This window comes from Ferrovibrio sp. GW821-FHT12F09 (assembly GCF_058806775.1).
In genome coordinates, this window is the sequence record NZ_JBXAPZ010000003.1 from 391,328 (window position 1) to 437,956 (window position 46,629).

A 46,629-nucleotide genomic window follows, 5' to 3' on the forward strand; every position below is an offset into this window, starting at 1 on the left:
CGGCCAATGCCCAGCGGCCCGACCGGGTCAGGATATCCGGCAGCACGAAACTCATGGCGTCATCACGGCAATCGGCGTTACAGGGGGAGCTTGTAGGCTTTCAGCAATTTCATCACGCCGGTATCCAGGTGCGGCGGCACCGGATCGCGGCCGATGGCCCAGGCATAGATCTGGGGGTCGTCGTAATTCTCCAGCAGTGCCTCGTACTGGTCGAGCTCCACATCGGTGAAGGTCTGCAGGTGACGGCGGGCGAAACTGCCCAGCAGGATGTCGACCTCCTTCATGCCGGTATAGAGGCTGCGATGCAGCAGGCGCTTGCGGCGGGTCTCGATATCCTCGGCCATCTGAAATTGCCCCTGGGGGTGTTTCCGGAACGTGGGCAGGATATAGTACGCGAACCGATGGATTCTCAAGGTTTCCCAAGAATTTTCCCTCAGTCATGCGCCCGGAATCGCTGTTTCCCGCCTTCGCGCCGATCACCAGCCTGAAAGGCTGCGGACCCAAGCTCGCCCCGCTGGTGGAAAAGCTGGTTGGCGGCGGCCGGGTCGTGGACCTGTGGTGGCATCTGCCCTCAGGCATCGTCGACCGCCGCTACCGCCCGGCCATCGCCGAGGCCGAGCCGGGCCGCATCGCCACGATCCGGCTGACCATCGACAAGCATCTGCCGCCGCGCAACACCCGCATGCCCTACAAGATCACCGGCCATGACGGCAGCGGCCGGCTGACGCTGGTCTTCTTCAACGGCCGCGAAGACTTCCTCCGGCGCAACCTGCCCGAAGGCGAGAGCCGCGTGGTCAGCGGCATGGTCGAACTGTTCGACGGCCAGGCGCAGATGACGCATCCCGACCGCATCGGCACCGAAGAGGAAATCGAGCAGCTTGCCGCCGTCGAACCGATCTACCCGCTCACCGCCGGCGTAATGCCGCGCGTGCTGGGCAAGATCGTCGATGGCGCACTGGCCCGCGTGATAGACCTGCCGGAATGGCTCGATCCCGCCTATCAGAAGCGCGAAGGCTGGCCCGGCTGGCGCGAGGCGCTGCTGACGGCGCATCGGCCGGAGAATGCCGATGACCTGGAACCGTTCACCAAAGTGCGGCAGCGACTGGCCTTCGACGAGCTGCTGTCGAACCAGCTGGCCCTGCTGCTGATCCGGCGGCGACTGAAGCGTCTGTCGGGCCGGCCGCTGACGGGCGATGGACGCTTGCGCGACCGGCTGGCGAAGCTGCTGCCCTGGCCGCTGACCAACGCGCAGACCCTGGCCATTGCCGAGATCGCCGGCGACATGGCATCGGAAAAACGCATGCTGCGCCTGCTCCAGGGCGATGTCGGCAGCGGCAAGACCATGGTGGCGCTGAACGCCATGCTGCTGGCGGTGGAAGCCGGCGCGCAGGCGACGCTGATGGCGCCGACGGAAATCCTCGCCCGCCAGCATGCCGAAACCCTGCGCCCCTATGCCGAGCAGCTCGGCTTGACGCTGGCCCTGCTCACCGGCCGCGACAAGGGCAAGCCGCGCGCGGCTTTGCTGGAGAAACTGGCCAACGGCGAGATCAATATCCTGATCGGCACCCATGCGCTGTTCCAGGATGACGTGGTGTTCCACGACCTTGCTCTCGCCGTGATCGACGAGCAGCATCGCTTCGGCGTAAGCCAGCGGCTGGGGCTGGCCGCCAAAGGGCAGAGAGATAAAGGCGGCGTCGATGTGCTGGTGATGACGGCGACACCAATCCCGCGCACGCTGTCGCTGACCGCCTATGGCGACATGGACATCTCGCTGCTGACCGAAAAGCCGCCGGGCCGCACGCCGGTAGACACACGCACCGTCGCCGCCGACCGCTACCAGGACGTTGTCGCTGCCGCAAAGCGCAAGATCGCTGCCGGCGAGCGGGTCTACTGGGTCTGTCCGCTGGTCGAAGAGAACGAGCAGCTCGACCTCGCCGCCGCCGCCGAGCGTCATTCGGCGTTGAAGCTGGCGCTGGAGCCCGAACTCGGCGAGGGCAGCATCGGCCTCGTTCATGGAAAAATGAACCCTGCGGAAAAAGACGCCGCGATGGAGGCCTTTGCCGCCGGTCGATCGAAGCTGCTGGTCGCCACCACGGTGATCGAGGTCGGTGTCGACGTGCCCGAGGCCACGCTCATCATCATCGAGCATGCCGAACGCTTCGGCCTGGCGCAGCTGCATCAGCTGCGCGGCCGGGTCGGACGCGGCGGCAAGCCCGGCGCCTGCCTGCTGGTCTATTCGGGACCGCTGGGCGAGACGGCGAAAGCGCGGCTGAAGATCATCCGCGAGACCGACGACGGCTTCCGCATCGCCGAGGAAGACCTGCGGCTGCGCGGCGCCGGCGAAGTGCTGGGCACCCGGCAGAGCGGCCTGCCGGAATTCCGCGTTGCCGATCTGGCCGCCCATGGCGATCTGCTAGCCGCCGCCCGCGACGACGCCAGGCTGATCCTGGAGCGCGACCCGAAACTGGCGAGCGAACGCGGCAAGGCGCTGCTCACCCTGCTGTATCTGTTTGAGCGGGATGCGGCGATTCAGTACCTCCAGTCGGGTTAAGCCTCTGATTTTACTGAGATCACATGCGCGGCCGGAGCCGGCAAACCTGCCATGTCGAGCCAAACCGGACCAAACTTTGCCATTTCGAGCCAGCGGCACGCCAAGTTTGACCATCTCTGGCCATTTCGGACCTTTTCGAGCCTTCTCTGTCCCACCCTGCACGTGCCGCCCTCCGGTTTCGAACCCTGCCTTGAGTCTTGTGAGAACAATTAGGAAACATTTCTCTGAAATCAAGCTCGGCATACAGTGGTAATTGAGAGTTATTCGCAGTCCAGCTAAGGTGTGCCACCTAACCTCGGACACCTCGTTTGCTCTCCCTCGATTTCGATCTGCTGTTCCGCCGCCACGGCCGCGACCTGCTGCGCTTCCTGCGCCGCCGCCTGTCGACGGCACAGGCCGCCGAGGATGTGGCGCAGGAAGCTTTTGTTCGGCTGCTGCGCCATCCGGCTGCCAGCGAGATGCGCGATCCGCGTGCCGTGCTGTTCACCACCGCCGCCAATCTCGCCCGCGATTACGGCCGTCACGAACGGGTGGCGCGGGTTCTGGACGATCCCGATCCCACGCTGGTAATCTTGGCCGATCCGACCCCGAATGCCGAAACCGCTGTCGGCGACCGACAGGTGCTGGCGCAAGCGCTGGCTGTGCTGGACACCCTGCCCGAACGCACCCGCATTGCATTTGAAATGCACCGCCTGGGCGGATGCAGCCAGACCGAAATCGCGCGCGAACTGGGCGTGTCCACGACCCTGGTCTGGCGTATGATCCATGAGGCTTATGCGCGACTGCGCGATGGCCTCGGCGAACAGGCCCTCGCGGTCGATGCCAATAAATCGGACCGACCGGTAAAAAAATGACGGCGTCATTCGTCTTATAGGTATCAAGACCACCAGGCCACGCCCGAACGCCATGACCGCCTCGTATCAGCCGCCCGATCCATCCAGCGACGATGCCCTGTGGCAGACCGCAATGGAGTATGTGCTGGCGCTGAAGGCCTCGCCATCCGTGCCGCTGGGCACGGTCATGGTCCGCGCCCAGGCCGAAGCCTGGTGCAACGCCGATCCGCGCCATGCCAAAGCCTTTGCCGAAGCCGAACGCGTCTGGACATTGGCTGGCGACCTGCCGCCCCGCTACCATCACCGGCCCAGGCCTGCCCTGCAGACGCGGCCGTCGCGCCGCCAATTGATCGCCGGCGGCGGCCTCGCCCTGGCCGCCAGTGCTGCTAGCGTCGCTGTTCTGCCGCAGGCCACGCACTGGCTGCGCGGCGACAGCATCACCGGCGCAGCAGAAATGCGACGCATCGATCTGCCCGATGGCAACCGCATCACCCTGGGCCCGCGCAGCGCCATGCGCATGCTGGACAAGGGCGACCGGAACCGGCATGGCATCGAACTGCTGCATGGCCTGGCTTTCCTCGAGCTGAGCCCGCCGGGTGATGGCAGTATCATGATCCAGGCGGGTCGCCTGAGCGCGAGCACCACAAGAGCCGACTTTGAGCTGCGTCATGACGACGACGCGAGCGCGATCGCTGTGCAGCAGGGCACGCTTGAGATCGACTTCGGTGCGGAGCGCAAACGCCTGGCCGCCGGCGAGTGGCTGGCGCTGCGGACCGACCGCATCGACAACGGCCATACCGACCCGCAGCGTGCCGGACAATGGCGCGATGGCATCCTGACGGTCGAGAACAGACCGGTGCGCGCCGTGACAGCCGAGATCGCCCGCTGGCATCGCGGCCGCGTTCTGATGCTGGACGACTCCCTGGGCCAGCGTCAGGTGAGCGGCGTGTTCGATCTCACCCAGCCCGAAGCCGCCCTGCGCGCGATGCTCAAACCCTTCGGCGGCCGGCTGCGGACTGTCTCGCCCTGGCTGACGTTGATCGACCTCGCCTGATTTTTCGGCGCGGCTGTTAAAAATCCCGCCCCTCGCCCGTCCTGAAAGTGCGAATGCGTCGCAGAATTAGTCCTGCGTCGCCCATTTTGTACTGTTCGGACGCCTTGGGGGGGCGATTTTATGACGAAATATCAAGGTGTTCCCGTGTGGCTGCTGGCCCTGATGCTGAGCGCTGCCCTGCCGGCCAGCTTTGCCGCGGCGCCGGCCCGGGCCCAGTCCGCCACCCAGGCCATCGCCTTCGATATTCCGGCCGGCCCGCTTGGCACTGCCCTGGCCAGTCTCGGACGCCAGGCCCGCCTGCAACTGGCCTATGACCCGGCCATTATCGGCAGCCGCCAGTCCGGCGGTCTGCGCGGCAGCTTCACGCCCGACCAGGCCCTGCAACAGCTGCTGGCCGGCAGCGGACTGACGCATCGCTTTTCCGATCCCACGACCGTGACCCTGATCGAGGCGCCACGATCCGGCGGCGCCACGGTGCTGCCCTCCATCGCCATTCAGGGGACGCGCACCACCGATCCCGCCCGCACCGAAGGCAGCACGTCCTATACCGCCGATGTCGCGACCGTCGGCGGCAAGGGCGCCACCGCCATCCGCGATGTGCCGCAGTCGGTGTCCGTGGTGACGCGGCAGCGCATGGAGGACCAGAATCTCGTCACGCTGCAAGACGCGATGAAGCAGACGACGGGCATGACCGTCACCCGCTTCGATGGCGCCGGCCAGTTCAACACCATCCAGGCCCGCGGCTTCGATATCGATGCCGTGCTGCTGGATGGCGTGAACATGACCACCAACGGCAATCTGGCCACCGCGCTCGACAATGTGATGTACGATCGTATCGAGGTGCTGCGTGGTCCGGCCGGTCTGTTCCAGGGTTCGGGCGAACCGTCCGGCGTCATCAACATGGTGCGCAAACGCGCCCTGCCCGACCTGACAATGAGCGGCGGCTTCATGGTCGGATCCTGGGAGACCTATCGCGCCGAGGCCGATGTCACCAGCAAGCTGGTCGAATCCGGCCGGGTGCGCGCCCGTCTTGTCGCCGCAAACGACGAACGCGACTCCTTTGTCGACATCCTGTCGTCGCGCAAGAAGTTCGCCTACGGCACCATTGAGGTGGACCTTACGCCAGACACCACGTTCTCCTTCGGCGGCACCAACCAGGAAGTTGAATCGGTTCTCGACCAGGGTCTGCCGGCCTATGCCGACGGCAGGCTGGCCAATATCAGGCGCTCCACCTTCACCGGTGCGCGCTGGAACCAGCTCGACACCGACTCCCGGGACATGTTTGCCGATCTGGAACATCGCTTCAGTAACGGCGCGACGGCCAAGCTGAGCATGCATCATTTCGATCGCAGCATGCTGTATTACGGCTACCGGGCGAATACCGCCATCAACGCGACGACCGGCGCCTTCAGCATCCAGCCGTCGAAATTCGATCTGAGCCGTGAAGACCTTTCGACCGATGCCAACTACACCACGCCGTTCGAGGCCTGGGGCCTGACCCACAACCTGACGGTGGGCACCGACTATCGCCAGAACAAGGATACCAGCCTGTCCGGGACAGGGACAAATATCGCGTCCAACATCTTTAACCCGGTCAACGACGTTCCGGTCATCGGCGTACCCTATACCTCGCAGACCACCGCAGAGCAGGAGCAGTATGGCATCTACAGCCAGCTCCGCATCAAGCCGGTCGCCTGGACGACCCTGATCGGCGGCGCGCGGGTCAGCCGCTTCAATGCGCAGAGCCACAACCTGCTAACCAATGCCCAGACGGCCGGTTATGCCGTGAAAGACGAGATCACGCCTTATGCCGGCGTGATCTTCGACCTGAACAAGCATCTGGCGCTGTATGGCTCCTATGCCGGAATCTTCAAACCGCAGTCGAACACTACGGTGGCCGGCGAGTTCCTGCCGCCCCGGACCGGCGAGCAGTACGAAGTCGGCATGAAGACCGATCTGTTCGATGGCAAGACCAATGCGCATCTCGCCTTCTTCCAGATCAACGACAGCAACCGGGCGATGACCGACCCGGCCAACACGACGTTCTTCATTGCGGCCGGTGAAGTGGAAAGCCGGGGCATGGAAACCGAAATCAGCGGCTCGCCGGCACCCGGCTGGGACCTGCTGGCCGGCTATTCCTACGTGATAACCGAACACGTCACCGGCACGACAGCGTTGCAGGGCACGCCCTTTGCGACATTGACCCCGAAGCACACTGTGAACCTCTGGGCCAAGCACAGCTTCCAGGATGAACTGCTGAAGGGCTGGTATGTCGGCGCGGGCCTGCGTGCGGTGAGCGATTACTATTCCCAGAGCGGCGCGGTTCGCCTGACCCAGGAAGGGTATGCGATCGTGAATGCCAGCGTCGGATACCAGTTCACCCCCAATCTGGGTGTGGCACTGACCGTCAGCAACCTGTTCGACGAAGTCTATTACGAGAAGGTCAGCGGCACGACGCGACAGAACATGTATGGCGAACCGCTGAGCGCCATGCTGGCCGTCAAAGCGAAATGGTAAGGATCATGATGAAAACCGCAACACTGCCAGCCCTCATCTTCGCGGCCCTGCTCAGCCTCCCCGCCCATGCCCACCAGGTCTGGGCCGAATGGACCGGCGGTTCGGAAGCCAAAGCCTATTTCGGCGAATGGGAAGACGACCTGCGCGAAGGCCGCGACTTCCTCGCCAAATATGCGGCTGAACCGCAGTCGGTCACCGTCAATGCGCCGCCGCGTGCGGCCACGCTGAATGACGGCTTCTTCACTTTCCCTGTGGCGCCCGGCGGCGATGCCCGCCTGACCGCCGGCTATGTCTCCGACCGCGGCTCGGCCTCGATGTTCCATGCCCGCGCCGGCCGCAGCGACATCCGTGGCGCGCTGGCTCTGGAGCTGGTGCCGGTGACCGCCAATGGCAACAGCTTCCGGCTGCTGCTGAATGGTCAGCCGGTGGCCAAGGGCAAGGTTGTGGTGATCGGCCCGCCGCGCTGGACCAAGCACCTGACCACCGATGCCGAGGGTATCGTCAGCATCCAGACGCCGTGGCCGGGCCAGTATGTGCTGGAAGCCATCGTCGAGGACAACACCGCCGGTAGCTGGAATGGCAAGGCCTATACCAAGCTGCGGCATGTGACGACGCTGTCGTTCATGACGGCGCCTTGACGCCGGCCCTGCATATCATGCAGCGCGTGATAGCCGCCCTCCCGGGCGGCTATGGCGTTTCTGTGCTGGCCTCGATCGGGCTGGCGCGCATCCTGCCGATGGAACGGTCGGAAGCCGTGATGACGGCCGTGATGATCGCCTTCCTGCTGCATGCCTGCGTGGCGATCTGGGCCTTTGCCGCCAACGGCCTGCTGCGTATGTGGGCGTGGCTGGCACTGGCGACGGCACCGCTGGCGGTGCTGACATGGATGTAACGGCGTACAGGGGTTCAGGAACGTGAAAGACGGTTTCCGGCAATCGATGGCGTGGTTGCATACCTGGGCCGGCCTGATTCTTGGCTGGCTGCTGTTCGCCATGTTCCTGACCGGCACGGCCAGCTATTTCCGGCCGGAGATTTCCAACTGGATGCGGCCCGAACTGTCGGCACCGACGGTGTCGAATACGGTCGCCGCCGACAATGCCCTGCGCACATTGACACAGCTCGCCCCCGGTTCGCCGCGCTGGTTCATATCGCTGCCGGACGAACGCGACCACGAACTGCGCATCTCCTGGCAGGATGGATCGCGATTCCAGAACCGTCTGCTCGATCCCGCCACCGGCGACCCGATCACGGCGCGCGAGACCTATGGCGGGCAGTTTTTCTACCGCTTCCATTTCGAGCTGCATATGCCGCGACCGTTCGGGCGCTGGCTCGCCGGTGCCGCGGCCATGACGATGTTCGTCACCATCATCAGCGGCATCATCACCCATCGCCGCATCTTCAAGGACTTCTTCACCTTCCGCCCGCGCAAGGCCGCGCAGCGTTCCTGGCTGGACGGCCATAACGCGCTGGCGGTGCTGGCCCTGCCCTATCACCTGATCATCACCTATACCGGGCTGATCACGCTGATGTTCACCTACCTGCCCTGGGGCATGACGCCGCTGTATCCCGAGGGACGCCCCACCGCCACCGCCGAGATTTTCGCGGTGCCGGTGCCGCCGAAGCCGGCCCGCCAGGCTGTGCCGCTGGCGCCCACCGCACCGATGGTGGCCGAAGCCGCCGCGCGCTGGCCCGACATGCCGATCGAGCAGATCGGCGTCTTCCTGCCCGGCGACGCCAATGCCGTGGTCGAGTTGGGTCGCTACGGCACCGACCTGCAGCACCATCGCCGCGCCCTGCAGTTCAATGGCGCCACCGGCGCTTTTGTCGCCGAACTCGAGAATGACCGGCCGGTGTCGCAGATCCGCCAGACGCTGTATGGCCTGCATCTGGGCCGTTTCGGCGGCCTCGACCTGCGCGGCCTGCTGTTCTTCTGCGGGCTGATGGGCACTGCCATGGTCGGCTCCGGACTGGTGCTGTGGGTGGTGAAGCGGCGCGAGCGCGCCGAAACCCGCGCCGCGCGCTTTGGCATCGCTCTGGTCGAACGGCTCAATGTGGCCGTCATCCTCGGCCTGCCGATTGCGATGGCCGGCTTCCTGCTCGCCAACCGCCTGCTGCCGGTCGGCATGGCCGGGCGTGCCGATCGCGAGGCGCTCGCCTTCTTCATGGTCTGGCTGGCGGCCGCACTGTTTGCCGCCCTGTGTCCGGCGCGGATCAGCTGGCGCGCCCTGCTGCTGACCGCCGCGCTCACCAGCACTGCTGTGCCGGTGACCGGCTGGCTCACCGCCGGCCTGCGCGATGCGGCCTTCGACACCGCGCTGTTCGCAATCGGTCTGGGCTTCCTGCTCGTCTGGCATCGTCTGCATCGTCGCAAAAGAGCCATCGCATGATGCTGCTGGCCGCCGGACTGATCTTCGCCGCAGCCGCAGCGTTATGCATGGCGATGGAACGGCATCAGGGACAGGTGCTGATGGCGCGGCTGCAGCCGCCGACGGTGCTGATCCTGCGCAGCGCCGCGGTGCTGCTGCTGCTGGCGGCCTATGGCTCGACGGCCGCGGCCAAGGGCTGGAGCATCGGCGCCGTCGCCTGGTTCAGCCTCTGCGCAGCCGCGATCTCGGTTTTGGTGCTGCTGCTGACCTATGCGCCGCGCCTGCTGCCGCGGCTGGCGCTGCTCGGTCTGGCCGCCGGCGGACTGGCCGGTCTCGCGGGGCTGTGACGCCGGTGGGCCGTCAGTAGGGGTTCATGCCGGCATTGCCGGTCGGCGCCTGGCGATAGCGGGCAGCGATTTCATCCTTCCAGACGCGCGAAAATTCCCGGATCGTCAAAGTGCCATCCGCGCCATCGAAGCCATATTTGATGAAGACGGAGAAAGGCTGCACCCCGCTCGTCTGGATCGCGCGCGGCAAAGGCCAGCTGCCCTGCATCAGCACCAGCACATCCGTCGATCCCGTCTTGGATGGCACGACGTCATAGAAGGACACCTTGCCCAGCGAGAGACGGGCGCCATCGATCGGCCTGATCTGGCCGTAATAGAACCAGTTGTTCTCGGTATCGTTGAAATGCGCCCAAACGGTCTTTTCCATGGCCTTCCAGTTGGCCTTGACATACTCCTGCGCATTGGCGGCGTCGTAGACTGCCAACGGTGCCGGCGACAGTGACGCGACCTGCTTCTGGCTTGCGGCGCGGGCGGCTTCGGCCTCGATCTTCTGGGTCCGCGCCAGGGCTTCCTTCGCCGCCTTGTCGGCCGCGTCGCGCGCCGGCTTGGAAATCTGTTCGTCGCGCGCCGCGTCCAGCACTTCGATGCGGCGCCGGGCCAGGGTTGCATAGACCCCCTGGGGCTGGGCGTCCAGATAGCCGCGGTAGTCGGCCGGATCGCTGCTGTCCTTCACGGCGGTCCACAGCGCGGTATCGCTGTCTGGCGCCGCCGGCGCCACCGCCTGCTGGCGGAACACGAAATTGCCGATCACCGAGGAGGACTCCCAGGGCGTCTGCCGGCCGTTCGACTTGTTCACCACTTCGGCACGCGCCAGCTTGAAGGTCTGTTCCAGTGGCAGGTTCGCCGTGCGCAGGGCCGAAACCAGTTCGCCGGTGTACAGCCCGTTGGCGCCCTGTCCGTCGGCCGCCACCGAACCGGGCGCCGTGGCATAGGCGATCAGGGTGCCACGCGGCGCGCTGATCGCGGCCAGACCGCTGGTCGGCGAACGGAAGGCGCGCTCGAAAGGATTGTTGCGGCAGGCATCGAGAATGACGATGTTGAACTGGTTCTTGGCAGCGGCCATGCGGGCCAGGATGTAGTTCACATCCATTGCCTCGACTTCGACCTCTTCCTCGCTGCCGACCTGGGCCGCAATCGGGATCAGGTAATTCACGCCGCGCACCTGCATGCCGTGCCCGGCGAAGTAAAACAGCCCGACCACGTCGTCCTTCAGCTTGCGGCCGAAATCCAGGCTGGCGCGCTGCATCGTCACCCGGTCGGCATTCTCCAGCAGGGTGACTTCGAAATTCAGATCGCGCAGGGCCGCGGCCATCGCGCGGGCATCGTTGACCGGATTGCGTAGCGGCGCTTCCGCGTAGCTGCCATTGCCGATGATGAGTGCGACGCGACGCTCGGTCGCGGCAGAAGCAGGCGATATCAGCCCCGCCATCGCAATGGCGCAGATCGCAAGCCCCAGAATGCGTAAAACCGTCCCCCGAACCATGCTGTCCCCAACCGCTGCCACCCGGTCACCCTGATTGGGCTATCCAGCCCAGCCAACCCAGTACACAGGGCTGTAAAATCTTACCGCAACCGGCGAAAAGCGTAAAGAACGAACAAAAAACATCGGCTGCGGACGAATTCTGCCATGTGCGACCTCACCATTTCGGGAATTTTCAGCCACGCAACGATCACAGCCTGCCGTGTAAAGGTGCTGATCCGGACACAAAGCCGCCATGAGCGGTTCGTGAGCTAGGGGTGCAGGTCGTCGAGGAGTCGCCGGCCGCTTCCCAGGAGTTAGCATGTCCACGCATCGAGGGTTCACTGTCGCGATCACGGTCGCGCGGCACGCTCTTGTCGCCTGTGCCGCCACAAGTCTAATCGCGAGTACGGCACTGACGCCGATCGCCAGCGCCTTTGCCCAGACTGCGCCGCAAGCGCAGGCACAGACCGGGGACGCCAAAGCCTGGCCCGGGCCGCCGATCACGGCGCAGACGGCTGCCAACGATCCCCCGGCCCGGGTCGGCCGCATCGCGAAGATGACCGGTACGGTGTCGTTCCATACCGCCGATGAGGACCAGTGGGGACCGGCGGCGCTGAACTACCCGCTCACCGCCGGCAACGCGCTGTGGACCGAACCGGGCGCGCGCGCGGAACTGCAGATCGGCAGTGCCAACCGCCTGGTGATGGACAGTGGCACCGAGCTTAATGTCAGCAGCCTGAACGACACCGGCTTCGAAGCCGGGCTGCCGCAGGGATCGGCCTATCTCAATCTCAGCGACGTGGCGCCGGGCGACAGTTACACGATCCAGACACCGCGCGGCACCGTGCAGCTCACCGAACCGGGCCGCTATGTCATGACGGCCGGCGATGACGACACGCCGACCAGCGTAACTGCTCTGGACGGCGGCAAGGCACAGCTCAATGGTCGCGGCCTGAACCAGACGGTGCCGGCCGGTCAGACCGCGACACTCAGCGGGCCGCTGGATGGCGACGAACCGGTGAAGGCGGCGCTGGCGCCGATGCGACCGAACAGCTTCGCGCAATCCCTGCTGGCCGAGGAAAAGACGCCGGCCCCCGCACCGGCGATGGCGGCAACACCCGCTCCCGCTGTTGCCCCCACGGCGCGGCAGGCCGGCGCACCAGCCGCAATACCGGCCGCCATGCCGGCGCAGGTGCAGGGCATGACCGGCGCGCAGGATATGGCCGCCTATGGCTCATGGTCGACCGCACCGGATTATGGCAGCGTGTGGTATCCGCCGGTGCAGGCCGGCTGGGTGCCCTATCGCCATGGCCACTGGGCCTATATCCAGCCCTGGGGCTGGACCTGGGTGGCCGACGAACCTTGGGGCTTCGCACCCTTCCACTATGGCCGCTGGGTCATGGTGCACGACCGCTGGGCCTGGAGCCCGGGCAAGCACCATCGACACCACCATCACCATCCGCGGCCGGTCTATGCGCCGGCGCTGGTGGCGTTCTTCGGCACCGGCAGCGGCCTATCGATCAGCATCACGGCTGGTAATGTCGGCTGGGTCCCGCTGGGCTGGCATGAGCCTTACTATCCCCCCTACCGGGTCAGCCGCAGCTACATCCGCAATGTCAACGTCACCCATGTCACCAATATCACGCGGGTGACCAATGTGACGAACATGAACAACGTCACCGTGAACCGGTATGTGAACCGCAACAGCGCCACGGTGGTATCGGCAGATGCCATGCGGCGGTCGCAGCCGGTGCAGCGTGCCGTGCAGACGGTGGATCGCCGCCAGGTCGACAATGCCCACATCGATCGCCGCGCCCAGATTCAGCCGACCGCGGCCACGGCCGGGATGTCACCGCAAGCGGCGCAGCGCATGGGCATGCGGGATGACGGCAATATGTCACGCCGCCCGGATGCCCCGGGCCCGCAGATCCGCCAGTCCGATCCGCGCCCGACGGACCTGCGCCGTGACAGCCGCAGTCAGCCGATGGCAACGGCAGCGCCCCAACCGTCACGCCAGGATACGCGTCGCCAAACCGCCGCGCCCGCGCACACCAATGACCCTGCACCACGGCCGATGTCGCGTGAACAGGCCGCGCAGCCCGGCAATGCCCGCCAGTTCGAGCAGGGGCAGCGCGCCCAGCGGCCGGCTGAACAGCGCAATACCGCACGCGGCGCTGACGAACGGCCGCAGGCCCAGCCGCGCCAGCCGGTGCGCAGCGAACCCCTGCCCCAGCAGCAGCCGGACAACCAGCGTCAGAATGCCCAGCGCCAGCAGGAACAGGCCCAGAGGCAATACCAAGACATGCAGCGCCAACACCAGGAGCGTCAGCAGATGCAGCAACAGAGCCAGCGACAACAGGAGACGCTGCGGCAGCAGGCACGTCAGCAGCAGGAAATGCAACGCCAGCAGCAGCGTGAGGTACAACAGCGTCAGCAGGATGTGCAGCAGCAGCGTCAGCAGGAAGCGCGGCACCAGCAGCCGGAGACACAGGCTGACACGCCGCGCCAGCGGCGCCGGGACACTGCCGACTAGGTCACTGCGCCGACAGATCCAGGCCCGGCGCGTAATCGCCGGGCTTTTCCTTGACGATGGCCTGGCCGGCAATCACCTTCGCTTCGTCCCAGGTTTCAAGCCGGAAGGCCAGCAGGCCGGCCTGCACGATCAGGCTGGCGATCACCAGGAAATCGTAGCGCGCCAGCATGGCGTCGCGCGGATACCACAAATGTGTGGCGATCAGCAGCGCCAGCATCAGTCCGCCGAACAGGCAGGCCCAGCCCTGCTTGATGCCGAAAACCAGAAACTCGTAGGCATAGGCCGTCCAGCGCCCATACCGGATCGCACGGTCGCCCAGACTGTCCTGAAGAGCCAGCAACCGCGTCGCCAACGAACCGTCGACGCGGGCTTCGTTCAGAGCCATCTCAGGCGAATTCCAGGATCACCTGATCGACGGCCAGGCTGTCGCCCTTCTTGGCATTGACCTTCTTCACCGTGCCATCGCGCTCGGCGCGCAGCACGTTTTCCATTTTCATGGCTTCCACCACCGCCAGTGCCTGGCCGGCCTTGACCGGCTCGCCCTCGGCCACGGCAATCGACACCACTAGGCCCGGCATCGGGCAGAGCAGGTATTTCGACATGTCGGGCGGCAGCTTTTCCGGCATCAGGCGCGCCAGCTCGGCCGCACGCGGCGTACGAACCGCCACATCCAGCTCGGCGCCGCCATGGACGACGCGCACGCCGTCCGGCCGCGCCGAAACGCGGGCAACAACCGTCTCGCCGTTCACGGTGCCGCGGAAGAACGGCTCGCCCGGCTTCCAACTGCTGCGCACCTTCAGCACTTTGCCTTTGCCGATCTTCACATCGCAGCCGCCTTCGGCATCAGTCACGGTCAGCGGATATTCGGTCTTGTTCAGCACCGCGATCCATGCGGCATCGGGCACCCATTCCGGCAGGCCCAGCTTGCCGCCCAGATGGCGGGCGCGCAGTTCGTTGCGGATATGCAGCAGGGTCGCCACCGCGAGTGCCGCGTTCTGGCGGTCTTCGGGCAGCACCGTGCCGCCGAAACCGTTGGGCCATTCCTCGGCAATGAAATTGGTCGAGATATTGCCCGAGCGGAAGCGCGGATGATCCAGCACGGCCGAGAGGAAATTGACGTTATGGCCAATACCGCTGATCCAGGTTTCGTCGAGCGCCGCCGACAGGGTCGAGATCGCCTCGGCGCGGTCTTTGCCGTAAGAGCACAGCTTCGAGATCATCGGATCGTAGAACATGCTGATCTCGCTGCCTTCGACCACGCCGGTATCGTTGCGGATCACCGCAGACTCCGGCGCGGTGCGCCAACGCGAGAGGCGCCCGGTGCTGGGCAGGAAGCCACGCAAGGGATCCTCGGCATAGATGCGGACTTCCAGCGCCCAGCCATTCAGCTTCACGTCAGCCTGCTTGATCGAGAGTTTCTCGCCGGCGGCGACGCGGATCATCTGCTCGACCAGGTCGATGCCGGTGATCAGTTCGGTGACCGGATGCTCCACCTGCAGGCGGGTGTTCATTTCCAGGAAGTAGAAGCTGCGATCCGGGCCGACGATAAATTCCACCGTGCCGGCGCTGTCGTAATTCACGGTTTTCGACAGCGCGACGGCCTGTTCGCCCATCGCCTTGCGGGTCTTCTCATCCAGGAACGGGCTCGGCGCCTCTTCCACCACTTTCTGGTGACGGCGCTGGATCGAGCATTCGCGCTCATGCAGGTAGATCACATTGCCGTGCTTGTCGCCCAGCACCTGGATCTCAATATGGCGCGGCTGCTCGATGTATTTCTCGATGAAGACGCGATCGTCGCCGAACGAGTTCTTCGCCTCGTTGGTGGCAGACGAGAAGCCCTGCGCCACTTCCTCGGCCGAGCGCGCAATGCGCATGCCCTTGCCGCCGCCGCCGGCCGAGGCCTTGATCATCACCGGGAAACCGATCTCGGTGGCGATCTTCACGGCTTCGTCTGTCGATGCAATGGCGCCCAGATAGCCCGGAACCGTCGACACGCCGGCCTTCTGCGCCAGTTTCTTGGACTCGATCTTGTCGCCCATGGCGAAGATCGCCTCGGGATTCGGGCCGATGAAGGCGATGCCGGCGTCTTTCAGCGCGGCCGCGAATTTGCGGTTCTCCGACAGGAAGCCGTAACCCGGATGCACCGCCTGCGCGCCGGTCTGCTTGCAGGCCGCAACGATCTTCTCGATCACCAGGTAGCTTTCGGCCGCCGCCGCCGGGCCGATATGCACCGCTTCGTCGGCCATGCGCATGTGCAGCGCGCCGTCATCGGCGTCGGAATAGACCGCCACGGTCTTGATGCCCAGCCTGCGGCAGGTCTTGATGACGCGGCAGGCGATTTCGCCACGATTGGCGATCAGGATTTTCTTGAACAGTGTCTCGGCCATGATACGCGCTACCCTTACAACGGAATGTTGTCGTGCTTCTTCCAGGGATTCTCCAGCTTCTTCTCGCGCAGCATGGCGAGCGAGCGGGCGATCCTGTAGCGCGTGTTGTGCGGCATGATCACATCGTCGATGAAGCCACGATGGCCGGCGACGAAGGGGTTGGCGAATTTCTGGCGGTATTCTTCGGTACGCGCGGCGATCTTCTCGGCATCGCCGATCTCGCCGCGGAAGATGATCTCCACCGCGCCCTTGGGGCCCATCACCGCAATTTCCGCCGAGGGCCAGGCATAGTTGACGTCGCCACGCAGATGCTTGGACGACATCACGTCATAGGCGCCGCCATAGGCCTTGCGCGTGATGACCGTGACCTTCGGCGTGGTCGCCTCGGCATAGGCGAACAAAAGCTTGGCGCCATGCTTGATGATACCGCCGTATTCCTGGCTGGTGCCGGGCAGGAAGCCGGGCACGTCGACAAAGGTGACGATCGGAATGTCGTAGCAGTCGCAGAAGCGCACGAAACGCGCACCCTTGCGGCTTGAGTCGATATCCAGGCAGCCGGCCAGCACCATTGGCTGGTTGGCGACGATGCCCACGGTCTGGCCGCCGATGCGGGCAAAGCCGATGATGATATTCTTGGCGTAGCCGGGCTGTACCTCGAAGAAGTCGCCCTCGTCCACCACCTTCTCGATCAGCTCCTTCATGTCGTAGGGCTTGTTCGGATTGGGCGGCACCAGCGTGTCGAGCGAGGATTCCTGGCGACTGATCGGATCCCAGGTCTCGCGCACCGGGGCCTTTTCGCGGTTGTTCAGCGGCAGGAAGTCGAACATGCGGCGCGTCTGCGCCAGGGCCTCGACATCGTTCTCATAGGCATTGTCGGCCACCGAGGACTTGGTGGTATGCGTCACCGCACCGCCAAGCTGTTCCTGGGTCACCACTTCCTGCGTCACCGTCTTCACAACGTCAGGGCCGGTGACGAACATGTAGCTGCTGTCCTTCACCATGAAGATGAAGTCGGTCATCGCCGGTGAATAGACCGCGCCGCCGGCGCAGGGCCCCATGATGACGGAAATCTGCGGCACGACACCGGAGGCCAGCGCATTGCGCTGGAATACCTCGGCATAGCCGGCGAGGCTGTCGACGCCTTCCTGGATGCGGGCGCCGCCGGAATCGTTGAGGCCGATCACCGGCAGGCCGACCTTCATGGCGCTGTCCATGATCTTGCAAATCTTGCCGGCATGGCTGGCCGAGAGCGAGCCGCCGAACACGGTGAAGTCCTGGCTGAAGACGAAGGTGGCGCGACCGTTGATGGTGCCGTAGCCGGAGACGACGCCGTCGCCGGCCACCTTTTGCTCGGCCATGCCGAAATCCGTGCAGTCATGCTCGACGAACATGTCCCACTCCTCGAAGGAGCCGGGATCGAGCAGCAGTTCGATACGTTCGCGGGCGGTCAGCTTGCCCTTGGCGTGCTGCGCCTCGATGCGCTTCGCTCCGCCGCCCTGCCGCGCCTGCGCGCGCTTTTCTTCCAACTGCCGGATGATGTCCTGCATGCAACTCCCCGTTATTGGCGCTGACTGCTGGGGCGCCTTATGACATGGCCGTGACACGGCAATAGCACATCGCGCAAGCCGGCAAAATAGCCGGCGCTGCAGTGCAATAGTCTAGTAGAAAACCCTGCGATAAAAGGAATTTATCGGGTCTGATATATCAGACCGCAGCGCGTGTCAGGACTGCCGCTGCGGCAGCCGGGCCTCGGTCAGATCGGCACCCTCCAGCAGGGCACGCGCCATGTCGGCATCGTCCAGCCAAGCCTGTCGCAACCTGGCGCCGCGCAGGTCGGCGTTGCGCAGCAGACAGCGCGTCAGGTTCGCCGGGAAGGATCGTACCTGGCCCACCACCAGCGGCCCCAGATCGGCATCGCGCAGATCGGCACGCACCAGCTGGGCGCCAGTCAGGTTGGCGCCGCGCAGATCGGCAGCGAACAGGTTGCAATCGCGCAGATCCGCGTCCACCAGTTTGGCACCCTGCAGCGATGCACGCTCCAGGTTCAGTCCCTGCAGCACCGCCCCTTCCAGCACGGCGCCGGTCAGCACCAGGCCGGGGCGCGGGCCGATGCTGCGCAGATCGAAGCGGCTGAAATCGAACAGCCGTCCGCTGGTGCCATCGGTCTCGACCCACAGGCGATAGAGCCGGAAGGCTTCGTCGATTGAAACATCCAGCTCGGCGATCGAACGTCCCCGCGGCGTATCGTCCAGCACGTCGCGCAGATCCGCATCGGCCAGCTGGGCGTTATCCATGCGGATGCCGACCATGATAGCACCGCGCAGCTGGGCGCCGCGCAGGTTGGCATTGCTGAGATCGGCACCGGAGAGATTCGCGCCGGAGAGTTTTGCCGCGGCAAGGTTGGCCCGGCCGAGCATGCAGTTGATCAGAACGGCATCGCTGAAATCGGTGCGGCCGGCATTGACGCCGCACATGTTGGCGCCGGTGAGATTGGCTGCCACCAGCTTGGCGCCGCCCAGGTCGACGGCATCATGCTCGGGCTTGGCGATGCGTGCCGAGCCATTCGCGTCGCGGCCGGTGGAAACACCGTCGCAGAGATCGGCTTCCTGCAGTTGCGCGCCGGTCAGATCGGCGCCGCGCAGCGATGCGCCGCGGAGATCGGCATGGTCCAGCCTCGCATGCTGCATGCTGGCGCCACGCAGATCGGCACCGAGCAGCGTGGCGCTGCTGAGATTGGTATCGGCCAGATTGACGGCCTGCAGGTTGCAGCCGGTGAAGTCGGCCCCGGCCAGATCGGCGCCGGCCATGGTGAGATGCGACAGGTCGCGGTAATGCAGGATCGCCCGACGCCCGCCGGGCAGTCGCTGACGATACTTTTCATGGTCCGCGATGGTCGCGAGCAGCTCACCATAGCCAACCTTTGGCCGCTGGCGCTGCGGTGTATCTTTACCTGCCATTATGTCGGGCCCCCCCAAAGGCCGACATCAGAGTCCCTGTTCAGGGTACAACTATAGCAAGCGCTTTGCCGGTTCAGTAGAAAAGGTTGCAGCCAGAGGTGATATACAACTTTCGGCAATAAGCCTAAGGGGTCACCTGTAGCAGAGCTAGAAATTGCTCGGTTGCCCGCAGATCGGCGGCCAGATTTGACCGCCGATGGGTCGCCTCGGCATCCTCGCCCCATAGTCCGACTTGATACAGCTCGTCGAGCAGGCTGGCTTCCCAGGCTGTTTTTGCATCGACTCGCCCTTCCAGCAGCGCAAGGCCAAGGACCACCGAGCCGGTATTGGTGGTGGCCGCATGCAGGGCGGTCAGCCGGAAGGGATCGCAGTCATCGCAGGCCTGCCGCAGCCGGGCCTGCAGCGCCGGCGGCTGTGCCACGGCCATGATGCCGCCGGCAACGGCCAGTTCGATGCCGTAGCGCTCGCGGAACCAGTCGAGCAGCGGCTGCCAGACGGCTGCCTGCCGCGCCATCAGTTCCACCGGCTCGGTGGCCCGGTAGACCAGCAGATCAGTCTGGCCATACCGCAGGATTTCCTCGGCGGCGATGGCAGGATTGAGCTGCACGCGGTCGATGGCGGTGGCGGCCAGCCGGGTCAGCGGCATCGCATCGGGCCGAATCTCGGTCTGCTGGGCGTCCCACTCGGCGGCGATCGCCGCGGCCAGGGCCGGCACGGGCAGCCGCATCTCCGCCTTGGCCGGCGTTTTCAGGGGCCGGCCGTCCAGCCGGATGGTGGCCGTGCCGTCAGGCTCGGCCTGCGCCGTCGCCGTCTTGTAAAAACGCTTCATGGCCGCGGCTTATAGCGACGCCGCCAGGCAACGGCAACCAGCCCGGGTCACCGGCCGAACAGGCGCTTCAGATTGTCGACCGGATTGTTCGACTGCGGCTGTTGCGGCTGGGTCGCTCCCGGCTTGGCGGTCGAGGCCGGCACCGGGCGTCCTTCCGCCAGCGCGACTGCCTTGGAACAGGCGGTGGCGGCATCGTCGCCACCCGAACCCAGCGCCGGCGACAGCAGCGCCAGCGGCCCGAGCGCCGCATAGCCAGCCGCCGTGCCCAGCATGTTCTTGGCCAGGGCCGCCGTATCCGGCGTGAAGCCCGGATCGGTCAGAGGCCCGCGCACCATCACCGGCGGCAGCGCCGCCGCCAGACCGGTATCGCGCGAGGATGGCACCAGACGCAGGTTGAGCTGCTCGGTGCCGAGATTGACGGTGCCGTCGCCGGTCATGGTGAAGCTGCCGGTCTCGGCCAGCATCGCCTTGGGCGTCACCACGCCAGCCTTGATATCGAGGCCTGCCACCACGCATTGCAGCTTGGTCTTGGCCGTGGCGCGATCCAGGGCTGCGACCGACCGGGCCAGACCCGGCAGGAAGTCGCGCATGTACTCTTCCTTCAGCTCGCCCTCGCCCACCTTCAGAATCGCCTTACCGTTCAGGCCGGCCATCAGCTGGCGCATGCTGCCGCCCTGGCTGCTGACATCCAGCACCAGATCGGTCGGCGCACCCCGCCGGACGATGTCGGTGATGCCTGCCTTCTGCAGGTATTCGCTGAGCACGATACCCTTGCCATCGAGCTTGGCATTCAAGGTCTTGGCCTTGCCATTTAAGGTGATGTCACCGTTCAGGCTGCCTTGGGCCAGCGCCGCAATGATGGGCTTCACATTCAGCACGCCGTCTTTCAGAGCAATCGCCAGCGCCACGCCCTGGGCATCGATGGTCGGGGCCTTAAAACGGTCGGCCTTGTAGCTGACCTGGGCGTCGGCGGCATTCAGGCCATCGAGCGGCAACGGGTCATTGCTGAACAGGCGACCATCGCCGGATTTGGTCGCAGCCGGCTTCGGCCCGGCCGCCGTGCCACCGCCGGCAGCCGGTTTGGCTGCCGCGCTGTCCTTGGGCATCAGCGCGACCACATCCATGGACTTGGAGACAAGATCGGCCTTCACAGCCGGCTTTGCGCCGGCGAGATTCAGCTCTGCGGTACCGGCAAGATCGCTGTCGGCAATTTTCGCGGCGATGTTGCTGAGGGCATAGCGCTGCGGTCCGGCATCCTTCACATCCGCCTGGAAGGTCAGCGGCACGGCGGGCACCCCGGCCGCGCCAAAGGCCGCAGCCAGCTTGGCCAGATCCGGCGCCTCGGCCGAAACCTTCAGCACCAGGCCTTTGGCCTGCATCGGCTGCGCGATGCTGCCATCAACTGCCATCTTACCGCCCGGAACCGTGACATTCAGTTTCACCGGCCAGGGCCGGCTCGGCGCCATCAGGTCGTCCAGGTTGCCGAGCGTACCGTCAGCCTTGATCTCGTTGCCGTTGACCACCGCCACCAGCTTGGTGGCCAGCAGGTTGCCGCTGGCCTGCTTGATCGAAAACTCACTGAGATTCACATCGGTCTTCGCGCCACTCTGGGCATCGTGATAGGCCAGCTTCACATTCTTCAGCGAGACATTCTCGATCTGCGGCAGGCTGCCGCCAGTCCCTGACTTCGCCGCCTGAGGTGTGGAGGGCTGCTGCTGCGGGGCCGGTTTCTGGCTGGCGAAATCCCAGTTCGCCCGGCCCTGGCGATCCTTTTCGAGCAGCAGATCGACATCGGCCAGCACCAGGCTGTCGACCTTCACCTGGCTGCGGATGAGGGCCATCAGGTCAACCTGCGCCGTGAACTCGCCGATGGTGGCCATCTGCGGCCGGCTGCCCCAGGCAGCATTGGCGAAGCTGACCCGTTTCACCCCGATGCCCAGCGGCCAGAGGCTCAGCTTCATATCCTCGGCGATCTCGAGCTTGCGGCCGGTGGCTTCCTCGACGGCGGCCACGATCTGCGGCTTGAAGCGGTTCACGTCGACGGTCAAAGCCGCGACCACGACAGCGATGACCAGCAGCACCACAACGACGGCAATCCATTTCAACGCGCGCATCTGGCACCTCCGGTCAAAGCTGAAATCGATCAGGCCATCAGTTCGACAACCAGATCAGGAAGTTCCCCGAAGTTTTTGATTATCCTTGCCGCTCCGGCACGAAGCAGAATCTCTTCGTCATGATAGCCCCAAGCCACGCCGATCGCCATCACGCCGGCATTGCGGGCCATCTCCATGTCGTAAGTTGTGTCGCCCACCACGATTGTCGAGCCCGGCACGGCACCGGTTTCCGCCATCGCCTGCAATACCATATCGGGCGCCGGCTTGCCGGCCGCCACCACATCGCAGGTCTGCAGGGTGACGAAACGATCGGCCAGGTTATGGGTGGCCAGGGTGAAGTTGAGACCGCGACGGGCCTTGCCGGTGGCCACGCCGAACAGGAAGCCGGCTGCTTCCAGACGGTCGAGCGCCGGTACCAGGCCGGGGAACAGCGGTTCTTCGTGATCGGGCTCCAGACGCTGGGCCACGGCCGCGACCTTGTAGGCCTCAACCACCGGCGCCAGCGCCCTGCTGCCCAGCGGCAGCAGCAGGCGCTCGATGGCCACTTCCAGCGGCAGACCGACCGTGCGACGGACGCTGTCGGCCTCGGGCAATGCCAGGCTGTTGGCAGCAAAGGCGCTGTGCATGGCGCTGACAATATGATGCTGGCTGTCGACCAGTGTGCCGTCGCAATCGAACAGCACCAGCTTCGGTGGGGTGAAATCGGCAGCAACAGAGACGGAGCGTTCCATGGCGGCAAAAATCGCATGGCCGGCCTCCGGGCTCAACCACGGGGCGGAATTTAACACAAAGATTGTTGGAAATTGGCAAAAAAGAAGGCCTCCGCCACCAGGCGAAGGCCTTCTTCCGATCAGAAACCGGCAGACTTAATTGGTCGCCTTCTTGGCGTCGCGCGCCTTCTGGTCCTGCTTGGCCAGATCCTGCTTGGCCTGGTCTTTCTTCAGATCGGCTTTGCGCTCGTCGGCCTTCTTGATGTCGGCCTTTTTCTCAGCCTTCTGCACATCCGCTTTCTGCTCGGCCTTCCTGACCGACGGCGTCGCCGGGGTGGCGGGCTGGGTCACGCCCGGCTGCGTCACGCTGGGCTGCGCCGGGGTCGCAGGCGTCGCCGGCTGGGCCTGCGCGAAGGCGCCGGAAACGGCGCCAAGCGACAGGGCGCTGGCGAAAGTGACGGCCGTGGCAAGCATCTTGAGACTGGTCATGGGTGCCTCCTTCGGGGGCATGCGCACCGACGGTACATCCACCCGGATGCCTGCGGTCGGTACGGGCATCACGATGCCGGCGGATCGTGGCGACACGGGGATGCAATCAAGGCGTTGTTATGGCAGATAGAGAGCATGACAAAGCCGAAAAAAGCCACTGCCCGTCCCGCCATCACCCGTCGCGCCACCTCCGTGGCCGGCCTCACCCAGCTTGGCCATGAGACGCATCAGCCAGCCAGCCCCGAGCTGGCCGTGCTCGAAACCGTACCCAATCCGCAGCCGGGCACGCTGTATCTGATCCGCTTCACGCAGCCCGAATTCACCAGCCTGTGCCCGATGACCGGCCAGCCGGATTTCGCCCATCTGGTGATCGACTATGTGCCGAACCGGCAGATCGTTGAATCGAAATCACTCAAGCTGTTCCTCAACAGCTTTCGCAATCATGGCGCTTTCCACGAGGACTGCACGGTCAGCATCGCCAAGCGCTTGGTGAGTGCCATGCAGCCGAAATGGCTGCGCATCGGTGGCTACTGGTATCCGCGCGGCGGCATGCCGATCGACGTGTTTTATCAAACCGGCAAGCCGCCGACAGGACTGTGGCTGCCCGAACAGGGCGTCGCCTCCTATCGCGGCCGCGGCTGAGCCATTGATGCTGGCGCGCGGTCTCGTGCTGCTGGTCTTTGCGGTCGGACTGGCCGCATGCAGCGGCATGGAGAACAGCGTGCGCGACCTGAACCGCAGCCTGTATCGCGGCCTGGGCGGCGAAACGCGCACGCGGCCGGTCGACAGCACCAGCAGCAGCGCCGGTACGCCCTGCTTCAGCGCAGAGACCGGCCTGCTCTACACCAGCCAGACCGGACGCTGCGCACCGGGCTACAGCCCGGTCGGCAGCGAACAGGCCGAGCGCCAGTATCAGGCTGCATCGACACGGGAGCCGGTCGCCGGCCGCGGCGCGCCGGAAATCACACCGGCCCCGTCACGCAGTTTCACCCCTGCATCGCGGGCACCCGGCATCGGCACCGTGCCACAGTCCAACGTACCACCGGGCGGACCTGGCGGCGCAGCGGTGACGCCCTATCCCAGCAACGAGGCGCGCGTGGGCGAAGGCATCTATGCGCTTTGCTATAACGACGGCAGCGGCCATGTTTTCGAGGCGCAGGCCTGCCCGCCGGGCAGCCGCTGGATCAACACCGAAGAGGCCGAACTGCTGCAGCGTGCGCAACTGGCGGAAGCCTCCTGGTGTTTCTATCCCGACCGCCGCCTGCTCTATCGCAGCCGCGCCTGCCGACCGGGCGACCAGAAAGTGAATCTGGCCGAAGCCAACCGCATCTGGGACACCCTGCCGGCTGACCGGCGCACCCGAAACCGCCCATCGGAAACCGGCGGCGGCGTGCAGCCGGTACCGTCGATGAACGCCGCACCGCGCGGCGGCGTGAATGCTACGCCGCTGCCTGCGCCGAAATAGCACTTGCATCCTTCAGCACGATGGCGAAGCGGTCGTTCAGCGCTGCCATGGTGATGCGATGCAGGTCCGCGGCCTTCACCGTTTCGGTGCCGGCCGGATCCGGCAGGTCGCGATCCGCACAGGCTGACCCCACCACCGCTGCACGATAGCCATGATCCAGAGCGCTGCGCGCCGTGGCGCTGATGCACATGTGGCTCTGGAAACCGCAGATAATCAGATCGCTGCGCCCCAGCCCCTTCAGCACCTCGTCCAGGTTGGTCCTGGCGAAGCTGTTGGGCAGACCCTTGGTGACGATGGTCTCGCCATCCAGCGGCCGCACGGCAGAAATGAAATCCGCCTTCGGACCTTCGGGGTTGAACAGCGCGCCGCCCGGACGACCATGATGGCGCACATGGATCACCGGCGCGCCATGGGCGCGAGCAGCGGCCAGCAGCTTGCCGATCTCGGCCACGGCCGGCTCGATACCGGTCAGCGGCAGTCCGCCATCGGCCAGATATTCATTCTGGGCGTCCACCACAACCAGGGCAGCCTTGTCCCACAGGAACGGCACGCCGGCAGCGCCGGCCATTTCAAGCAAAGTCTTCGGGCGGGTCATTGACGCCTACTCCATGTTGCAGTCCGGCCGGATGGCCGTATGCCGGATTTAAGCCATGGCGGGCTTTGTGCAAATTCCATAAGATTGCGCGATGACTATGCAAAAACGCACAGAGAGAAAAAGCCAGGGCCAGCCTGACTGGAACGACCTGCGCTATGCGCTGGAGCTGGCCCGCCACGGCAGCCTGTCGGCCACCGCCCGGGTGCTGAAGGTCAACCATGCGACCGTGGCCCGACGCATCGCGGCGCTGGAAGAAACCCTGGGCTATGCACTGTTCGAGCGACGGGCGCGCGGCTACCGCCCGACGCCACTGGCTGCTCCGGTGCTGCAGGCGGCCGAGCAGATCGAGGCCCCCCTGCTTCGTCTTGGCCGACTGGCCGATGCGCAGCGTGGCGAAGCGGTGGAAGGCCTGGTGCGCATCACGGCCACCGAAGGCGTCGCCAGCCATACCATCGCGCCCTGCCTGGCCGAGCTGCGCCGGCGCTGGCCGCGGCTGGAGCTGGAAATCCTGGTCGATCATCGTTCGCTCAGCCTGGCGCGCCGCGAGGCCGACATCGCCATCCGCTGGGCCCGGCCGAAGACCGGCGAACTCTATGCCAGCCGGCTCGGCGCCGTGCCGTACCGCCTGTATCGCCATGCCGCAGCCCTAGATCGCACGGCTGTCGCCGCCTTCGACGAAAGCCTGGACGAGCTGCCGGAATCCTTGTGGCTGAAAAAATCCGGCCTGCGCCAGGCGATCCGCAGCAACAGCATGATCCCGCTGGTGGCCGCCGCCCGTGCCGGTGCCTGCGCCGTGCTGCTGCCCGACTATATCGGCCGGCAGTATCCCGAGCTGACGGCAGACCCCGGCAAGCCGCCGGTGACGCGCGAGCTCTGGCTGGTGCTGCACCGCGATCTGCGCAAGGCACCCAGGGTGCGCGCGGTGGCTGATTACCTGTCGGCGACCATCAAGACGGCGCTGCGCACCACCGGATAATCCGCCAGCTAATGCAGGCCGGCTTTCTGCAGCGAACGGCGGAAGCGGCGCAGGCCCCACCAAACGATCAGCGCCACCACCGGAATGGCGGCACCGATGGCGATCTCCTTGTCGACCGGCAGGCCCAGCGCATGCAGCGCCTGCGCCGCATAGCCGACAAGACCAACCGTATAATAGGTGATGGCGGCGACCGAGAGACCTTCGACGGTTTCCTGCAACCGCAGCTGCAGCCGTGAGCGGCGGTTCATGGCGTCCAGAAGCTCGACATTCTGCCGCTCCAGCGCCACGTCGACGCGCGTGCGCAGCAGATTGGCCATACGGGTGGCACGACGCGACAGGCCTTCGATGCGTTCCGCCATGGTGATACAGGTGCGCATGGCGGGCGAGAGCCGCCGTTCCATGAATTCGCCGATGGTTGGCTGGCCTTCAATCCGGGCCTCGCGCAACTCGGCGATGCGGCGCTCGACCAGGGCATGATAGGCGCGCGCCGCACCGAAACGATACGGCGTCTCCACCGCCAGTGTCTCCACCTCGGCGGCCAGGCCGGCGATTTCGCGCAACAGGGTCTGCTCGCTTTCATGAGTCTCGTCGACCATGCGGGCCGCGAGCTTTGCCAGGCCCTGCTCCAGCACCGTGATGCGCGGCGCCACCTGCTGCGCCAGCGGCAAAGCCAGCAGCGCCATCATGCGATAGGTTTCAATATCCAGCAGGCGCATGACGATGCGGCCGCATTGCGCCGCTGTCAGGCCGCGATCCTGCAGGATGAACCGCACGGTATCGTCGGCACCAAGATGGAAGTCGGTCCATACCGTGGCCTTGCCTTCGGCCAGTTCACTGGCGGCCAGGGTCGGCCCGTCGAGCAGCTGCGCCAGTGCCGTCTGGGCCGGCATGATATCGGCAGCGGACAGCACCGTGACATCGGCCGCGATCATGAGCCGGCCCGGCAGATGGCCGAGCCAGTCGGACGGCAGCGGCAAGGCGGCAGCCGGCGGCTGCAGCGGGGCGCCAGTCGTACGGCTGAGATAGAGTGTATAGGTGGAAAATTCGGTGCGTTTTTCCCAGATCAGATGACCGCCATCAGCCAGCGGCACGGCCACATGGCGGGCACCGGTCTCGGGTTCCGGCAAGCCGGCGGACCGGCACAGCGCAGCCAGATGAGCATGTTCGGCCGCGGCATCGTCGGGCCTGAGCATCAGGCCGAGATGCAGCACGCGCGCCGGAGCAGCCAATGGCAACGGCGGGCGGGCATGGACCTCGGCGGCCAAAGCCGGGCGCAGCGGGTGAGCCCGCTGCCGCAGATCGTCAGGCAGAAGGGGCCGGTCTATTCCAGCCATGCATCGGCGCTTTTCTCGATCTCCAGACCGAGAAAGTCCCAGGTCGCCTGCATGTGTTCCGACAGAGGCGCCTTGACCTCAAGAAAACCGCCATCGGGATGCGCCAGGCGGATGGCGCGGGCATGCAGATGCAGCTTGCGGCTGACGCCGCCGGTGAGATGCGCTTCGGCGCCACCATACTTGCCATCGCCGACAATCGGCCGTCCCATCAGGGCGGCATGAACGCGCAGCTGATGCGTACGACCGGTCAGCGGCGCCATGGCCAGCCAGGAGGCACGACGGCCGGCCGTGTCGATGGTGCGATAGAGCGTGACGGCATTCTTGCCGTCGTCTTCGTCGGCCGCCATCTTCTCGCCGGCAGCGCCAGGCAGTTTTGACAGCGGCATATTGATCTTGCCCTGACGAATTTCCGGTACACCCATGACCAGGGCCCAGTAGAGCTTGTGCGCCTCGCGCGCCTTCAGCGCACCGGCGAGCTTTGCCGCCGCAGAAGCCGTGCGTGCCAGCAGGATGACGCCGGAGGTATCCTTGTCCAGGCGATGCACCAGACGCGGGCGGTCCGGCGCACCGAATTTCAGAAACCCGAGCAGACCATCGAGATGTTCGGTCAGACCGGTGCCGCCCTGGGTCGCCAGACCGGGCGGCTTGTTGATGACCAGAACCGCCTCGTCCTTGTGCAGGATGGCAGCTTCGAGTTCGGCGATACGCGCCGGCGTGGCACGGGCCGGCCGGGGTTCGCGCGGCCTGTCATCATCCTTGGGCGGATCGCCCAGCGGCGGAATGCGGATCGCCTGCCCGGCCTCAAGCCGGGTGGCGGCCTTTGCGCGACCGCCATCGACGCGAACCTGGCCGGTGCGCAGCAGCTTCTCCAGCTTGGCATGGCCAAGCCAGGGATAGTGGCGCTTGAACCAGCGGTCGAGCCGCAGATCGGCTTCGCCGTCATCGACGGTGCGGGTGATTACCTGGGACATGAAGGAATACTCTGTGTGAAAGGCGATGGACCGCTCAGCGCCAGACGCGGCGCACGCGATCTTTTTCCTGGGGTTCTTCCGGCGGTGTCTGCGCGACCGGCTCGGCAGCGCGCTGGCGCGCCTTCTCGGCCTGGCGCTCGACCCATTCCTGACGCTTCTGCTCGTGGACTTCCAGCGACTGCACTTCGATTTCGCATTCCTGCCCGGCCTGGAAGATGATCTGCCGGGTCACATTCTTGAACTGTGCGAGCTTGCTGTAGAAGCAGTCCTCCCGGCTGGGCACCTGGCCCGGCGTATAGAACGGCTTTTCCTTCGGCATGTTGATGGCATAGTTGACCAGCCCGCCGACTGCCAGCAGACCAAGGGCAAAACCGCCATAGATGCCGAGCCGTTGCAGCACGGAAAATCGCTCCATGACATTGCTGAATGTAGACGCCATACGCCCATTATATACGGAAACAGCCTAGCGGTCAGCGGTTCACGCTTGGTTAACAGACGGCCGGGGCTATCCGCCCCCGCCCTCCTGCCGGCGCGCCCGCAGCTTTTGCCAGTAGTCCAGCCTTTTCAGGATGTCGCGTTCGAAGCCGCGCTCCACCGGGCGGTAGAAGGTCTGCCGGTCCATATCCGACGGGAAGTAGTTCTGGCCCGAGAAGCCATCCTCCGCATCGTGATCATAGGCATAGCCGGCATTGTAGCCGAGATCCTTCATCAGCTTGGTCGGCGCGTTCAGGATATGCATCGGCGGCATCAGTGAGCCATGTTCACGCGCCGCGCGCTTGGCCGCCTTCTCCGCCTTGTAGGCGGCGTTCGACTTCGGCGCCGTGGCCAGGTAGATCACCGCCTGCACCAGACCGAGTTCCCCTTCCGGAGAGCCGAGGAAGTCGTACATATCCTTGGCCGCCAGCGCCTGCACCAACGCCTGCGGATCGGCCATCCCGATATCCTCGGCGGCGAAGCGGACCAGGCGGCGGGTGATGTAGAGCGGGTCCTCGCCCCCGGCCAGCATGCGCGCCATCCAGTACAGCGCCGCATCGACATCGGATCCGCGCAGCGACTTATGCAGGGCCGAGATCAGGTTGTAGTGTTCGTCCTGGGTCTTGTCATAGATCGGTGCACGCTTCTGCAGCGTCTCGGCGAGACGGGCATTATCGAGCGGTTCGGTCTCCACCGGCAGGGTATAGATCTGCTCGGTCATGTTGAGCAGGTAGCGGCCATCGCCATCGGCCATGGCGCGCAGGGTCGCACGGGCTTCGGCCGTCAGCGGCAGTACGCGGTTCTCGATGGCTTCGGCGCGGCTCAGCAGCGATTCCAGAGCGGCATCGTCGAGGCGATGCAGCACCACAACGGAGGCGCGCGACAGCAGGGCCGAATTCAGGGCGAAGCTGGGATTTTCGGTGGTGGCGCCGACCAGCACCACGGTGCCATCTTCCACATAGGGCAGAAAACCATCCTGCTGGGCCCGGTTGAAACGATGGATCTCGTCGACGAACAGCAGCGTGCGCTTGCCCTGGGCCCGGCGCTCGCGCGCGGCCTCGAAGACCTTGCGCAGATCGGCGACGCCGGAGAACACTGCCGAGAGCGGCGCGAATTCCAGATCGGTGGCATCGGCCAGCAGGCGGGCGATCGAGGTCTTGCCGGTGCCCGGCGGGCCCCAGAGGATCAGGCTGGCCAGCTTCTTCGCCTGCACCATGCGGGCCAGCGGCCCCTCACCCTTCAGCAGATGGTCCTGCCCGATGATGTCGTCCAGCGTCTGCGGCCGCAGGCGGTCGGCCAGCGGCCCGGCCGGTGCAACCTCCATACCGGCCGCACTGAACAGCGTTTCGGCGGTGCCGCCGGTCTTCTTAGTCATAGCTTCACCGAGAAGCTGAGCAGCTGCTTGCCGCGCCGCAGGACAATCGTCCACTGACTGCCGCGCAGCAGGCCCTGCAACTCGCGTACGTCATCGACATCCTGGTTGTTGATCTTCACGACGATGTCGCCGGGGCGCAGGCGCAGCCGGTTGGCCGGCGAGCCGGCCACAATCTCGGTGACGATCACGCCGCGCTCCAGCGTATCGACGCCGATCTCTTCGGCATAGGCCGGCGACAGGTTGGCCACGGTGGCACCCGCCAGCGGCTGGTTGCCGGCAAGCGACGTCACCTGCCGCGGCGGATGTTCCGGCGCCTCGGTGAGCGCGATCTGCAGACTCTGGCGCTGGCCGCGGCGCAGGACGTCCAGGCGTGCCGCCTCGCCCAGCTTGCGGGTGGCGATACGGAAGCGCAGCGCCTGTGCGTCATTCACCTCGCGCCCGTCGATGGCCAGCACCACGTCGCCGGCCCGAAGGCCGGCACGGTCGGCGGGACCATCACGATAGACTTCACCGATCAGCACGCCATTGGGACGTGTCAGGCCGAGCCCCTGCGCGATCTCGTTGGTCACGGCTTCGCCGCGCGCGCCGAACCATGGCCGCTTGATTCCCTTGCCGGCCATGGCGCTGGCAACCGTGGATGACACCAGATTGGCGGGGATGGCAAACCCGATGCCGATCGAGCCGCCCGAGCGCGAGAAGATCGCCGTGTTGATGCCGGCGAGCCGGCCATCCAGGGTCAGCAGCGCGCCTCCGGAATTGCCGGGATTGATCGCCGCATCGGTCTGGATGAAGGACTGTGCGTTCAGGTCTTCAGAGATGGCGCGGCCGACGGCCGAAACGATGCCCTGCGTCACCGTCTGTCCCACGCCGAAGGGATTGCCGATGGCGACCACCAGATCGCCGACCAGCAACTCGTCGGAATCGCTGAATTCCAGATACGGCAGCGTCTCGCCCTGCGTCTCGATGCGCAGAACGGCCAGGTCCGAGCGCGGATCGGCCGCAATCACCCTGGCTTCGAATTCACGACGGTCGCTCAGGGCAACGACGATTTCGGTGGCGCCATCGATCACATGGTTGTTGGTGACGATGATGCCCTCGGCCTCAACGATGACGCCGGACCCGAGCGACTGCGCCACACGCTCGCGCGGCTGACCGCCCTGCAGCTGGTCGCCGAAGAAGCGACGAAAGAACGGGTCGTCCAGCAGGGGGGAGCGCTGTACTTTCTCGACCCGGCGGGTATAGACGTTGACCACCGCCGGCGCGGCGCGCTGCACCAGCGGCGCAAAGCTGAACTGGATTTCGGCCCGGCTGGCCGGCACCTGGCGCTGGGGCGTCTGCGCCAGCGGATGACCGGCCGGGGCCAGACTGAACAAGGTCAGCAGCGAAAGGATCAGGGCGCGGAGAGCAAGGCGTATGGTCATGGCCCCGGTTAAATAAGGATGTTTCCAAAAGGTTTTCAATGGGCCAGCGTCTGTTGCGCCACATTAACCCGGTATTCACGCCATCAGCCCGATGTTAGCGCATGATTCTTGAGCAGCCAGTCCTACAGAAACTGCGCGCCTACTGGGATGCCAAGCGGGGCAGCCTGACTTATCCAGCCCGCGATCAGATCGACCCGCTGGACCTGCGTTTTATTCTCGGCAGCCTGATCCTGGTCGATGTGGAGCCGGAGCCGCTGCGCTTCCGCTACCGCCTGTTCGGAAGCGACATCGCGCGCCGCCAGGGTTTCGACATGACCGGCAAATATCTGGAGCAGCATCCCTGGCCCGAACTGGCGGCCATGGCGCGCGAAACCTATTGCCAGGTACTGGAAAGCGGCGGGCCGGCACTGATCCGGCGCCAGGGCCTGATCGACGATCAGTATGTCGACCATATCTCCCTGATTCTGCCGCTCGGCCACGAGCGTGTCGAGATGCTGCTGGCCGGCGTGGTCTTCACGCCCCTGCCCCATCCGGCCTGATACAAAATGAAAACGGCGGCCCGGAAACCGGACCGCCGCTTCAGATACGATATGCGTCAGCCGATCAGGCTGCCGCTTCGGCCTCGGCCGCGTCCTGCACCGGACCGGAGTCCAGGCCCTTGGCCGACGGGTCGCGATCGACGAGCTCGACCACGGCCAGCGGGGCGGCATCGCCATAGCGGAAGCCGGCCTTCAGCACGCGGCTGTAACCGCCGCTGCGCGAGGCGTAGCGCTCGTTCAGCGTCGAGAACAGCTTGTCCACCGCAGCCTTCTCCGGCAGGAAGGACAGCGCCTGGCGACGGGCATGCAGATCGCCGCGCTTGCCGAGCGTGATCAGCTTGTCGATCAGCGGCTTCAGCTCTTTGGCCTTCGGCAGCGTGGTCGTGATCTGCTCATGCTTGATCAGCGACGCGGCCATGTTGCCGAACATCGCACGGCGATGAGCGCTGGACTTGTTCAGTTTGCGGCCGGCATTGCGGTGACGCATAGCTACTCTCCTCGATCTTCGTCAGGCGGGCAGGATCAGTATTGATCCTGCAGCTTCTTCGCCAGTTCTTCGATATTCTCCGGCGGCCAGTTGGGAACATGCATACCGAGATGCAGCCCCATCTGAGCCAGAACTTCCTTGATCTCGTTCAGCGACTTGCGGCCGAAATTCGGCGTCCGCAGCATCTCCGCCTCGGTCTTCTGGATCAGATCACCGATGTAGACGATGTTGTCGTTCTTGAGGCAGTTGGCCGAACGGACCGACAGCTCGAGCTCATCGACGCGACGCAGCAGGTTCGGATTGAACTCCGGCTCGGTCGTGATCTTCTCGCGCGACTCAGCCTTGGGCTCTTCGAAGTTGATGAAGAGCTGGAGCTGGTCCTGCAGGATGCGGGCGGCATAGGCCAGCGCGTCATCCGGCTTGATCGCGCCGTTGGTTTCCATCTGCATGGTCAGCTTGTCATAGTCGAGAATCTGGCCCTCGCGGGTATTCTCGACCTTGTACGAAACCTTGCGGACCGGGCTGTAGAGCGCATCGACGGGGATCAGGCCGATCGGCGCATCTTCCGGACGGTTGGCCGACGCGGGCACATAGCCCTTGCCGGTCTCAACGGTCAGTTCCATGCGGATGGTGGCGCCGGCATCCAGCGTGCACAGCACGTGGCTCGGATCCATCACTTCGATGTCATGACCGGTCTCGATCATCTTGGCGGTGACTTCGCACGGACCCTGGGCGTTCAGGTGCATGCGCTTCGGGCCTTCGCCGTGCATCTTCAGCGCCATCGACTTGATGTTCAGCACGATGTCGGTGACGTCTTCACGCACGCCGGGGATGGAGGAGAATTCGTGCAGCACGCCGTCGATCTTGATCGACGTGACGGCGGCACCCTGCAGCGACGAGAGCAGCACGCGGCGCAGCGCATTGCCCAGCGTCAGGCCAAAGCCACGCTCCAGCGGCTCGGCGACAATCGTGGCTGTACGGCCCGGCACGGCGCCAGGCTCGATAACCAGTTTGTTCGGCTTAATCAGATCGGTCCAATTCTTCTGGATCACCTGTAACCTCGTTCGGTTGCGGCGGGCGCGGACACACCGCCTAGACCACCTCGGTTGCGGCTACGGCCGCCCCTGTCTCGTCGGAGGGGGGCGGCCGGCCACGCTATTCTTTTCTGCGCCGGACCTAAATCCGACGCGGACCGTTTAGATGCGGCGACGCTTCGGCGGACGGCAGCCGTTATGCGGGATCGGCGTCACGTCGCGGATGCTGGTGATCACGAAGCCGACGGCCTGCAGGGCGCGCAGAGCGGACTCGCGGCCCGAACCCGGGCCCTTCACTTCGACTTCCAGCGTACGCACGCCGTGCTCGGCAGCGCGACGGCCAGCGATGTCGGCGGCGACCTGAGCGGCATACGGCGTCGACTTGCGCGACCCCTTGAAGCCCTGGCTGCCAGCCGACGACCAGGCAATGGTGTTGCCCTGGGCGTCGGTGATGGTGATCATCGTGTTGTTGAACGAAGCATTCACATGCGCAACAGCGGATGTGATGTTCTTCTTTTCCTTGCGCCGGGGGCGCGCGGTCTTGTCCTTGACCATGGATCCTGCAGTCCTTCGAAACGGGGGCTAACGGTTTAGCGCGCGGCTTTCTTTTTGCCGGCGATGGCGACCGCCTTGCCCTTGCGGGTACGGGCGTTGGTATGGGTACGCTGACCACGGACCGGCAGGCCCTTGCGATGACGCAGGCCGCGGTAGCAGCCCAGATCCATCAGGCGCTTGATGTCCATGGCGATTTCACGGCGCAGGTCGCCTTCGACCTTGTAGTCGCGGTCGATCGCTTCACGGATCTGCAGCACTTCGGCATCGGTCAGCTGATTGACACGACGCTCCGAAGGCAGACCCACCTTCTCGCAAATTTCTTTCGCCTTCACCCGGCCGATACCGTAAATGTAGGTCAGTGCGATCTCGACCCGCTTGTTGGTCGGAATGTTCACGCCAGCGATACGCGCCACGTTTTTCTCCTCGAATCACACGCCCCGGACAGCCGGAACGTTCACCTTAGGCACCGTTTAGACACGAGACAAACCCAACGAAGTCAATGACTTACGTCGGGATCCGCTGCCTCTTATCCTGCTCGCGCCCGTTGCCTAAGGGGCGCGATTATAGAAACTCTTCCTACTCAGTCAACTACTTAAGTGGGATCAAAGCGCGGCTAAAACAGCCTCGATCTGACCCGTCACATCGTCTATTTCCGCCATGCCGTCCACCCGCTTCAGGATGCCGCGCCCGTCATAGTACGGAAGAAGCGGCGCCGTCTGCTCGTGGTAAGCCTTCAGGCGCGGAACCACGGTCTCGGCCTTGTCATCCGCACGGCGGCTGAACTCGGTCGAACCGCAGCGATCGCATACGCCTGGCTGCTTGGTCGGCTGGAATTTGTCATGGTAGCCCGCGCCACACTTGGTGCAGGTGAATCGGCCGGTGATTCTCTCAACCAGAATGCCATCATCGACCTTCATTTCGATCACGGCATCCAGCTTGAGCTTGCGCTCGGCCAGCATCTTGTCCAGGGCTTCCGCCTGCTTGGTGGTGCGCGGGAAGCCATCCAGGATGAACCCCTTGCGGCAGTCCGGCTGGTCGATCCGGTCAGCAATGATGCCAACCACGATCTCGTCCGAGACCAGGGCGCCGCTGTCCATGATCGCCTTGGCCTTCAGGCCAATGGCCGAGCCAGACTTGACGGCGGCGCGCAGCATGTCTCCGGTCGAAAGCTGGACCAGGCCATGCTTGGCCATCAGACGCTGGGCCTGGGTGCCTTTGCCGGCGCCCGGGGGCCCGAGCAGGATCAACCTCATTTGCGCGCTCCCCTCAGCTTGGCCTTCTTGATGAGGCCCTCATACTGGTGTGCCAACAGGTGCGACTGAATCTGCGCAACGGTATCCATGGTCACGCTGACCACGATCAGCAGCGAAGTACCGCCGAAATAGAACGGCACCGAATACTGCGAGATCAGGAACTCGGGCAGAAGACAGACCGCGGAGATATAGGCCGCACCGACCACCGTCAGACGGGTCAGTACGTAATCGAAATACTCGGCCGTACGCTGGCCCGGACGGATGCCCGGCACGAAGCCGCCGTACTTCTTCAGGTTATCCGCCGTCTCGTTCGGATTGAATACGACAGAAGTATAGAAGAAGCAGAAGAACACGATCAGGGCGACGTAGGTCGCCATGTACAGCGGCTGACCGTGGCCCAGCAGCGTGGTGATGGTGGTGACCCAGCCAGGCGCGCCGGCGCTGGCGGTGAACTGTGCAATCGTCGCCGGCATCAGCAGCAGCGAGGAGGCAAAGATCGGCGGAATCACACCCGACGTGTTGAGCTTCAGCGGCAGATGCGAGCTTTCACCGCCGAACATGCGGGCGCCCTGCTGGCGCTTGGGGTACTGCACCAGGATGCGGCGCTGGGCGCGTTCCATGAACACGATCACGGTGATCACGACGACGATCAGGATGAGCAGGAACAGAATGAAGAAGGTGCTGAGCGCACCGGTACGGCCGAGTTCAAGGGTCGCGGCCATGGCGCGCGGCAACTCGGCGACAATGCCGGCGAAGATGATCAGCGACGTGCCCTGGCCAATGCCGCGCTGGGTGATCTGCTCGCCCAGCCACATCAGGAAGAGCGTGCCGCCGGTCAGCGTCACCACGGTCACCAGACGGAAGAACAGGCCGGGCTCCATCACGGCGCCGCCACGGCTGCCGGTCATGCCTTCCAGGCCGACGGCAATACCGTAAGCCTGCACAATGGCCAGCAGCACGGTGCCGTAACGGGTATACTGATTCAGCTTCTTGCGGCCGGCCTCGCCTTCCTTCTTCAGCGCTTCGAGCTGCGGCGTCACCGCCGTCAGCAGCTGCACAATGATGGAGGCCGAGATATACGGCATGATGTTGAGCGCGAAGATGGTCATGCGCTCGAGCGCACCGCCGGCGAAGACGTTGAACATCCCGAGGATGCCGCCGGCCTGCTGACGGAAGATGTCCGCCATGATCATCGGATCGATGCCAGGCAGCGGAATATAGGTGCCAAGCCGGTAGACGATCAGCGCGCCGATCGTGAACCAGATGCGCTTCTTCAATTCGGTCGCTTTGGCGAACGCCCCAAGATTGAGGCTGCCAGCCATGCGTTCCGCTGCCGATGCCATATGCGAGCCCTAAAAATCCGACCGCGTGAACCTGAGACGGACGGCGGGGCCTGTGAGCCCCGCCTCCGGACCTGAAAAGGTCTGACTTACTTCTTCTTGCCTTTGCCCTTGGCCTTCTTCTCGGCCTTCGGCTCGGCTTCCGCCTTCGGAGCGATCAGCACCGTGATGCTGCCGCCGGCCTTTTCCACCGCCGCCTTGGCCGTCGCCGAAGCGCCGCTCACGGTGATGGTGACCTTGGCCTTCAGCTCGCCGGTGCCCAGCAGGCGAACGCCGCCAGCCTTGCGCGAGCACAGGCCGGCCTTCTTCAGCACCGCTTCGTCGATCGGCTGCGCGGCATCGAGCTTGTTCTTCTCGATGGCCGACTGCAGGCGGCCGATGTTGACGGTCTCGAAGTGAACCGGGTTCAGCGGGTTGAAGCCGCGCTTCGGCAGACGACGATAGATCGGCGTCTGGCCGCCTTCGAAGCCCTTGATGCTGACGCCGGTACGAGCCTTCTGACCCTTGACGCCACGGCCCGAGGTCTTGCCCTTGCCGGAGCCGATGCCGCGACCAACGCGCATGCGGTCCTTGCGGGCACCCGGATTGTCGGCGATCTGATTGAGACGCATGTTTCTAACCCTTCCGCTCGGGTCGGCCCCCGTGGAGCCGACCACTTAATCCTTAGCCTTCGACCTGGAGCAGGTGCTGCACCTTGGCAATCATGCCGCGCACCGAGGGCGTATCCTCGAGTTCACGCGACTGATGCAGCTTGCGCAGGCCCAGACCGACCAGCGTACCCTGCTGATCGGCAGTCCGCTTGTTCGCCGAGCGGATCCAGGTCACCTTCACCGTCTTGCCGGCCGCCTTGGCGGCCTTCTTCTTCGCCGGAGCCATGGGGCTTACTCCTCAGTCTCGGACTTGCGGCCGAGAATGTCAGCCACCTTCTTGCCGCGCTTGGCCGCAATATGGCGGGGCGCGTTGAGCTGCTTCAGGGCCTCGAACGTGGCCTTCACCATGTTATGCGGATTCGAGCTGCCCAGCGACTTGGTCACCACGTCGGCAACACCGAGCGTCTCGAACACGGCACGCATCGGACCGCCGGCGATGATGCCGGTGCCCGGAGGAGCCGAGCGCAGCACGACCTTACCGGCGCCATGACGGCCCTCGATGTCGTGATGCAGCGTGCGGCCTTCGCGCAGCGTAACGCGGATCATGTTGCGCTTGGCATGCTCGGTGGCCTTGCGGATGGCTTCCGGCACTTCACGCGCCTTGCCCGAACCGTAGCCGACGCGGCCCTTCTGGTCGCCGACAACGACGAGTGCGGCAAAACCGAAACGCCGACCGCCCTTAACGACCTTGGCGACGCGGTTAATGCTGACCAGCTTGTCGACGATATCGCTTTCGCCGCGGTCGCGATCGCCACCGCGGTCGCCACGCTCGCCTCGTTCGCGTTGAGTAACAGCCATGATACCCGAACCTTTCTTAGAAACTCAGACCGGCTTCGCGCGCAGCCTCGGCGAGCGCCTTGACGCGCCCGTGATAGAGGTACGCACCGCGATCGAAGGTCACCTCGGTGACGCCGGCGGCCTTGGCGCGCTCGGCGATCAACTTGCCCACTTCCGACGCAGCGGCCGTATCGGCGCCGGTCTTCAGCGAACCACGCAGGCTCGACTCCAGCGAAGACGCCGAAACCACGGTCACGCCCTTCACGTCGTCGATGACCTGGGCGTAGATGTAACGCGACGAGCGATGCACGCTCAGGCGCGGACGGCCATGGGCCGCCTTGACGATACGAGTCCGGTTGCGGGCCTTGCGGCGGGCATCCAGATCGTTCATGCGAGTCTTGTTGCTCATCGTCGCGATCCTTACTTCTTCTTGCCTTCCTTGCGGAGGATAGTCTCGTTGGCATACTTGATGCCCTTGCCCTTATAGGGCTCCGGCGGTTTGACCGAGCGGATGTCCGCTGCGACCTTGCCTACGAGCTGTCGATCCGCGCCCGAAATCTTGATCGAAGTGGGCTTTTCCACCTTGATCTCGATGCCGGCCGGAATGGGATAAATCACTTCGTGGCTGAAGCCCATGTTCAGCTGCAGGTTCTTACCCTGCATAGCCGCACGCAGACCGACGCCGTTGATTTCCAGTTCCTGGCTGAAGCCGTCCTTGACGCCCTTGACCAGGTTGCTGACCAGCGTGCGCTGCATGCCCCACATGGAGCGCGAGCGACGATTGACCTGGCGCGGCTTGACGGTGATCTTGCCGTCAGTCAGGGCCACGTCGAGGTCCTCGACGATGGTGAGCTTGAGCTCGCCCTTCGGGCCCTTGGCCGTCAGGGTCTGGCCAGCCAGCTGGACCTGAACGCCCTGCGGCACCGGAACCGGATGCTTGCCGATACGCGACATGATCGACTCCTTAGAACACGCGGCAGAGGACTTCGCCGCCAACATTGGCAGCGCGAGCCTCAGCGTCGGACATCACGCCGCGCGGGGTCGACAGGATCGAAATCCCGAGACCGCCGCGAACCTTGGTGAGGTCCTTAATACCGGAATAAACGCGACGACCAGGCTTCGACACGCGGTCGATCGTCTTGATCACCGGCTCGCCCTCAAAATACTTGAGTTCGATACGGAGGTTGCGCTTGTTGGCTTCTTCCTGCAGCTCGTAGCCGCGGATGTAGCCTTCTTTCTTCAGCACTTCGAGCACGTTCATACGCAGCTTCGAAGCCGGGGAAGCGATTGCCGCCTTACCCGCCTGCTGGCCGTTACGGATACGGGCCAGCATATCGCCCAGGGGATCGGTCAGAGCCATCTGTTGCTCTCCTTACCAGCTCGACTTGGTCATGCCGGGGATCTGGCCGCTCGAGGCCAGTTCACGCAGCATGTTGCGCGACAACTTCAGCTTGCGATAAACGGCGCGCGGACGGCCGGTCAGTTCGCAACGGTTGCGCACACGGATCTTCGCGGAATTGCGCGGCAGTTCGGCCAGTTTCAGGACCGCCTCGAAACGCTCTTCCGGGGTGACATTCTTGTTCTTGATCGCAGCCTTCAGCTTCGCGCGCTTGGCGGCGAACTGAACCGACATCTTGCGGCGGCGCTCGTTTTTCTCGACAGAACTCGTCTTTGCCATATCAGGGGTCCCTTCTCGGCTCAGTTCTGGAACGGCATGCGGAAGGCGGTCAGCAGGGCCTTGGCTTCCTCATCCGTCTTCGCCGTGGTGCAGATGATGATGTCCATGCCGCGGACGTCAGCAACCTTGTCGTAATCGATCTCGGGGAAAATGATCTGTTCCTTGAGACCGAGCGCATAGTTGCCGCGACCGTCAAAGCTCTTGCCGTTCACGCCGCGGAAATCGCGGACGCGCGGCAGCGCGATGTTGATCAGGCGGTCCAGGAACTCGTACATGTGCTCGCGGCGCAGCGTGACCTTGCAGCCGACGCCCTGGCCTTCGCGGAGCTTGAAGTTCGCGATCGCCTTGCGGGACTTGGTCAGCACCGGCTTCTGGCCGGTGATGGCGGCCATCTCGGCGGCAGCGGCGGTCAGCTTCTTCGAGTCCTGCGCGGCTTCGCCCACGCCCATGTTGACGACGATCTTGTCGATCCTCGGCACTTCCATGGCGTTCTTGTAGCCGAACTTCTCGGTCAGCTGCTTGCGGACCTCGGTTTCGTAAATGTCTTTCATACGCGGATTGGCCATCTTAGCCTCCATCAGCGATCGATGACTTCGCCGGAGCGCTTTGCAACGCGCACCTTGCGACCGTCATCAAGGAACTTGACGCCAACGCGGGTCGGCTTGCCGTCTTTCGGATCGGCCAGCATCACGTTGGAAACATGCAGCGGGGCTTCGCGCTGCTCGATGCCGCCGGCCGCGGCGCGGCTCGGCTTGACATGCTTGGTCACCTTGTTGGCGCCGGCCACAGTCACGCGACCACTGTCGCGGCTGACGCTCAGCACCTCACCGGTCACGCCCTTGGAGCGACCGGTGATCACGACGACCTTGTCGCCCTTCTTGATCTTCATAGCTTCGGCCATGGCTTACAGAACCTCCGGCGCCAGCGAGATGATTTTCATATGGCCCTTCGAACGCAGTTCGCGCGTCACCGGCCCGAAGATACGGGTGCCGATCGGCTCTTCCTGCTTGTTGATGAGCACTGCAGCGTTGCGGTCGAAGCGGATGGCGCTGCCATCGGCACGACGGATTTCCTTGGCGGTGCGGACGATGACGGCGCGATGCACGTCACCCTTCTTCACCTTGCCGCGCGGAATGGCGTCTTTCACGGAGACGACGATCACATCGCCGACCTGGGCCGTCCGACGTTTCGCGCCACCCAGCACCTTGATGCACTGGACTCGGCGCGCGCCCGAATTGTCGGCGACGTCGAGATTGGTTTCCACCTGGATCATTGGACCTGTACCTCGCTAAACTATTTTGGTGCGGTTCAGGAAGCGTTTTCGACGACGATCCAGCGCTTAAGCTTGGAAATCGGCTTCGATTCCTGAATCGACACAACCTCGCCCTCTTTCCGAGAATTGTTCTCGTCATGGGCATGGTAATTCTTCGACCGGCGAATGAACTTCTTATACACCGGGTCCATGATGCGGCGCTCAACCTTCACAACAATGGTCTTGTTGCCCTTGTTGCTCACCACGACGCCCTGCAATACGCGCTTCGGCATCTTATCTCTCCTTACGCCTTCTTGGCGGCCGACTGCTTATGCAGCGCGGTCCGCACACGGGCGATATCGCGGCGCACCTGGGTGACGCGCGCGGTGTTCTCGAGCTGACCCGTCGCCTTCTGGAAGCGCAGGTTGAACTGCTCCTTCTTCAGATCGACGAGCTTGGTAGCCAGCTCATCCTTGGTCTTGCCGACCAGTTCGTTACCCTTCATGGCTTACGCTCCCTCACCCAGTCGGGTGACGACCTTGGTCTTGATCGGCAGCTTGGCGGCGCCAAGCAGGAAGGCTTCCTTGGCGAGATTCGCCGGGATGCCGTCCAGTTCAAACATGATGCGGCCAGGCTTCACGCGGCACACCCACAATTCAGGCGCGCCCTTGCCCGAGCCCATGCGGACTTCGGCCGGCTTCTTCGACACCGGCAGATCCGGGAAAACGCGGATCCACATGCGGCCCTGACGCTTGATGTGACGGGTGATCGCACGACGGCAGGCCTCGATCTGGCGAGCGGTGACGCGCGCCGGCTCCAGAGCCTTCAGACCGAAGGCGCCAAAGTTCAGATCGGTACCGCCCTTGGCGACGCCCTTGATGCGGCCCTTAAAGGCCTTGCGGAATTTAGTACGCTTGGGTTGCAACATTTCTCGTTACTCCCGACTCAACCCTGGCGACCCTGGTGGCCCTGATGACCCTGGACCTGTTCGGCCATGCGCTTGTCCTGCGCCATCGGGTCATGAGCCATGATCTCGCCCTTAAACACCCAGACCTTCACGCCGCAGCTGCCATAGGCAGTCTTGGCGGTGGCACGGGCAAAGTCGACATCGGCGCGCAGCGTATGCAGCGGCACGCGGCCTTCGCGATACCACTCGACGCGCGCGATTTCAGCGCCACCAAGACGGCCGCCGCAGGTGATGCGGATGCCGCCGGCGCCCAGACGCATCGCCGACTGCACGGCGCGCTTCATGGCACGGCGGAACGCAACGCGGCGCTCCAGCTGCTGGGCGATATTCTCGGCCACCAGCTTGGCATCGAGCTCCGGCTTGCGGATTTCGACGATGTTCAGATGCACTTCCGACTTGGTCATCTTGGCCAGATCGGAGCGCAGCTTCTCGATGTCGGCGCCCTTCTTGCCGATCACCACGCCCGGACGGGCCGAATGGATGGTGATACGGGCCTTCTTGGCCGGACGTTCGATGACGATGCGGGCAACACCGGCCTGGGCCAGGCGCTGCTCGAGATACTTGCGGATCTTCAGATCCTCATGCAGCAGGCCGGCATATTCCTTGTCGCTGGAATACCAGCGGGAATCCCAAGTGCGGTTGATGCCGAGGCGAAGCCCGACCGGATTGACTTTCTGACCCATTACGCCTGCTCCCCGCTCTGCGCTTCAGCCTTCTTCGACTTCGGCGCCGCCTTGGCGCCCTTCGACTTAGACTGGGCCGGAGCCTTCTTCTCTTCCTCGCGCTCGCGCACCACGATGGTCAGGTGGCTGAACGGCTTCTGAATGCCGGCGCCGCGACCACGCGCACGGGCGTGGAACCGACGCATGACCAAGCCCTTGCCCACGCTTGCTTCGGAAACGACCAGACGGTCGACATCGAGCTGGTGGTTGTTCTCGGCATTGGCGATCGCCGACTGCAGGACCTTCTTGACGTCCTTGGCGATGCGGCGCTTGGAAAAGGCCAGCTCGGACAGGGCCGCCTCGACCCGCTTGCCGCGGATCAGGCCGGCAACCACACCAAGCTTGCGCGGGCTCACACGGATGTTGCGCCCGATAGCCATGGCCTCGGTCTCGCCGAGGCGGGATTCGCGTGCCTGCTTGCTCATGGTTACTTCTTCGCCTTCTTGTCGCCGGCCGTATGGCCCGGGAAGGTGCGGGTCGGCGAGAACTCACCGAACTTATGCCCGACCATTTCCTCGGTCACGTTCACCGGGATGAACTTGTTGCCGTTATGCACGCCAAAGGTCATGCCGACGAACTGCGGCATGATCGTCGAGCGGCGCGACCAGGTCTTGATGACCTCCTTGCGGCCCGAAGACTGAACCTTGTCGGCCTTCTTCAGCAGATACCCGTCAACGAACGGGCCTTTCCAGACAGAACGAGTCACGATCTACCTCCTAGCCCGATCAGCTGTGCTTGCCCGACGGGCGGCGGCGCAGGATCATCTTCTGCGTCCGCTTGTTGTTACGGGTACGCTTACCCTTGGTGTTCTTGCCCCACGGGGTCACCGGATGGCGACCGCCCGAGGTGCGACCTTCACCACCGCCATGCGGATGGTCGATCGGGTTCATGGCAACACCGCGCACGGTCGGGCGAATGCCCATCCAGCGCTTGCGGCCGGCCTTGCCCAGATTGGTGTTCTGGTTGTCCGGGTTGGACACCGCACCGATCGTGGCCATGCATTCGGCCTGCACCAGGCGCTGCTCGCCCGAAGTCAGACGCACGAGCGCCATGCCCTGGTCCTTGCCGACCAGCTGCACGAAGCTGCCGGCCGAACGGGCCATCTGGCCGCCCTTGCCCGGCTTCATCTCCACATTGTGGATGATGGTGCCGACCGGGATCGACTTCAGCGGCATCGCATTGCCCGGCTTGATGTCGGCCTTCTCGCCGGCCACCACGCGGTCGCCGACCTTCAGGCGCTGCGGTGCGATGATGTAGTTCAGCTCGCCGTCGTCGTACTTGATCAGCGCGATGAATGCGGTGCGGTTCGGGTCATACTCGATCCGCTCGACCGTGGCGCCGATATCGAACTTGCGGCGCTTGAAGTCGATCATGCGGTAACGGCGCTTATGGCCACCACCGATATGACGGGTCGTGATGCGACCGAAATGATTGCGGCCACCGGTCTTCTTCAGGCCTTCGGTCAGTTCCTTGACCGGGCGACCCTTGAAGAGCTGCGAGCGGTCGATCAGGACCAGCTGGCGGGTGGACGGCGTAACCGGCTTGTAATTCTTCAAAGCCATGACTTTAGATCCCCGTCGTCACGTCGATCTTGTGGCCGTCGGCGAGGGTGACCATCGCCTTCTTCCAATCTGAGCGCTGGCCCAGTTCGCCACGGAACATCTTGACCTTGCCCTTCACGCGCAGGGTGTTGACGGCCTTCACCTTGACCTTGAACAGCGCCTCGATGGCGGCCTTGATCTCGGGCTTGGTGGCCGACAGCGGCACCTTGAAGGTGACCTGGTTGTACTCGGAAGTACGGGTCGCCTTTTCGGTGATCACCGGCGAAAGGATCACATCGTAGTGGTTCACGTTGCTCATTTCAGGCGAGCCTCCAGAGCCTCGACCGCGGCCTTGGTCAGAACCAGGGTATCGCGACGCAGGATGTCGTACACGTTGGCGCCCTGCTCCGGCAGCACGTCGACATGACGCAGCATGCGCACAGCGCGGGCAAAATTCTCGTCCAGCACCTTGCCGTCGATGACCAGCGCGCTCTCCAGGCCCAGGCCCTTGAACTTGCCAGCCAGCTCCTTGGTCTTGCCGGCCTTCAGCACGGCACTGTCGACGATCTTCAGCTTGCCTTCGGCCAGCTTGGTCGACAGCGCGGTCTTCAGGGCCAGCTTGCGGACCTTCTTCGGCAGATCGATGGCATGGCTGCGCGGCACCGGGCCGAACGCCTTACCACCGCCGCGGAACTGCGGGGCGCGGATACCGCCGTGGCGAGCGCCACCGGTACCCTTCTGCTTGATGATCTTGCGGGTCGAACCGGCAACCTCACCGTAGGTCTTGGTCTTGTGCGTGCCCTGCTGACGCTTGGCAAGCTGCCAGACCACGTAGCGCTGCAGCAGGTCGGCGCGCGGCGGCAGGCCGAACACGTCCTTGGACAGCGTCAGCTTGCCCGAGTCCTTGTTCTCCAGCGTCGTCACGGCGACTTCGATTGTCTCAGCCATGATTCTCTACCCTTACTTCTCAGCGGTCTTGAGGGCCGCCGGCATCGGCAGATCCTTGGCGGCCGGCTTCTTCACCGCGTCACGGATCACCACATACTGGCCCTCAGAACCGGGAATGCTGCCCTTGACCATGATCAGGCCGCGGGTGGCGTCGGTACGCACGATCTGCAGGTTCTGCTGGGTGCGCTGACGGTCGCCCATATGGCCGGCCATCTTCTTACCCTTGAACACCTTGCCCGGATCCTGGCGCTGACCGGTCGAACCATGACTACGATGGCTGACCGACACGCCGTGGCTGGCTTCCAGGCCGCGGAAATTGTGGCGCTTCATGACACCGGCAAAGCCCTTGCCGATCGTCGTGCCCGTCACGTCGACGAACTGGCCGACGAGGAAGTGCTCGACCGACAGCTCGGCGCCGACCTCGACCAGGCCTTCGACCGGGACGCGGAATTCGACAACCTTGCGCTTCGGCTCCACATTCGCCTTGGCGAAGTGGCCGCGCAGGGCCTTGGTGACATTCTTCGGCTTGGCCGCTTCGATACCGAGCTGGAGGGCCGTATAGCCGTCCTTTTCCTCGGTGCGCTGCGCCACCACCTGGCAGTTGTCCACCTTCAGCACGGTCACCGGCACATGTGTGCCGTCGTCCGTGAACAGCCGGGTCATGCCCAGCTTGCGTGCAACCAATCCGGTCCGCATGGGTTCCGTTCCCTTACAGCTTGATCTCGACATCCACGCCGGCGGCGAGGTCGAGCTTCATCAGCGCGTCCACCGTCTGCGGGGTCGGGTCGACGATGTCCAGGAGCCGCTTATGGGTGCGGATCTCGAACTGCTCGCGCGACTTCTTGTCGACGTGCGGCGAACGGTTCACCGTGAACCGCTCGATATGGGTCGGCAGCGGGATCGGGCCACGCACGCGCGCACCAGTGCGCTTGGCGGTGCTGACGATCTCGCTTGTGCTCTGGTCGAGCACGCGATGATCAAACGCCTTGAGGCGAATGCGGATATTCTGACTATCCATGATCTCTGTATCCTGGTTCGCTCGGCGTTACTTACGCGATGACCTTGGCGACGACGCCGGCGCCGACGGTGCGGCCGCCTTCGCGGATCGCGAAGCGCAGGCCTTCAT

General features: G+C 64.5%; 57 protein-coding genes and 1 pseudogene (1 of these 58 running past the window's edge). 13 read left to right on the forward strand and 45 right to left on the reverse strand.

Annotated features, from left to right (window positions below; translation table 11 throughout):
- Positions 1 to 55: the start of a transcription-repair coupling factor gene (gene mfd / locus AC1ROB_RS22195; RefSeq protein WP_492972885.1), read on the reverse strand. It extends 3,482 nt beyond the left edge of the window; only the first 55 of its 3,537 coding nucleotides appear in the window; the start codon lies at positions 53 to 55; its stop codon lies off the left edge, out of view.
- Between the two features lie 22 nt (positions 56 to 77).
- The gene (locus tag AC1ROB_RS22200; RefSeq protein ID WP_492972884.1) at positions 78 to 344 is read right to left on the reverse strand and encodes an FAD assembly factor SdhE; all 267 of its coding nucleotides are present in this window, start codon (positions 342 to 344) and stop codon (positions 78 to 80) included.
- 95 nt (positions 345 to 439) lie between these two features.
- Here AC1ROB_RS22200 and recG point away from each other — a divergent pair, with 95 nt between their 5' ends.
- The 8 genes from recG to AC1ROB_RS22240 all read left to right on the forward strand — a co-directional run bounded on the left by recG (position 440) and on the right by AC1ROB_RS22240 (position 9,668).
- Entirely contained in the window at positions 440 to 2,551 is a 2,112-nt protein-coding gene (gene recG / locus AC1ROB_RS22205) for an ATP-dependent DNA helicase RecG (protein ID WP_492972883.1), read from the forward strand.
- A 308-nt stretch (positions 2,552 to 2,859) separates the two neighbouring features.
- The gene (locus AC1ROB_RS22210) at positions 2,860 to 3,405 is read left to right on the forward strand and encodes an RNA polymerase sigma factor (protein ID WP_492972882.1); all 546 of its coding nucleotides are present in this window, start codon (positions 2,860 to 2,862) and stop codon (positions 3,403 to 3,405) included.
- Between the two features lie 52 nt (positions 3,406 to 3,457).
- On the forward strand, positions 3,458 to 4,438 hold the full coding sequence (locus AC1ROB_RS22215) for a FecR family protein (protein ID WP_492972881.1): 981 nt from the start codon (positions 3,458 to 3,460) through the stop codon (positions 4,436 to 4,438).
- A 120-nt stretch (positions 4,439 to 4,558) separates the two neighbouring features.
- A complete protein-coding gene (locus AC1ROB_RS22220) occupies positions 4,559 to 6,955 on the forward strand; it encodes a TonB-dependent siderophore receptor (protein WP_492972880.1) in 2,397 nt (798 codons plus the stop codon).
- 5 nt (positions 6,956 to 6,960) lie between these two features.
- Complete coding sequence (locus AC1ROB_RS22225; protein ID WP_492972879.1) at positions 6,961 to 7,593, forward strand: DUF4198 domain-containing protein; 633 nt, start codon at positions 6,961 to 6,963, stop codon at positions 7,591 to 7,593.
- Positions 7,590 to 7,847, forward strand: a complete 258-nt coding sequence (locus AC1ROB_RS22230) for a DUF3649 domain-containing protein (protein WP_492972878.1) — start codon at positions 7,590 to 7,592, stop codon at positions 7,845 to 7,847. The genes AC1ROB_RS22225 and AC1ROB_RS22230 overlap by 4 nt, the downstream gene beginning before the upstream one ends.
- Before the next feature lie 46 nt (positions 7,848 to 7,893).
- On the forward strand, positions 7,894 to 9,342 hold the full coding sequence (locus AC1ROB_RS22235; protein ID WP_492972877.1) for a PepSY-associated TM helix domain-containing protein: 1,449 nt from the start codon (positions 7,894 to 7,896) through the stop codon (positions 9,340 to 9,342).
- A complete protein-coding gene (locus tag AC1ROB_RS22240; RefSeq protein WP_492972876.1) occupies positions 9,339 to 9,668 on the forward strand; it encodes a DUF3325 family protein in 330 nt (109 codons plus the stop codon). Before AC1ROB_RS22235 ends, AC1ROB_RS22240 begins: the two co-directional genes overlap by 4 nt.
- A gap of 13 nt (positions 9,669 to 9,681) precedes the next feature.
- Here AC1ROB_RS22240 and AC1ROB_RS22245 read toward each other — a convergent pair whose 3' ends face one another.
- Entirely contained in the window at positions 9,682 to 11,151 is a 1,470-nt protein-coding gene (locus tag AC1ROB_RS22245) for a caspase family protein (RefSeq protein ID WP_492972875.1), read from the reverse strand.
- A 298-nt stretch (positions 11,152 to 11,449) separates the two neighbouring features.
- Between AC1ROB_RS22245 and AC1ROB_RS22250 the strand changes: the two genes are divergently transcribed.
- Positions 11,450 to 13,663, forward strand: a complete 2,214-nt coding sequence (locus AC1ROB_RS22250; protein WP_492972874.1) for a DUF6600 domain-containing protein — start codon at positions 11,450 to 11,452, stop codon at positions 13,661 to 13,663.
- Position 13,664: 1 nt separating this feature from the next.
- On the opposite strand, the gene AC1ROB_RS22255 is transcribed toward AC1ROB_RS22250, so the two are convergent.
- From AC1ROB_RS22255 to AC1ROB_RS22290, 8 genes are all read right to left on the reverse strand, one after another.
- On the reverse strand, positions 13,665 to 14,048 hold the full coding sequence (locus AC1ROB_RS22255; protein WP_492972873.1) for a DUF817 family protein: 384 nt from the start codon (positions 14,046 to 14,048) through the stop codon (positions 13,665 to 13,667).
- Position 14,049: 1 nt separating this feature from the next.
- Complete coding sequence (locus AC1ROB_RS22260; RefSeq protein WP_492972872.1) at positions 14,050 to 16,050, reverse strand: acetyl-CoA carboxylase biotin carboxylase subunit; 2,001 nt, start codon at positions 16,048 to 16,050, stop codon at positions 14,050 to 14,052.
- Positions 16,051 to 16,064: 14 nt separating this feature from the next.
- Complete coding sequence (locus AC1ROB_RS22265; RefSeq protein WP_492972871.1) at positions 16,065 to 17,597, reverse strand: acyl-CoA carboxylase subunit beta; 1,533 nt, start codon at positions 17,595 to 17,597, stop codon at positions 16,065 to 16,067.
- A 174-nt stretch (positions 17,598 to 17,771) separates the two neighbouring features.
- Positions 17,772 to 19,007, reverse strand: a complete 1,236-nt coding sequence (locus tag AC1ROB_RS22270; RefSeq protein ID WP_492972870.1) for a pentapeptide repeat-containing protein — start codon at positions 19,005 to 19,007, stop codon at positions 17,772 to 17,774.
- A gap of 124 nt (positions 19,008 to 19,131) precedes the next feature.
- Entirely contained in the window at positions 19,132 to 19,836 is a 705-nt protein-coding gene (locus AC1ROB_RS22275) for an ATP12 family chaperone protein (protein WP_492972869.1), read from the reverse strand.
- 47 nt (positions 19,837 to 19,883) lie between these two features.
- Complete coding sequence (locus AC1ROB_RS22280; RefSeq protein WP_492972868.1) at positions 19,884 to 21,950, reverse strand: AsmA family protein; 2,067 nt, start codon at positions 21,948 to 21,950, stop codon at positions 19,884 to 19,886.
- 29 nt (positions 21,951 to 21,979) lie between these two features.
- Positions 21,980 to 22,681: an HAD-IA family hydrolase gene (locus tag AC1ROB_RS22285; RefSeq protein WP_492972867.1), complete on the reverse strand. Its 702-nt coding sequence runs from the start codon at positions 22,679 to 22,681 to the stop codon at positions 21,980 to 21,982.
- 135 nt (positions 22,682 to 22,816) lie between these two features.
- Positions 22,817 to 23,149: a hypothetical protein gene (locus tag AC1ROB_RS22290; protein WP_492972866.1), complete on the reverse strand. Its 333-nt coding sequence runs from the start codon at positions 23,147 to 23,149 to the stop codon at positions 22,817 to 22,819.
- A gap of 135 nt (positions 23,150 to 23,284) precedes the next feature.
- Between AC1ROB_RS22290 and queF the strand changes: the two genes are divergently transcribed.
- Both queF and AC1ROB_RS22300 read left to right on the forward strand, forming a co-directional pair.
- Positions 23,285 to 23,791 (forward strand): preQ(1) synthase, encoded by a 507-nt coding sequence (gene queF / locus AC1ROB_RS22295; protein WP_492972865.1) that lies wholly within the window; start codon positions 23,285 to 23,287, stop codon positions 23,789 to 23,791.
- A 7-nt stretch (positions 23,792 to 23,798) separates the two neighbouring features.
- Positions 23,799 to 24,614: a hypothetical protein gene (locus AC1ROB_RS22300; protein ID WP_492972864.1), complete on the forward strand. Its 816-nt coding sequence runs from the start codon at positions 23,799 to 23,801 to the stop codon at positions 24,612 to 24,614.
- Here AC1ROB_RS22300 and AC1ROB_RS22305 read toward each other — a convergent pair.
- On the reverse strand, positions 24,589 to 25,209 hold the full coding sequence (locus AC1ROB_RS22305; protein WP_492972863.1) for a cysteine hydrolase family protein: 621 nt from the start codon (positions 25,207 to 25,209) through the stop codon (positions 24,589 to 24,591). The genes AC1ROB_RS22300 and AC1ROB_RS22305 overlap by 26 nt on opposite strands.
- 91 nt (positions 25,210 to 25,300) lie before the next feature.
- Between AC1ROB_RS22305 and AC1ROB_RS22310 the strand changes: the two genes are divergently transcribed.
- Positions 25,301 to 26,185: a LysR family transcriptional regulator gene (locus tag AC1ROB_RS22310; protein WP_492972862.1), complete on the forward strand. Its 885-nt coding sequence runs from the start codon at positions 25,301 to 25,303 to the stop codon at positions 26,183 to 26,185.
- 8 nt (positions 26,186 to 26,193) lie between these two features.
- Here AC1ROB_RS22310 and AC1ROB_RS22315 read toward each other — a convergent pair whose 3' ends face one another.
- From AC1ROB_RS22315 to AC1ROB_RS22335, 5 genes are all read right to left on the reverse strand, one after another.
- Positions 26,194 to 27,519: a DUF3422 family protein gene (locus AC1ROB_RS22315; RefSeq protein ID WP_492972861.1), complete on the reverse strand. Its 1,326-nt coding sequence runs from the start codon at positions 27,517 to 27,519 to the stop codon at positions 26,194 to 26,196.
- On the reverse strand, positions 27,507 to 28,490 hold the full coding sequence (locus AC1ROB_RS22320) for an RluA family pseudouridine synthase (RefSeq protein ID WP_492972860.1): 984 nt from the start codon (positions 28,488 to 28,490) through the stop codon (positions 27,507 to 27,509). Before AC1ROB_RS22320 ends, AC1ROB_RS22315 begins: the two co-directional genes overlap by 13 nt.
- Before the next feature lie 34 nt (positions 28,491 to 28,524).
- A complete protein-coding gene (locus AC1ROB_RS22325; protein WP_492972859.1) occupies positions 28,525 to 28,929 on the reverse strand; it encodes a hypothetical protein in 405 nt (134 codons plus the stop codon).
- A gap of 66 nt (positions 28,930 to 28,995) precedes the next feature.
- Entirely contained in the window at positions 28,996 to 30,288 is a 1,293-nt protein-coding gene (locus AC1ROB_RS22330; RefSeq protein WP_492973282.1) for a replication-associated recombination protein A, read from the reverse strand.
- Between the two features lie 47 nt (positions 30,289 to 30,335).
- Positions 30,336 to 31,760, reverse strand: coding sequence for a DegQ family serine endoprotease (locus tag AC1ROB_RS22335; protein ID WP_492972858.1), 1,425 nt, complete (start codon positions 31,758 to 31,760; stop codon positions 30,336 to 30,338).
- Positions 31,761 to 31,861: 101 nt separating this feature from the next.
- Between AC1ROB_RS22335 and AC1ROB_RS22340 the strand changes: the two genes are divergently transcribed.
- Positions 31,862 to 32,299: a PAS domain-containing protein gene (locus AC1ROB_RS22340; RefSeq protein WP_492972857.1), complete on the forward strand. Its 438-nt coding sequence runs from the start codon at positions 31,862 to 31,864 to the stop codon at positions 32,297 to 32,299.
- A gap of 64 nt (positions 32,300 to 32,363) precedes the next feature.
- Here AC1ROB_RS22340 and rplQ read toward each other — a convergent pair whose 3' ends face one another.
- The 28 genes and pseudogenes from rplQ to AC1ROB_RS22480 form a co-directional block, all read right to left on the reverse strand.
- The gene (gene rplQ, locus AC1ROB_RS22345) at positions 32,364 to 32,786 is read right to left on the reverse strand and encodes a 50S ribosomal protein L17 (protein WP_492972856.1); all 423 of its coding nucleotides are present in this window, start codon (positions 32,784 to 32,786) and stop codon (positions 32,364 to 32,366) included.
- 35 nt (positions 32,787 to 32,821) lie between these two features.
- Positions 32,822 to 33,838: a DNA-directed RNA polymerase subunit alpha gene (locus AC1ROB_RS22350; RefSeq protein ID WP_492972855.1), complete on the reverse strand. Its 1,017-nt coding sequence runs from the start codon at positions 33,836 to 33,838 to the stop codon at positions 32,822 to 32,824.
- Between the two features lie 144 nt (positions 33,839 to 33,982).
- A complete protein-coding gene (rpsK, locus tag AC1ROB_RS22355; RefSeq protein ID WP_492972854.1) occupies positions 33,983 to 34,375 on the reverse strand; it encodes a 30S ribosomal protein S11 in 393 nt (130 codons plus the stop codon).
- A 35-nt stretch (positions 34,376 to 34,410) separates the two neighbouring features.
- Positions 34,411 to 34,788, reverse strand: a complete 378-nt coding sequence (rpsM, locus tag AC1ROB_RS22360; RefSeq protein ID WP_492972853.1) for a 30S ribosomal protein S13 — start codon at positions 34,786 to 34,788, stop codon at positions 34,411 to 34,413.
- Positions 34,789 to 34,977: 189 nt separating this feature from the next.
- Positions 34,978 to 35,628 carry an adenylate kinase gene (locus AC1ROB_RS22365; protein ID WP_492972852.1) on the reverse strand — a complete coding sequence of 217 codons (651 nt, stop codon included), beginning with the start codon at positions 35,626 to 35,628 and terminating at the stop codon, positions 34,978 to 34,980.
- Complete coding sequence (secY, locus tag AC1ROB_RS22370) at positions 35,625 to 36,971, reverse strand: preprotein translocase subunit SecY (RefSeq protein ID WP_492972851.1); 1,347 nt, start codon at positions 36,969 to 36,971, stop codon at positions 35,625 to 35,627. The genes AC1ROB_RS22365 and secY overlap by 4 nt, the downstream gene beginning before the upstream one ends.
- Before the next feature lie 86 nt (positions 36,972 to 37,057).
- Positions 37,058 to 37,579 carry a 50S ribosomal protein L15 gene (gene rplO / locus AC1ROB_RS22375; RefSeq protein WP_492972850.1) on the reverse strand — a complete coding sequence of 174 codons (522 nt, stop codon included), beginning with the start codon at positions 37,577 to 37,579 and terminating at the stop codon, positions 37,058 to 37,060.
- Between the two features lie 52 nt (positions 37,580 to 37,631).
- Positions 37,632 to 37,844: a 50S ribosomal protein L30 gene (gene rpmD / locus AC1ROB_RS22380; protein WP_492972849.1), complete on the reverse strand. Its 213-nt coding sequence runs from the start codon at positions 37,842 to 37,844 to the stop codon at positions 37,632 to 37,634.
- 5 nt (positions 37,845 to 37,849) lie between these two features.
- Positions 37,850 to 38,416: a 30S ribosomal protein S5 gene (gene rpsE / locus AC1ROB_RS22385; RefSeq protein WP_492972848.1), complete on the reverse strand. Its 567-nt coding sequence runs from the start codon at positions 38,414 to 38,416 to the stop codon at positions 37,850 to 37,852.
- 16 nt (positions 38,417 to 38,432) lie between these two features.
- Positions 38,433 to 38,804, reverse strand: a complete 372-nt coding sequence (rplR, locus tag AC1ROB_RS22390; protein ID WP_492972847.1) for a 50S ribosomal protein L18 — start codon at positions 38,802 to 38,804, stop codon at positions 38,433 to 38,435.
- Positions 38,805 to 38,815: 11 nt separating this feature from the next.
- Positions 38,816 to 39,349 carry a 50S ribosomal protein L6 gene (rplF, locus tag AC1ROB_RS22395; RefSeq protein WP_492972846.1) on the reverse strand — a complete coding sequence of 178 codons (534 nt, stop codon included), beginning with the start codon at positions 39,347 to 39,349 and terminating at the stop codon, positions 38,816 to 38,818.
- A gap of 10 nt (positions 39,350 to 39,359) precedes the next feature.
- Positions 39,360 to 39,755 (reverse strand): 30S ribosomal protein S8, encoded by a 396-nt coding sequence (gene rpsH, locus AC1ROB_RS22400; RefSeq protein WP_492972845.1) that lies wholly within the window; start codon positions 39,753 to 39,755, stop codon positions 39,360 to 39,362.
- A 12-nt stretch (positions 39,756 to 39,767) separates the two neighbouring features.
- Positions 39,768 to 40,073, reverse strand: a complete 306-nt coding sequence (gene rpsN, locus AC1ROB_RS22405) for a 30S ribosomal protein S14 (RefSeq protein WP_492972844.1) — start codon at positions 40,071 to 40,073, stop codon at positions 39,768 to 39,770.
- A gap of 20 nt (positions 40,074 to 40,093) precedes the next feature.
- Complete coding sequence (gene rplE, locus AC1ROB_RS22410; protein WP_492973281.1) at positions 40,094 to 40,624, reverse strand: 50S ribosomal protein L5; 531 nt, start codon at positions 40,622 to 40,624, stop codon at positions 40,094 to 40,096.
- 26 nt (positions 40,625 to 40,650) lie between these two features.
- On the reverse strand, positions 40,651 to 40,974 hold the full coding sequence (gene rplX / locus AC1ROB_RS22415) for a 50S ribosomal protein L24 (RefSeq protein WP_492972843.1): 324 nt from the start codon (positions 40,972 to 40,974) through the stop codon (positions 40,651 to 40,653).
- 3 nt (positions 40,975 to 40,977) lie between these two features.
- A complete protein-coding gene (rplN, locus tag AC1ROB_RS22420; protein WP_492972842.1) occupies positions 40,978 to 41,346 on the reverse strand; it encodes a 50S ribosomal protein L14 in 369 nt (122 codons plus the stop codon).
- A gap of 35 nt (positions 41,347 to 41,381) precedes the next feature.
- Positions 41,382 to 41,618: a 30S ribosomal protein S17 gene (rpsQ, locus tag AC1ROB_RS22425; RefSeq protein ID WP_492972841.1), complete on the reverse strand. Its 237-nt coding sequence runs from the start codon at positions 41,616 to 41,618 to the stop codon at positions 41,382 to 41,384.
- An 11-nt stretch (positions 41,619 to 41,629) separates the two neighbouring features.
- Positions 41,630 to 41,830, reverse strand: a complete 201-nt coding sequence (rpmC, locus tag AC1ROB_RS22430) for a 50S ribosomal protein L29 (protein WP_492972840.1) — start codon at positions 41,828 to 41,830, stop codon at positions 41,630 to 41,632.
- Between the two features lie 3 nt (positions 41,831 to 41,833).
- A complete protein-coding gene (gene rplP, locus AC1ROB_RS22435) occupies positions 41,834 to 42,253 on the reverse strand; it encodes a 50S ribosomal protein L16 (protein ID WP_492972839.1) in 420 nt (139 codons plus the stop codon).
- A gap of 17 nt (positions 42,254 to 42,270) precedes the next feature.
- Positions 42,271 to 42,975, reverse strand: a complete 705-nt coding sequence (rpsC, locus tag AC1ROB_RS22440; RefSeq protein ID WP_492972838.1) for a 30S ribosomal protein S3 — start codon at positions 42,973 to 42,975, stop codon at positions 42,271 to 42,273.
- A gap of 92 nt (positions 42,976 to 43,067) precedes the next feature.
- A pseudogene (gene rplV, locus AC1ROB_RS22445) lies at positions 43,068 to 43,439 on the reverse strand (50S ribosomal protein L22); the annotation flags it as partial.
- A gap of 2 nt (positions 43,440 to 43,441) precedes the next feature.
- Positions 43,442 to 43,720: a 30S ribosomal protein S19 gene (gene rpsS / locus AC1ROB_RS22450; protein WP_492972837.1), complete on the reverse strand. Its 279-nt coding sequence runs from the start codon at positions 43,718 to 43,720 to the stop codon at positions 43,442 to 43,444.
- Between the two features lie 19 nt (positions 43,721 to 43,739).
- Complete coding sequence (rplB, locus tag AC1ROB_RS22455) at positions 43,740 to 44,576, reverse strand: 50S ribosomal protein L2 (RefSeq protein WP_492972836.1); 837 nt, start codon at positions 44,574 to 44,576, stop codon at positions 43,740 to 43,742.
- A gap of 4 nt (positions 44,577 to 44,580) precedes the next feature.
- A complete protein-coding gene (locus AC1ROB_RS22460; RefSeq protein WP_492972835.1) occupies positions 44,581 to 44,874 on the reverse strand; it encodes a 50S ribosomal protein L23 in 294 nt (97 codons plus the stop codon).
- Positions 44,871 to 45,491: a 50S ribosomal protein L4 gene (gene rplD, locus AC1ROB_RS22465; RefSeq protein WP_492973280.1), complete on the reverse strand. Its 621-nt coding sequence runs from the start codon at positions 45,489 to 45,491 to the stop codon at positions 44,871 to 44,873. Before rplD ends, AC1ROB_RS22460 begins: the two co-directional genes overlap by 4 nt.
- Positions 45,492 to 45,515: 24 nt before the next feature.
- On the reverse strand, positions 45,516 to 46,199 hold the full coding sequence (gene rplC / locus AC1ROB_RS22470; protein WP_492972834.1) for a 50S ribosomal protein L3: 684 nt from the start codon (positions 46,197 to 46,199) through the stop codon (positions 45,516 to 45,518).
- A 13-nt stretch (positions 46,200 to 46,212) separates the two neighbouring features.
- A complete protein-coding gene (gene rpsJ, locus AC1ROB_RS22475; protein WP_144257943.1) occupies positions 46,213 to 46,521 on the reverse strand; it encodes a 30S ribosomal protein S10 in 309 nt (102 codons plus the stop codon).
- A 31-nt stretch (positions 46,522 to 46,552) separates the two neighbouring features.
- Positions 46,553 to 46,629: EF-Tu C-terminal domain-related protein (locus AC1ROB_RS22480; RefSeq protein WP_445808136.1), on the reverse strand; the 77-nt coding region annotated here is incomplete at its 5' end.

Coding starts and splice junctions, on each gene's coding strand:
- AC1ROB_RS22200 (WP_492972884.1), bottom strand. CDS start 344: ATGGCCGAGGATATCGAGACCCGCCGCAAGCGCCTGCTGCATCGCAGC.
- recG (WP_492972883.1), top strand. CDS start 440: ATGCGCCCGGAATCGCTGTTTCCCGCCTTCGCGCCGATCACCAGCCTG.
- AC1ROB_RS22215 (WP_492972881.1), top strand. CDS start 3,458: ATGACCGCCTCGTATCAGCCGCCCGATCCATCCAGCGACGATGCCCTG.
- AC1ROB_RS22220 (WP_492972880.1), top strand. CDS start 4,559: ATGACGAAATATCAAGGTGTTCCCGTGTGGCTGCTGGCCCTGATGCTG.
- AC1ROB_RS22225 (WP_492972879.1), top strand. CDS start 6,961: ATGATGAAAACCGCAACACTGCCAGCCCTCATCTTCGCGGCCCTGCTC.
- AC1ROB_RS22235 (WP_492972877.1), top strand. CDS start 7,894: ATGGCGTGGTTGCATACCTGGGCCGGCCTGATTCTTGGCTGGCTGCTG.
- AC1ROB_RS22240 (WP_492972876.1), top strand. CDS start 9,339: ATGATGCTGCTGGCCGCCGGACTGATCTTCGCCGCAGCCGCAGCGTTA.
- AC1ROB_RS22245 (WP_492972875.1), bottom strand. CDS start 11,151: ATGGTTCGGGGGACGGTTTTACGCATTCTGGGGCTTGCGATCTGCGCC.
- AC1ROB_RS22250 (WP_492972874.1), top strand. CDS start 11,450: ATGTCCACGCATCGAGGGTTCACTGTCGCGATCACGGTCGCGCGGCAC.
- AC1ROB_RS22255 (WP_492972873.1), bottom strand. CDS start 14,048: ATGGCTCTGAACGAAGCCCGCGTCGACGGTTCGTTGGCGACGCGGTTG.
- AC1ROB_RS22260 (WP_492972872.1), bottom strand. CDS start 16,050: ATGGCCGAGACACTGTTCAAGAAAATCCTGATCGCCAATCGTGGCGAA.
- AC1ROB_RS22265 (WP_492972871.1), bottom strand. CDS start 17,597: ATGCAGGACATCATCCGGCAGTTGGAAGAAAAGCGCGCGCAGGCGCGG.
- AC1ROB_RS22270 (WP_492972870.1), bottom strand. CDS start 19,007: ATGGCAGGTAAAGATACACCGCAGCGCCAGCGGCCAAAGGTTGGCTAT.
- AC1ROB_RS22275 (WP_492972869.1), bottom strand. CDS start 19,836: ATGAAGCGTTTTTACAAGACGGCGACGGCGCAGGCCGAGCCTGACGGC.
- AC1ROB_RS22280 (WP_492972868.1), bottom strand. CDS start 21,950: ATGCGCGCGTTGAAATGGATTGCCGTCGTTGTGGTGCTGCTGGTCATC.
- AC1ROB_RS22285 (WP_492972867.1), bottom strand. CDS start 22,681: ATGGAACGCTCCGTCTCTGTTGCTGCCGATTTCACCCCACCGAAGCTG.
- AC1ROB_RS22290 (WP_492972866.1), bottom strand. CDS start 23,149: ATGACCAGTCTCAAGATGCTTGCCACGGCCGTCACTTTCGCCAGCGCC.
- queF (WP_492972865.1), top strand. CDS start 23,285: ATGACAAAGCCGAAAAAAGCCACTGCCCGTCCCGCCATCACCCGTCGC.
- AC1ROB_RS22300 (WP_492972864.1), top strand. CDS start 23,799: ATGCTGGCGCGCGGTCTCGTGCTGCTGGTCTTTGCGGTCGGACTGGCC.
- AC1ROB_RS22305 (WP_492972863.1), bottom strand. CDS start 25,209: ATGACCCGCCCGAAGACTTTGCTTGAAATGGCCGGCGCTGCCGGCGTG.
- AC1ROB_RS22310 (WP_492972862.1), top strand. CDS start 25,301: ATGACTATGCAAAAACGCACAGAGAGAAAAAGCCAGGGCCAGCCTGAC.
- AC1ROB_RS22315 (WP_492972861.1), bottom strand. CDS start 27,519: ATGGCTGGAATAGACCGGCCCCTTCTGCCTGACGATCTGCGGCAGCGG.
- AC1ROB_RS22320 (WP_492972860.1), bottom strand. CDS start 28,490: ATGTCCCAGGTAATCACCCGCACCGTCGATGACGGCGAAGCCGATCTG.
- AC1ROB_RS22325 (WP_492972859.1), bottom strand. CDS start 28,929: ATGGCGTCTACATTCAGCAATGTCATGGAGCGATTTTCCGTGCTGCAA.
- AC1ROB_RS22330 (WP_492973282.1), bottom strand. CDS start 30,288: ATGGAGGTTGCACCGGCCGGGCCGCTGGCCGACCGCCTGCGGCCGCAG.
- AC1ROB_RS22335 (WP_492972858.1), bottom strand. CDS start 31,760: ATGACCATACGCCTTGCTCTCCGCGCCCTGATCCTTTCGCTGCTGACC.
- AC1ROB_RS22340 (WP_492972857.1), top strand. CDS start 31,862: ATGATTCTTGAGCAGCCAGTCCTACAGAAACTGCGCGCCTACTGGGAT.
- rplQ (WP_492972856.1), bottom strand. CDS start 32,786: ATGCGTCACCGCAATGCCGGCCGCAAACTGAACAAGTCCAGCGCTCAT.
- rpsK (WP_492972854.1), bottom strand. CDS start 34,375: ATGGTCAAGGACAAGACCGCGCGCCCCCGGCGCAAGGAAAAGAAGAAC.
- AC1ROB_RS22365 (WP_492972852.1), bottom strand. CDS start 35,628: ATGAGGTTGATCCTGCTCGGGCCCCCGGGCGCCGGCAAAGGCACCCAG.
- secY (WP_492972851.1), bottom strand. CDS start 36,971: ATGGCATCGGCAGCGGAACGCATGGCTGGCAGCCTCAATCTTGGGGCG.
- rplO (WP_492972850.1), bottom strand. CDS start 37,579: ATGCGTCTCAATCAGATCGCCGACAATCCGGGTGCCCGCAAGGACCGC.
- rpmD (WP_492972849.1), bottom strand. CDS start 37,844: ATGGCTCCGGCGAAGAAGAAGGCCGCCAAGGCGGCCGGCAAGACGGTG.
- rpsE (WP_492972848.1), bottom strand. CDS start 38,416: ATGGCTGTTACTCAACGCGAACGAGGCGAGCGTGGCGACCGCGGTGGC.
- rplR (WP_492972847.1), bottom strand. CDS start 38,804: ATGAGCAACAAGACTCGCATGAACGATCTGGATGCCCGCCGCAAGGCC.
- rplF (WP_492972846.1), bottom strand. CDS start 39,349: ATGTCGCGTATCGGCAAGCATCCGGTTCCGGTGCCGCAGGGCGTTCAG.
- rpsH (WP_492972845.1), bottom strand. CDS start 39,755: ATGGCTCTGACCGATCCCCTGGGCGATATGCTGGCCCGTATCCGTAAC.
- rpsN (WP_492972844.1), bottom strand. CDS start 40,073: ATGGCAAAGACGAGTTCTGTCGAGAAAAACGAGCGCCGCCGCAAGATG.
- rplE (WP_492973281.1), bottom strand. CDS start 40,624: ATGAAAGACATTTACGAAACCGAGGTCCGCAAGCAGCTGACCGAGAAG.
- rplX (WP_492972843.1), bottom strand. CDS start 40,974: ATGGCCGAAGCTATGAAGATCAAGAAGGGCGACAAGGTCGTCGTGATC.
- rplN (WP_492972842.1), bottom strand. CDS start 41,346: ATGATCCAGGTGGAAACCAATCTCGACGTCGCCGACAATTCGGGCGCG.
- rpsQ (WP_492972841.1), bottom strand. CDS start 41,618: ATGCCGAAGCGCGTATTGCAGGGCGTCGTGGTGAGCAACAAGGGCAAC.
- rpmC (WP_492972840.1), bottom strand. CDS start 41,830: ATGAAGGGTAACGAACTGGTCGGCAAGACCAAGGATGAGCTGGCTACC.
- rplP (WP_492972839.1), bottom strand. CDS start 42,253: ATGTTGCAACCCAAGCGTACTAAATTCCGCAAGGCCTTTAAGGGCCGC.
- rpsC (WP_492972838.1), bottom strand. CDS start 42,975: ATGGGTCAGAAAGTCAATCCGGTCGGGCTTCGCCTCGGCATCAACCGC.
- rplB (WP_492972836.1), bottom strand. CDS start 44,576: ATGGCTTTGAAGAATTACAAGCCGGTTACGCCGTCCACCCGCCAGCTG.
- AC1ROB_RS22460 (WP_492972835.1), bottom strand. CDS start 44,874: ATGAGCAACGTGAACCACTACGATGTGATCCTTTCGCCGGTGATCACC.
- rplC (WP_492972834.1), bottom strand. CDS start 46,199: ATGCGGACCGGATTGGTTGCACGCAAGCTGGGCATGACCCGGCTGTTC.
- rpsJ (WP_144257943.1), bottom strand. CDS start 46,521: ATGGATAGTCAGAATATCCGCATTCGCCTCAAGGCGTTTGATCATCGC.